Annotated in this window: 48 protein-coding genes (1 of these 48 running past the window's edge); 30 read left to right on the top strand and 18 right to left on the bottom strand. The window is 58.4% G+C overall.

Features of this window, described 5'->3' with window-relative positions:
• Window positions 1-878 carry the 5' portion of an ABC transporter substrate-binding protein gene (locus tag Q1A00_RS15080; RefSeq protein WP_298402902.1) on the bottom strand. 742 nt of this gene lie to the left of the window's left edge, so the window shows 878 of its 1,620 coding nt (coding positions 1-878); the start codon lies at window positions 876-878; the stop codon falls past the left edge of the window.
• Window positions 879-1,277: 399 nt separating this feature from the next.
• Window positions 1,278-1,769, bottom strand: a complete 492-nt coding sequence (locus tag Q1A00_RS15075) for a DUF427 domain-containing protein (protein WP_298402903.1) — start codon at window positions 1,767-1,769, stop codon at window positions 1,278-1,280.
• Between the two features lie 539 nt (window positions 1,770-2,308).
• On the opposite strand from Q1A00_RS15075, the gene recA reads away from it, so the two are divergent.
• From recA to Q1A00_RS15000, 15 genes are all read left to right on the top strand, one after another.
• Window positions 2,309-3,364, top strand: coding sequence for a recombinase RecA (gene recA / locus Q1A00_RS15070; RefSeq protein WP_298402904.1), 1,056 nt, complete (start codon window positions 2,309-2,311; stop codon window positions 3,362-3,364).
• A gap of 323 nt (window positions 3,365-3,687) precedes the next feature.
• On the top strand, window positions 3,688-4,356 hold the full coding sequence (locus Q1A00_RS15065) for a RecX family transcriptional regulator (RefSeq protein WP_298402905.1): 669 nt from the start codon (window positions 3,688-3,690) through the stop codon (window positions 4,354-4,356).
• Window positions 4,357-4,929: 573 nt separating this feature from the next.
• Window positions 4,930-5,601, top strand: a complete 672-nt coding sequence (locus tag Q1A00_RS15060) for an MBL fold metallo-hydrolase (RefSeq protein ID WP_298402906.1) — start codon at window positions 4,930-4,932, stop codon at window positions 5,599-5,601.
• 212 nt (window positions 5,602-5,813) lie between these two features.
• On the top strand, window positions 5,814-7,454 hold the full coding sequence (locus Q1A00_RS15055; protein WP_298402907.1) for a CTP synthase: 1,641 nt from the start codon (window positions 5,814-5,816) through the stop codon (window positions 7,452-7,454).
• 273 nt (window positions 7,455-7,727) lie between these two features.
• Window positions 7,728-9,020 carry a vanadium-dependent haloperoxidase gene (locus Q1A00_RS15050; protein ID WP_298402908.1) on the top strand — a complete coding sequence of 431 codons (1,293 nt, stop codon included), beginning with the start codon at window positions 7,728-7,730 and terminating at the stop codon, window positions 9,018-9,020.
• Between the two features lie 16 nt (window positions 9,021-9,036).
• Window positions 9,037-10,098 carry a hypothetical protein gene (locus tag Q1A00_RS15045; protein WP_298402910.1) on the top strand — a complete coding sequence of 354 codons (1,062 nt, stop codon included), beginning with the start codon at window positions 9,037-9,039 and terminating at the stop codon, window positions 10,096-10,098.
• A gap of 96 nt (window positions 10,099-10,194) precedes the next feature.
• Entirely contained in the window at window positions 10,195-14,739 is a 4,545-nt protein-coding gene (locus Q1A00_RS15040) for an SdrD B-like domain-containing protein (RefSeq protein ID WP_299757583.1), read from the top strand.
• 222 nt (window positions 14,740-14,961) lie between these two features.
• Complete coding sequence (locus Q1A00_RS15035) at window positions 14,962-15,372, top strand: TadE/TadG family type IV pilus assembly protein (protein ID WP_298402913.1); 411 nt, start codon at window positions 14,962-14,964, stop codon at window positions 15,370-15,372.
• Window positions 15,373-15,381: 9 nt separating this feature from the next.
• Window positions 15,382-15,894: a TadE/TadG family type IV pilus assembly protein gene (locus tag Q1A00_RS15030; protein ID WP_298402915.1), complete on the top strand. Its 513-nt coding sequence runs from the start codon at window positions 15,382-15,384 to the stop codon at window positions 15,892-15,894.
• Window positions 15,895-15,918: 24 nt separating this feature from the next.
• A complete protein-coding gene (locus Q1A00_RS15025; RefSeq protein WP_298402917.1) occupies window positions 15,919-16,725 on the top strand; it encodes an SAF domain-containing protein in 807 nt (268 codons plus the stop codon).
• Window positions 16,726-16,816: 91 nt separating this feature from the next.
• Complete coding sequence (locus tag Q1A00_RS15020; protein ID WP_298402919.1) at window positions 16,817-18,019, top strand: CpaF/VirB11 family protein; 1,203 nt, start codon at window positions 16,817-16,819, stop codon at window positions 18,017-18,019.
• 71 nt (window positions 18,020-18,090) lie between these two features.
• Window positions 18,091-19,350 carry a ParA family protein gene (locus tag Q1A00_RS15015; RefSeq protein WP_298402921.1) on the top strand — a complete coding sequence of 420 codons (1,260 nt, stop codon included), beginning with the start codon at window positions 18,091-18,093 and terminating at the stop codon, window positions 19,348-19,350.
• Between the two features lie 310 nt (window positions 19,351-19,660).
• Window positions 19,661-21,646 carry an ATPase, T2SS/T4P/T4SS family gene (locus Q1A00_RS15010; RefSeq protein ID WP_298402923.1) on the top strand — a complete coding sequence of 662 codons (1,986 nt, stop codon included), beginning with the start codon at window positions 19,661-19,663 and terminating at the stop codon, window positions 21,644-21,646.
• Window positions 21,647-21,809: 163 nt separating this feature from the next.
• Window positions 21,810-22,727 carry a hypothetical protein gene (locus tag Q1A00_RS15005; protein ID WP_298402925.1) on the top strand — a complete coding sequence of 306 codons (918 nt, stop codon included), beginning with the start codon at window positions 21,810-21,812 and terminating at the stop codon, window positions 22,725-22,727.
• 252 nt (window positions 22,728-22,979) lie between these two features.
• Window positions 22,980-23,732 (top strand): hypothetical protein, encoded by a 753-nt coding sequence (locus Q1A00_RS15000; protein ID WP_298402927.1) that lies wholly within the window; start codon window positions 22,980-22,982, stop codon window positions 23,730-23,732.
• A gap of 67 nt (window positions 23,733-23,799) precedes the next feature.
• Here Q1A00_RS15000 and Q1A00_RS14995 read toward each other — a convergent pair whose 3' ends face one another.
• Window positions 23,800-24,360 carry a dihydrofolate reductase family protein gene (locus Q1A00_RS14995; protein WP_298402929.1) on the bottom strand — a complete coding sequence of 187 codons (561 nt, stop codon included), beginning with the start codon at window positions 24,358-24,360 and terminating at the stop codon, window positions 23,800-23,802.
• Between the two features lie 32 nt (window positions 24,361-24,392).
• A complete protein-coding gene (locus Q1A00_RS14990) occupies window positions 24,393-25,469 on the bottom strand; it encodes a DUF2034 domain-containing protein (RefSeq protein ID WP_299757576.1) in 1,077 nt (358 codons plus the stop codon).
• A 136-nt stretch (window positions 25,470-25,605) separates the two neighbouring features.
• Here Q1A00_RS14990 and lspA (Q1A00_RS14985) point away from each other — a divergent pair, with 136 nt between their 5' ends.
• The 8 genes from lspA (Q1A00_RS14985) (at window position 25,606) to Q1A00_RS14950 (ending at window position 33,258) form a co-directional block, all read left to right on the top strand.
• On the top strand, window positions 25,606-26,115 hold the full coding sequence (lspA, locus tag Q1A00_RS14985; protein WP_298402931.1) for a signal peptidase II: 510 nt from the start codon (window positions 25,606-25,608) through the stop codon (window positions 26,113-26,115).
• A complete protein-coding gene (gene lspA / locus Q1A00_RS14980; protein ID WP_298402933.1) occupies window positions 26,115-26,696 on the top strand; it encodes a signal peptidase II in 582 nt (193 codons plus the stop codon). The genes lspA (Q1A00_RS14985) and lspA (Q1A00_RS14980) overlap by 1 nt, the downstream gene beginning before the upstream one ends.
• Complete coding sequence (locus tag Q1A00_RS14975; protein WP_298490139.1) at window positions 26,693-27,643, top strand: RluA family pseudouridine synthase; 951 nt, start codon at window positions 26,693-26,695, stop codon at window positions 27,641-27,643. The genes lspA (Q1A00_RS14980) and Q1A00_RS14975 overlap by 4 nt, the downstream gene beginning before the upstream one ends.
• An 89-nt stretch (window positions 27,644-27,732) precedes the next feature.
• Entirely contained in the window at window positions 27,733-28,662 is a 930-nt protein-coding gene (gene mdh / locus Q1A00_RS14970; protein ID WP_298402935.1) for a malate dehydrogenase, read from the top strand.
• 60 nt (window positions 28,663-28,722) lie between these two features.
• On the top strand, window positions 28,723-30,510 hold the full coding sequence (locus Q1A00_RS14965) for an ATP-binding protein (protein ID WP_298402936.1): 1,788 nt from the start codon (window positions 28,723-28,725) through the stop codon (window positions 30,508-30,510).
• 2 nt (window positions 30,511-30,512) lie between these two features.
• Entirely contained in the window at window positions 30,513-31,385 is an 873-nt protein-coding gene (gene rsmA, locus Q1A00_RS14960) for a 16S rRNA (adenine(1518)-N(6)/adenine(1519)-N(6))-dimethyltransferase RsmA (protein ID WP_298402937.1), read from the top strand.
• A 51-nt stretch (window positions 31,386-31,436) separates the two neighbouring features.
• Entirely contained in the window at window positions 31,437-31,826 is a 390-nt protein-coding gene (locus tag Q1A00_RS14955) for a PPOX class F420-dependent oxidoreductase (protein ID WP_298402939.1), read from the top strand.
• A 460-nt stretch (window positions 31,827-32,286) separates the two neighbouring features.
• Window positions 32,287-33,258, top strand: a complete 972-nt coding sequence (locus Q1A00_RS14950) for a hypothetical protein (protein WP_298402941.1) — start codon at window positions 32,287-32,289, stop codon at window positions 33,256-33,258.
• 78 nt (window positions 33,259-33,336) lie between these two features.
• Here Q1A00_RS14950 and Q1A00_RS14945 read toward each other — a convergent pair whose 3' ends face one another.
• Window positions 33,337-34,089, bottom strand: coding sequence for an LLM class F420-dependent oxidoreductase (locus tag Q1A00_RS14945; protein ID WP_298402943.1), 753 nt, complete (start codon window positions 34,087-34,089; stop codon window positions 33,337-33,339).
• 149 nt (window positions 34,090-34,238) lie between these two features.
• On the opposite strand from Q1A00_RS14945, the gene Q1A00_RS14940 reads away from it, so the two are divergent.
• The 3 genes from Q1A00_RS14940 (at window position 34,239) to raiA (ending at window position 36,892) form a co-directional block, all read left to right on the top strand.
• Complete coding sequence (locus tag Q1A00_RS14940; protein WP_298402945.1) at window positions 34,239-35,144, top strand: MBL fold metallo-hydrolase; 906 nt, start codon at window positions 34,239-34,241, stop codon at window positions 35,142-35,144.
• Window positions 35,141-35,983 carry an MBL fold metallo-hydrolase gene (locus tag Q1A00_RS14935; RefSeq protein ID WP_298402947.1) on the top strand — a complete coding sequence of 281 codons (843 nt, stop codon included), beginning with the start codon at window positions 35,141-35,143 and terminating at the stop codon, window positions 35,981-35,983. Before Q1A00_RS14940 ends, Q1A00_RS14935 begins: the two co-directional genes overlap by 4 nt.
• Window positions 35,984-36,304: 321 nt before the next feature.
• On the top strand, window positions 36,305-36,892 hold the full coding sequence (gene raiA, locus Q1A00_RS14930; RefSeq protein ID WP_298402949.1) for a ribosome-associated translation inhibitor RaiA: 588 nt from the start codon (window positions 36,305-36,307) through the stop codon (window positions 36,890-36,892).
• Between the two features lie 83 nt (window positions 36,893-36,975).
• On the opposite strand, the gene Q1A00_RS14925 is transcribed toward raiA, so the two are convergent.
• The 4 genes from Q1A00_RS14925 to Q1A00_RS14910 all read right to left on the bottom strand — a co-directional run bounded on the left by Q1A00_RS14925 (window position 36,976) and on the right by Q1A00_RS14910 (window position 41,808).
• Window positions 36,976-37,362 (bottom strand): DUF4190 domain-containing protein, encoded by a 387-nt coding sequence (locus Q1A00_RS14925; RefSeq protein ID WP_298402951.1) that lies wholly within the window; start codon window positions 37,360-37,362, stop codon window positions 36,976-36,978.
• Between the two features lie 174 nt (window positions 37,363-37,536).
• Entirely contained in the window at window positions 37,537-38,349 is an 813-nt protein-coding gene (gene trpC / locus Q1A00_RS14920) for an indole-3-glycerol phosphate synthase TrpC (RefSeq protein WP_299757565.1), read from the bottom strand.
• Between the two features lie 371 nt (window positions 38,350-38,720).
• Window positions 38,721-41,177 carry an endonuclease MutS2 gene (locus Q1A00_RS14915; RefSeq protein ID WP_298402955.1) on the bottom strand — a complete coding sequence of 819 codons (2,457 nt, stop codon included), beginning with the start codon at window positions 41,175-41,177 and terminating at the stop codon, window positions 38,721-38,723.
• Between the two features lie 79 nt (window positions 41,178-41,256).
• Complete coding sequence (locus Q1A00_RS14910) at window positions 41,257-41,808, bottom strand: CvpA family protein (protein WP_298490137.1); 552 nt, start codon at window positions 41,806-41,808, stop codon at window positions 41,257-41,259.
• Between the two features lie 121 nt (window positions 41,809-41,929).
• On the opposite strand from Q1A00_RS14910, the gene Q1A00_RS14905 reads away from it, so the two are divergent.
• Window positions 41,930-43,273: an MFS transporter gene (locus Q1A00_RS14905; protein ID WP_299757561.1), complete on the top strand. Its 1,344-nt coding sequence runs from the start codon at window positions 41,930-41,932 to the stop codon at window positions 43,271-43,273.
• Window positions 43,274-43,277: 4 nt separating this feature from the next.
• Here Q1A00_RS14905 and Q1A00_RS14900 read toward each other — a convergent pair whose 3' ends face one another.
• From Q1A00_RS14900 to Q1A00_RS14880, 5 genes are all read right to left on the bottom strand, one after another.
• Window positions 43,278-43,670, bottom strand: a complete 393-nt coding sequence (locus tag Q1A00_RS14900; protein WP_299757558.1) for a response regulator — start codon at window positions 43,668-43,670, stop codon at window positions 43,278-43,280.
• A 13-nt stretch (window positions 43,671-43,683) separates the two neighbouring features.
• Complete coding sequence (locus Q1A00_RS14895) at window positions 43,684-44,115, bottom strand: ATP-binding protein (RefSeq protein ID WP_298402960.1); 432 nt, start codon at window positions 44,113-44,115, stop codon at window positions 43,684-43,686.
• The gene (locus Q1A00_RS14890; protein ID WP_299757555.1) at window positions 44,112-45,638 is read right to left on the bottom strand and encodes a PP2C family protein-serine/threonine phosphatase; all 1,527 of its coding nucleotides are present in this window, start codon (window positions 45,636-45,638) and stop codon (window positions 44,112-44,114) included. Before Q1A00_RS14890 ends, Q1A00_RS14895 begins: the two co-directional genes overlap by 4 nt.
• 8 nt (window positions 45,639-45,646) lie before the next feature.
• Entirely contained in the window at window positions 45,647-45,985 is a 339-nt protein-coding gene (locus Q1A00_RS14885; RefSeq protein ID WP_298402962.1) for an STAS domain-containing protein, read from the bottom strand.
• A 288-nt stretch (window positions 45,986-46,273) separates the two neighbouring features.
• Window positions 46,274-47,368: a glycosyltransferase family 4 protein gene (locus tag Q1A00_RS14880; RefSeq protein WP_298402963.1), complete on the bottom strand. Its 1,095-nt coding sequence runs from the start codon at window positions 47,366-47,368 to the stop codon at window positions 46,274-46,276.
• A 294-nt stretch (window positions 47,369-47,662) separates the two neighbouring features.
• Here Q1A00_RS14880 and Q1A00_RS14875 point away from each other — a divergent pair, with 294 nt between their 5' ends.
• The gene (locus Q1A00_RS14875) at window positions 47,663-49,645 is read left to right on the top strand and encodes an NHL repeat-containing protein (protein ID WP_298402964.1); all 1,983 of its coding nucleotides are present in this window, start codon (window positions 47,663-47,665) and stop codon (window positions 49,643-49,645) included.
• Window positions 49,646-49,674: 29 nt separating this feature from the next.
• On the opposite strand, the gene hisF is transcribed toward Q1A00_RS14875, so the two are convergent.
• From hisF to Q1A00_RS14860, 3 genes are all read right to left on the bottom strand, one after another.
• Complete coding sequence (gene hisF, locus Q1A00_RS14870; protein ID WP_298402965.1) at window positions 49,675-50,454, bottom strand: imidazole glycerol phosphate synthase subunit HisF; 780 nt, start codon at window positions 50,452-50,454, stop codon at window positions 49,675-49,677.
• A 152-nt stretch (window positions 50,455-50,606) separates the two neighbouring features.
• Window positions 50,607-51,395, bottom strand: a complete 789-nt coding sequence (locus Q1A00_RS14865) for a hypothetical protein (protein WP_299644602.1) — start codon at window positions 51,393-51,395, stop codon at window positions 50,607-50,609.
• Window positions 51,396-51,446: 51 nt separating this feature from the next.
• Window positions 51,447-51,947 (bottom strand): hypothetical protein, encoded by a 501-nt coding sequence (locus Q1A00_RS14860; protein WP_298402968.1) that lies wholly within the window; start codon window positions 51,945-51,947, stop codon window positions 51,447-51,449.
• A gap of 677 nt (window positions 51,948-52,624) precedes the next feature.
• Here Q1A00_RS14860 and tkt point away from each other — a divergent pair.
• Window positions 52,625-54,637, top strand: a complete 2,013-nt coding sequence (gene tkt / locus Q1A00_RS14855) for a transketolase (protein WP_298402970.1) — start codon at window positions 52,625-52,627, stop codon at window positions 54,635-54,637.
• Window positions 54,638-54,733: 96 nt separating this feature from the next.
• Here the strand turns inward: tkt and Q1A00_RS14850 are convergent, their stop codons facing one another.
• Window positions 54,734-55,495, bottom strand: a complete 762-nt coding sequence (locus Q1A00_RS14850) for an alpha/beta hydrolase (protein WP_299757549.1) — start codon at window positions 55,493-55,495, stop codon at window positions 54,734-54,736.
• A gap of 241 nt (window positions 55,496-55,736) precedes the next feature.
• On the opposite strand from Q1A00_RS14850, the gene Q1A00_RS14845 reads away from it, so the two are divergent.
• A partial coding sequence (locus Q1A00_RS14845; RefSeq protein ID WP_299757546.1) for a COG1361 S-layer family protein occupies window positions 55,737-57,671 on the top strand: 1,935 nt, incomplete at its 3' end.

Genomic DNA, 57,671 nt, shown 5'->3' with positions numbered 1-57,671 from the left:
ATCCCCGCTGTCTGTTGCAGGGTTTGGAACAGCGGCGTTGGCATACGCAACACCAGATCGACCTGCCCGCCGCGCAGTGCATCAACCGCCGCTGCTTGATCGGCGAAAAAGATGATCTCAAGGTCGGCGACCGCCGGCTTGCCGGTTTGGAAATAAGCCGGATTGGCCGCTAGATCGATCCGGTTCTCGGTGCGATACTCCACTACCTTAAAGGGGCCAGTGCCGTTAAAGGTCGTGGCCGGATTCGCCGTGCCGGCTCGGAGGATCAATGCGTGATTATCGGATAGATCGTAGAGGAAGAACGGATTAGGAGCGGATAGCGTAAAGACAACAGCATTCTCGCCGTCGGCGGCAATATCGGCAATGTTGGCGTAGAGGTCGGCAGTTGGCAATTGCAGCGACGCATCGCGCAGGCGATTGAATGTCCATACCACATCGGCAGCAGTGAGCGGACTACCATCGTGAAAAGTGACGCCACTGGCGAGAGTCAATCGGTAGCGTAAACCATCGTCGCTGATCGTCCATTCGCGGGCAAGGCGGGGAATGACGTTATTGCCGGCGTCGATATCAACCAGATAGTCGTACACGTGGTTCAGAATGAGGATTTCAGCGTCTGACGAAGCGAACGCCGGGTCAAGCTGCACCGGAATTTCGCTCGCCACGCGCAGCCTCCCGCTGGGGCCGCTGCCGGCAGGAGCTGGTGCGGCGGTGGGGGCAGACGCTGGCGCAGTTCCGCCGCAGGCTGCTAGCGCCGTTGCACCGGCTGATAAGCCGAGCGCCAACCCAAGGCGTAGAAATGCGCGGCGGCTCATCCGCCCGGCCAATACCTCAGATCGGGCTATCTGCAACACGTGCAGCCGCTCGTCTGATTGATTCATCGGTTCGTCCTTTCTCTTCAAAACGTGGTTCTCGGCTAGTGCCACCTCCTATGAAAGGGGTACAGGCCTATCTGTGTCATTGCCAGCGTGCATGCAATGCATCGCGCAAAATACCGGCGGTTGCACTCGTGTGACCGGCGAGCTAAGGTCGTTATAGTGCATACATAGCCTTTGCGCTATGCTCGTATGACGTGCGGCGGTCCAACTGCGTATCATCCATCCCCGGCCAAGACCGCCGGTGGCGCACCGCTCGGCCTCCATCGGGGCAAGCGCAGCCCTGTCGCATAAGCGCAGCGACAGTGCCTGAATGGAGTGCGGCAGCCCAACTATCGCATCAGGCATTCTCGGCTATAGCCACCAGTTACGCTCAGCTCCTCCCGTGTCGGGGCGAGAGCAGCTCTACCATCCCCACGTGCCGGAACCGCCCTTGAACGGCCCGACAATATCGCTCGTAATCCATCCGCCGTAAAATCCGCCCGGTTGGGGCGTCACCTGTTCATCATCAACATAGCAGGCATCCATCGGAGCGGCGTAGAAGGCGAGATACCCGCGGATGGACGCGAAATCAGGCGTGGGGTCAAGGTACGACCACGCCGCTTGTACAGCGCTGCGCTCGCCAACCACCACATCGTAATAGGTGGCGATGCCCTTGAATTCGCAGAATGATCGAGCCAGATTGGGGCGGAGGAAGGCCATCTGCACATCGGCGGGCGGAACATAATAGACCGGCGGATGGCTGGTTTCGAGCACCCGGATTGCGCGCCGGCTATCGACCAGCGTGATCCCGGCAAAGATCACCCGGATCCGGCGCGAGGTCGGTTCGAGCCGCGGCGGGCGTGGATAGTCCCAGACCGATTCTTGGCCGGGGCCGGGCGGAATGCGTTTGACCATTGTCTCACCTCTGACGATGCTGGTACAACTATCTGCACTATACCATGTTTGCGGGGCAGATTCATCAAAAAAGGCCATTGAATCATTGCCGCAAAAAACTGCGAAAAGCGTTTCGTTACCAATACTGCAAAAAGCTTTTTGGCGGTATGAGCGCGGTGAGGCGGCTTGCGCACCAAGCCCGGCCTGCTCCGTATGCTTGCGAGGATTGCTCGATAACCCACCTGATGGTGTGCAAGCATGCTTGTGAAGGTATGCGGCTTGCCACCCCCTCTCACCTTGTCGCACCGTCAGTTCGTTCAGCGGATGGCCGATAGCTGAACGATTGTGACGAATGGCCCGCCATCTCCGCATCGTTTTGCTGTTTGCAGCGGTATACTAATAGGGAGGAAAAAATCGCGCCCCTCTTGTCATAGTCGTACACTTGTGCTATTATAGCACATATGTACGGGGCAGGCAACGGCGTTGACAGCGCCCTCCCCATCGAGTAGAGTAGCAAGAGGAGCATACGAGTGGGTACGAATAATGGAGGAGCGCCCGCGATGGCAATCACCCCGGAGAAAGAAAAAGCGCTCGCGGCGGCAATGTCGCAGATCGATCGAAAGTTTGGCAAAGGCTCCATCATGAAGATGGGAGAGGTTGGGAACCGGCTGGCCATCGAAGCCATTCCCACCGGTTCGATTGCCCTCGACATTGCGCTGGGCATCGGCGGCGTACCGCGCGGGCGCGTGATCGAGATTTTTGGCCCTGAGAGCAGCGGCAAAACTACGCTGGCCCAACACATTATCGCCGAAGCGCAGAAGATGGGTGGCGTCTGCGCCTTTATCGACGCCGAACACGCTTTTGACCCCGTCTACGCAGCGCGGTGTGGCGTCAATACCAATGACCTGCTGGTATCACAGCCCGACACCGGCGAGCAGGCGCTTGAGATCTGCGAAATGCTGGTGCGCTCGAACGCGATCGACGTGATTGTGATCGACTCGGTCGCCGCCTTGGTGCCGCGGGCCGAAATTGAAGGCGATATGGGCGATTCGATGCCCGGTATGCAAGCTCGCCTAATGAGCCAAGCGTTGCGCAAATTGTCGGGCGCGATCAGCAAGAGTCGCACGGTTGTCATCTTTATCAACCAGTTGCGGATGAAGATTGGCGTGATGTTCGGCTCGCCGGAAACGACCACTGGCGGGCAGGCGCTCAAGTTCTATGCCTCGGTGCGGCTTGACATTCGGCGGATCGAGACGCTCAAGCAAGGGCAAGAGGCGATCGGTTCGCGGGTGCGGGTAAAGGTGATCAAGAACAAAGTCGCGCCGCCCTTCCGGCAGGCCGAATTCGATATTCTGGCCAACGAAGGCATCTCGCGCGAAGGCAATATCATTGACATCGGCACTGAGTTGGGCATTATCCGCAAGAGCGGTGCGTGGTTCTATCTCGGCGAAGATCGGCTCGGCCAAGGGCGCGAAAATGTGCGCGAGTTTCTCAAGAATAATCCGGCCCTGACCGATGAGATCGAACGCTTGATAAAAGCGCAAGCGTTGACCAATCCGTCAGTGATTGCGCCGAGCGCCGATGTCGGCGACGATGACGGTATTTTTGAAGAGTAGCGTTCGCGTTGTAGGCAGGGTGAGCGCCGTTGGCGAGAGTGTGGCTGGCGGCGTTCATCGTGCCTGGGGCGGTGTGGGCAGGGTGCAGTCGCTGCTTACGCGGCGCGATGGACGCGAGCGCACCACTGCTATGCGGGCGCATTGTCACCGCGTGCAGTCGCTGCTTACGCGGCACGGTGATGGCTGCGCGCGTAGTGCAATCGTTACGGTGCGCCGCTGAGAGGGTCCTTTTCCCGGTTTGGGTGTCGCAGGAAGCGCAATGCACTGCTGCCTGCGCCAACATATCCAACTCCTGCTAGTTGCGAACGAGCTAGACCTGCGCTATGCCAACCGGTACCATCACCGCTATTCGCCAGCAAAGCAATGACCCGCAGCGTGTCAATGTCTTCATTGACGGCGAGTTTGCGCTGGGCATTAGCCTCAATACGCTGGTGCGCGAGCGTTTGGCGGTAGGCGTGCAGCTTGATGAGACGGCATGGGAACGCCTCGTTGCCAGCGAGCAGGCTGATCAGGCATTGCAGAAAGCGTTGCAGCAGCTTGAGCGGCGACCGCGTTCGACTGCTGAAATGTGGCGTTATCTGCAGCGCAAAGGTTTTGACGAGGCGACGTGTACGCGCGCGATTGCCCGGCTGCACGAATTGGGTCTGCTTAATGACGCTGATTTTGCCAGTCGCTGGGTCGCTAACCGGCGCGCCTTGCGTCCTCGCGGCAATCGCGCCTTGCGGGCCGAATTGCGCCACAAGGGGATTGAGCCGGCGATTATCGATGAAGCGTTAGCGGCGGAAGATGATGGTATGAGCGAGCGTGAGCGGGCCGAGGCAGTCGCGCGTGCTGTTCTGCCGCGCTATGCGAAGGTTGCCGATTGGGCCGCCTTTCAACGCCGCTTCGGTGGTTATCTGCTACGCCGCGGATTTGCCGCCGATCTGATCCGGCCCATCCTTGCTCGCCTTTGGCGTGAATTGCATCTGGGGGAGGATGGGCCAGATTGGTAAGATGGCCGATGAGCTATAGCGTCAAGGTAGACTGGGCCAACATTGTTTCGCAAGGCGTGATTTAGTCTGGCACAAACACCGAGAGACGATCCGCAAGCGTAGCGCTGGAGTATGGGTGACCCATCCGCAGGTGGACCCGTGGCAAGCAACGCGCTGATACAAGGCACATGCGCCGGGCGACCCACCCGCAGGTGGAGCATCCGGGAGAGGCCGGGCCGCCGCAGCAGCAGTGTCTCGTGTCTCGATCGCGTTTGGCGCACATTCCTGCCCTGCACAGGGATAGCGTCTTCTGGCGAATCCGGTTGGGTTAGCGTCTGTTTCGGTCATCAGGAGGCGCAGCGATTCTCTGTCTTTCGCTTGCAGGTGCGAGGAGGAGCAGTGGGAATGGCAGTGACAACAGCGGATTGCCTTCCCAAAACGCTATCTGTGCTATTGGACAGACACCGGCTTGCTGGATATGATGTGGCTGCATCGGATCATTTTGCAGCCGGCAACAGCTTGCCAACAGAAAATAAGAAGTGCGTCACGGTACATACTCGGTTACGGTCGCCTGACGATGTTAAGGATTTCACTATGGCAGAAGTACAATATCTCGGTCATGCCTGTTTTCGCTTGCGCGGTCGCGATGGCACCATCGTGTGCGATCCCTACCATCGCTCGATCGGTTTCGACCTAGGCCGGCCAACCGCGACGATCGTCACCGTTAGCCATCATCATCCTGACCACGATCACGTGGCTGCGGTGCGCCCCTTGCGCGATCGCGTCTTTGTGGTTGATGGCCCCGGCGAGTATGAGATTGGCGGGGTACTGATTACCGGCGTGCGCACCTTCCACGACACAGTGAAAGGTGCTGAACGCGGCTTCAATACCGTGTATATCATCCATCTCGATGATTTGGTCTTCTGCCATCTCGGCGATCTTGGCCACGAATTGACCACGAGCCAGCTTGAAGAGATTGGCTCGAACGTCGATGTGCTGTTTGTGCCGGTAGGCGGCGGCGAGACGATTGGGCCGGCTATGGCTAGTAATGTGATCAGCCAGATCGAACCTCGTTTTGTAATCCCAATGCATTACGCGATGGGGCAGATCGATTTCGACCCGCCGCTGGCGCCGCTCGAAAAGTTTGTGAGCGAAATGGGTATGAAAGAATATACCCCCGAAGAAAAGCTGGTGGTTAATGCGAATGCCTTGCCCGCCGATGAGGAGCAGACCCGGATCGTTATCCTGCGCCCGGCTCATAGTTGACCATTCATACTGCTTACATGTGGTATACTGAAAAATTGAAGTGTAAACGTGCGGCAGACACATGCTGCTCATCATAGGACGTGTGACTATCCGGTAAATAGCGATTGTGTGGCATGCAATCCGCTTCGGCACAGTGCAAGCGAGCGCCAGCGTGGGTCGGTTCAACCGAAGGTTGACCGACCCACAAATCTTTATGCAGGGAGCATTTGTCTATGACAAAGTACATTTTTGTGACTGGCGGTGTAGTCTCTTCAGTTGGCAAGGGAATTGGTGTGGCTTCGATTGGCCGCTTACTCAAGAGCCGTGGCTTCACCGTCTCGGTCATGAAGCTTGACCCCTACCTCAACGTCGATCCCGGTACGATGTCGCCCTACCAACACGGTGAGGTGTTTGTGACGGTCGATGGCGCTGAGACAGACCTTGACCTTGGCCACTACGAGCGCTTTATCGATGTCAATCTGAGCCGATTGAGCAATGTTACCACTGGCCAAATCTATTCGGCGGTCATCGCCAAAGAGCGGCGCGGCGATTATCTGGGTGGCACGATTCAGGTGATCCCGCATATCACTAATGAGATCAAGGCTCGCATCGGTGCTTTGGCCCGCAACAGTCAAGCCGATGTGGTCATTGTCGAAATTGGCGGCACCGTTGGCGATATCGAAAGCTTGCCCTTTCTTGAGGCCATCCGCCAGATGCGCAAGGACGTTGGGCGCGACAATATCCTCTACATTCACGTGACGTTGTTGCCCCACATCAGCACTGGCGAGCTGAAGACCAAGCCGACCCAGCATTCGGTGATGGCGCTGCGTAACGTAGGTATCAGCGCCGATGTTATTCTCTGCCGGGCCGATCGCCCGATTGACGATGATATTCGCGAGAAGATCGCCTTCTTTGCCGATGTTGATGTGCGCGCAGTGATCCCGGTGCCAACCGTCGATTCAATCTACGAGGTGCCTTTGGTGCTCGAAGATATGGGTTTGGGCGATTATCTGGTCGAACGGTTGGGATTACCGGCGGCGACTCCCGATCTCGACGAATGGCGGGCGCTAGTAGCGCGCATCCGGCAAGAGAAGCGGCGGTTGCCGATTGCCTTGGTCGGCAAGTATGTCGAATTGCACGATGCCTATATCAGCGTGGTTGAAGCCTTGCATCACGCCGGGCTTGAGCAGTCGATCGATGTTGAAATTCGTTGGGTTGCCGCTGAAGATGTCGAGCGTGAAGGTCCCGCCAGTTTATTGTCAGGCGTCTACGGCATTCTTGTGCCCGGTGGATTTGGTGAGCGCGGGATCGAAGGCAAGATTGCCGCCGCCGACTATGCGCGGGTGAACGGTATCCCGTACCTTGGCTTGTGTTTGGGCATGCAATGCGCAACGATCGCCTTTGCTCGCCACGTGCTCGGCACCCACGATGTCAACAGCACCGAATTTAACCCGCAGACCGCCCACCCCGTGATCGATCTGATGCCTGATCAGCGCGATATTACCGAAAAGGGCGGCACGATGCGGCTTGGTCTTTACCCTTGCGATCTGGTGCCGGGCACCCGCGCCCACGTGGCGTATGGTTGTGATCGGGTGGAAGAACGTCACCGCCATCGCTTTGAATTTAATAACCGCTACCGCACCATCTTAGAGGCGGCTGGGCTGGTAATTAGCGGCATCTCGCCCGACAAGCGGCTGGTTGAAATTATCGAACTGCGTGACCATCCGTGGTATGTGGCCAGCCAGTTTCACCCCGAATTCCAGTCACGTCCGGGTAAGCCACATCCACTTTTCCGGGGTTTCGTGGCAGCCGCAGCCCAAACACTGCTCGCCGGCGAAGCGCGCCAGTTGCCGTTGGTGGAAAGTGCCTCGTAACCTTTGTTAAAGCGTATAACCTGATAAAGAGCTCCTCTCTACAATTGATGAGAGAGGGGCTGTTATGTCTTTTCAATCAGTATGTCGCGGTTGTAGCAGCGCGCAGATGGCAAATCTCTTGCGCGCGCAGCGTCACCTGCACTGAGCCGCCAACTGCTGCTTGTTTACCCCAGAGTGAGACATTCAACAATTGCTCGAAATTTCTGCGAATCCTTTTGGCATCTCGCGCGGTTTCATATATGAGCACACATTTTTGTACCGCTGAGGTGTCGCATGCGATTCGTCCACCTGTTCGTCTTGCTCTTCGTCCTGACCGCCTGCGCTGCGCCATTGACCAGCGCCCCCGAACCATCCCGGCCCACGCCAGCGCCTACCCAAGCTCCTGTGGCGAGTGGCAGGCTAATTAGCCCATTGAAGCCGCGGCTTTGGTTAATGACCGATACGAGCGCGGTATTAGCTGCCGCAGCAAACGCACCATTTGCCGACTTGCCGCCAGCGCCACCAACGAACACGGCACACACAGTTGCCGTCGAATGGCTCAAGACCACGCTCAAATTAATTGCCCGTGATGGGCTGCCGCCCAATCGGGCCGCCCGTGAATTGATGCTGGTATCGGTGGCGCTCAACGATGCATTAATGGTCGGGCGTGAAGCCGCACAGGAGCAGCCGGTTGATAACCCTGCGCTGCTGGCCGGCGCGATGTGGCCGGTGTTGCGCTATCTCCATCCCCAACACAACGAGATTATTGAGGGGTATGTCTACGTGTCACGTTGGCATGGGCTGTGGCTGCGCGATCCGGTGCCGCCGGAACAACTCGCGCGCAGCTTCCAGATTGGGCAAGCGGTGGGGCACGAGGTGGTCGCGTGGGCGCAGCAGGATGGCAGCAATGCGGTGTATGAGATTGCCTTGCCGGCAAGTGGTGGGTGGAACACGAACAAGCTCCCGCTTGACCCGCATTGGGGCACGGTCAAGACGGTTGCCCTGCCCGCCGGTGATGCCATTGTGTTACCGCCACCGCCAGCGTGGGACAGTGAAGAGATGGAGCGCGAACGCACTAACTTTCGAGCAGGGCAGAAAGTGCTGACTGATGAGCATCGCGAACTGGCATGGTATTGGCACGCCGATGTGGGTACCGTCACGCCTGCCGGTCTCTGGTTTGAGACGGCGATTACGATGGCGTTAGTCAACAAGCTCGATGAAATGCAGACGGCGTCGCTCCTTGCCCATCTCGGCGTCGCGATGCACGATACTGCTGTCGCGTGTTGGTATAACAAATACCTGTATGGCTTCCAGCGGCCCGAACAATGGATGGCTGAAGTCGATCCGGTATGGCAACCGGTGTTGCCCACCCCACCCCACCCTTCGTACCCGTCGGGCCATGCCGCTTTTAGCTCGGCGGCGGCCAATCTGCTAATTGTCACCTTCCCACACCACAAAGACCTGCTCGTCGAGCGTGCCGCTGATGCTACCCGCTCACGAATCATCGGTGGTGTGCATTGGTTTATGGATGGCATGCAGGGAATGACCTTGGGCCGTGATGTCGCGCGGTATGTACTTACGCGCTAGGATAAGGAGCTTTACGATGTCTTTCCATAACCGTCGTCATCCTATGCTGTTTCTTTTCCTTGGCCTGATCTGGTTCTGCTCTTGGGTAGTGCAACCAGTGGCGGCGCAGTCAGAGATAATTATGTACGTATTTCGTCAAGTTCGTAGTGATGGAAATGTTATCGTAGAATTTTCGCAATTACCGGTTGGTTTTAACGAGGTGCGTTGGCGCTGGAATGAGCCGCCTACTGATGCAGACCCCTGGCAGCCGATAGTTTTTGTGTATGCCGGCTATGGCAATATCATCATTCAAGCGCCGCCAGATACTGGGGTTGTGTGTCAGCAATATGAGCTACATGCCCAGATACGTGATCAAGGGGGTAACCTTATTTCACTTCAGGGAGGGTTTTTCAAGGATAACTCGGTGGATGTTCAGATAAACTTAGTCACGCCGCAGCGAGCAATGAGCGGATATACCAATCAAGATACAATACTCGTCAGCATCATTGGCGATAATGAGTGTGCTGGACTGCGAGATGGAGGTATTAGCATTGATCAGACAGTCTTGTATATCTTTGAAGCGGATGTTCCGGATCGATATGAAGCGGAATATCCCTTGCCAGCGGTGGAACGACCGATTAGCCTTTCTATGGCCCTGTTCGATCGGGTTTCAAATGTAGTTGTACACGATGTCTCTATTGTGCGCGATGTAACGCCGCCAACACTGGCAGATATTCGTGCCACAGCGACAGTTGTCGAAGATGGCACGAGATTAACTATTACCGGGCAATTTAACGATGCACATGCTCCTCTGCCGTGGGCGGTTGAGTGGCAGTTTGTTACCTCAGATGGTGTTGAACTTGGCGAACCGGTTTACCACGTGTTGGAGGCGTCTGAAGTGCAAGCAGGGTCAGCAGCGACACTCGCTGCCACCAGCACGCCATTTGGACTAAACGTGTTATTCGAGGCACCACCACAACAAGCCTCAGCTTTACGTATTCAATTGTTTGATCGCGCCGGCAATGGTCGAGCGATTGATCCAGTGATGATTACATCCACCGTCTCGCATACTGTCTACGTTCCCCTCGTTGGCCGATAAAAGACCGTTGTTCGCAACATAGTTTGCACTCACTGAGTGACGCGGTGCGCGTCGCTTATAGGTGAGTGCATGCTTCAAACCGACGCAGGAGGCACCGTGAACACTCGTATCCCTATGTGTCGCCATCTACGCTGGTTGATCGGGTTGGTTGTGGCCATCCTCTTTGTAACGTTACCATCACTGACACCGTTACCGGCTGTCGCTCAAACCGGTATAACCGGCTTTGCGAGTGTGGTGCCTTGCCTAAACGACGATCTGTCGCTAGCGACGACCTGTTTTGCTGACACCATCTATGCACCGGTGTCGGCGAATGATCCGGCACTTGTTCGGGTAACGATAAGTGGGGTTAAACAGCCACTTGCGCCAATTGGCACAACTAATGCCGGACATCAACAACGCATTGCCCAACATACCGGTATTGGTTCAGTCTACGGTCTTGCTTACGATGATGGCGCAATTAGCGGCATGCCACGGTTGTTTGCCTCCGCCTTCACCCGCCGATTTACGAGTTTTGGCCCACTTGGTCCGGGTGGAGTCTATGAATATCGCTTTAACGAAGGTCAATGGCGGGCGTCGTTTGTTATACCCAATGCAGGTCAAGATAGACTTTCGCCGGATCGGAACGATACAGCCGTATTGAGTGCAGTCGGCAAAACTGGATTGGGTGATATGGAGATCAGTCCAGATGGAGCTACTCTGTACATCGTAAACCTCGCGGCACGACACATTGAACGCTACGATATTACCCAAGCGCTTCCCCGTCGTTTGACGCCAATAGCCATACCTTTCCAGTTAATTAGCTCAGATCAGCGAATTCTACCCAATCTGCGTCCTTTCGCCCTCGAATTTGCACCTATTTCGGATAATCGTAGTGTGCAATTGTTTGTTGGCGTTACCGATACTGCGGCTTCATTTGGAAAACCTTCAGCCCATGTGCTTGCTTTGACGGTTGATACAGGTGACTGGAGCTTGATTATCACGCAAGAACTGATGACTGAGACGTTCCAAAATCGTTTCCGCTCTTCAACGTACATGGAGGTATTGCGATCGTTAAAACCAAATGATCAGATTTATGGCTGGAATCCGTGGAATGAGCAACTCGAAAGATTACAGGTATATCGAAAAAGTCGTGCTATTTTTCATGCTCAGCCTTTCCTTACCGATCTTGCGTTTAGCCCTGACAATCAGTTCTTACGTCTCGCCTTGCGTGATCGGATTGGTGACCTGACCTTCTTCGGTCCACCGCCTGTTGAACACTATACCTCTATCAGCCAAGGCGATACGCTTAATTACCAGTTGATGCGGGGAGCGTGGACGCTTTCGCTCTCGAACGGGTCGCGTATCGATCTAGTTAATCCAAATCAAACAGATCATAAGTACCTAGCCGATCATAGTGACTGGCTTAACGATCATATACATCACTACTCTGGGGAGCATCCAGCCCACGTCGAGAACCACATGGGTAGCCTCCTCGCCATTCCGCGTCCTAATGGTACAGAAACGATAGTCGCCACCTCATTGCTTGGTAACAATTCGGCTGGCTTGATGATGTATGAGGCGAACCAGCCACATCCATCTCGAACCATTACCTTAATCCCGCCCGGTAGCAATAAATCTACATCATTAGGCGATCTGGAACTCCTTTGTACGTATGCGTTTATTAGCGGTCAGCTTTGGCATGACACTGACGGGAATGGCATTCGTGATACGAATGAACCGCCGCTAAGCAACGTAAAGCTTGAAGTAATGGCTTCGGATGAACCTTTGCCGCTAGGTGCAGTCACTACGGCGGCTGACGGGAGTTATACCATCGCCGTGCCGCCGAACCGTGCATTGCGAATTCGCGTGGCACCGACTGAGTTTGCGGTTGGCCGCCCGTTAGCCGGCATGGTGTATGCGCCCATGAATGCTGGTGCCGATGATACCCGTGATAGCGATGCCCATCCGGTTTTTGGTGTGGTTGAGTTTGCCGGCCAGCATACCGGCAATGGCGTGACCGGCGCCGCATTGCCCCTGCCATTGCGCGAAGAGACGGTTCGTCACGTCGATATCGGCCTGACCCGCCAATTTCAACCGGCGACGATCGGTGATTGGGTTTGGCTCGATCACAATGGTAATGGTGTGCAAGACACCAACGAATCCGGTATAGCCGGCGTGGTGTTGCGTCTAGAGCGATTACCCGGCCCAGCACCGGCGGTGCAACCCTACCCCCGCACCGTTGTGAGTGATGCCCAAGGTCGCTATGCCTTTACAAACCTCGAACCCGGTCGATACCGTGTGGTGGCAGTGTTACCGACAGAGTATTCCTTCACGTCGTCTGGTCGCGGTGGTAATCCGCAGCGTGATAGCGATATTGACCAACAAACCGGCTCGAGTGCAGTGATAGAGCTAACCCACGGTGCGATTCGACCTGATATTGATGTTGGGTTGCTGGGCCAAACTCACATGGATCTCCGTATCTCACTACATGGGTTGGCTGAAGCAATTGTTAATGATGAACTGTCCTATACGATGACCTATCACAATACTGGCAATCGTACCGCTGCCAACGTCGAAGTGCGGATGGAGTTGCCGTCTGGGGTAACGTTTCTCAGTGCTAGTCGGCCACCCAGCCAGAGTGGTTCGGTACTGGTCTGGCAATTTGCGCAGCTTGCACCCAACGCAAGCGGCACGATCGAAGTTCGTGGGCGCGCACCAACCGCCCTTGGCGCCAGTCTGAGTCAGACTATTACCGCTGTGGCGACAATCAGTGCTAACCCGCCAGACAATGATCTGACGAACAATCGTGCCAGCCATCATACCCGTCTCATCAGAGCTGAACTTAGCATCAGCAAAGAAGCGCCGGTAGCGGTGCTCAGCGGTGATGCACTGTTCTACACCCTGCGGGTGGTGAATCGCGGCAGCGCACCGGCGGCTAATGTGACGATCGCCGATCCCTTGCCGGCGCAGGTTGATTTTACTAGCATCTTGCGCGCACCGGCGGGAACATGCCGCTACGAAGGGGCGCAGCATACATTGCGCTGCACGATTAGCAGCATTGCGCCAAATGAAGAGGTTATTGTCAGTGTGCAGACAAAGCCACGGCCAACCGCAGCCGACCGGCTTGATAACCGGGCCACTGTCACGACCACGACTGCCGGTGACTCACTGACAGATAATACGGCGACGGCGAGCACGGCCCATGTGCGTCCCAATCCGTCAGTCAGTCTCGCCTTTGCGCCGGCGCCGGCAGCCGCGGGTGAGGCGACCGAGCTGGTGGTTGGCTACCGCAACCTTGGCAATGGGCTGGCTCGTGCTGTGACGATCACGGTTGATGTGCCGAGCACAGCGACGCTCACCACCTTGCCGCCGATCTGCCAGCGTAATGGCTATCAGCTAACCTGTGCCCTTGGCGAAGTGCTGCCGGCGGCGAGCGGCGAGCTGCGCATTGGTCTCACTCTGCCGGCGACGATCGCGGTTGATCAACTGGCGGCGCAGGCCACCATTGCGACGACCACCCCCGAACTACCCGCGTATCAGGCTGATAACACGGCCAGCGCCATGGTCACGATCGTGCGTCCTAACCCATTTGTGCAATTGCGCGCGCCTGCCAGCATTGTCGGGCAGGGCAGCGTGTTTGCCTACACGATTGACTACGGCAACCTGTATCGCCGTCGCCCTGTCCAAACTCGCGCTGCTGCTAATACGATGCTTGAACTGGAGCTTCCGGCTGATGTGCAACTAGTGGGGGCTAGCCGTCCGCCTACGAGCCAAACCGGTCGCTGGTTGCGCTGGGATCTAGGGACGCTGAATCCGCAAGCTGCCGGTACTATCGAGGTTGTGGTGCAGACGAGCGTTCCTGCCGGCGCGGTCTTGCCGGCGACGGCCCGCATCTCGACCAGCACGCCAGCGGATGATCCAGTTGATAATGTCGCCGCGCTTACGATCAATGTGGTGCCGCCGCCCTCTACCATCGGCGCAGCAGGTGGTGATTTGCGGGTGGCTATTCGCTCGACGCTCGATCCGGCGACGAACGACGCGAACCAAACGAATGGTATTTACCTCTCGGATGGCACGGCAATTGCGTGGCCATCGGGCGAGGTGCTTGATCTGACTCCGCAACTGGCGAACCTGACCTTTGCCGATGAGCCATTACCGTGGCCGTATGCCTACCAAGCGCGCGTCGTGGGTTGGAGTTTGGCCGAGGTTGCAGTGGGTGGGCAACGCTTTGATCCGCGTGCTGCCGACAGCCGCGGCATAGCCGGTTGTCGTCCGGGAGCGCGCCCGCTTCTCACCCCGCAACTGCTGACCGGCTGCATCTATCGCTATCTTGGCGGCCAGAGCCGCGATCAGCTTGGCGCCAGCGTGCTACGCGAACGCGATCTCGATGATCAACTCCATCTCTACTGGAGCCGCCCGCCGGCGCCGGCGATGCGCCCTGATGTCTACCTCTACACGGCTGACGTGCTTAATCGCGCCCGGCTCACGATTCAGATCGAGCTAGAAGTGCAGATCGTCAATCAAGCGCCGGGCAACATTGGCGGGGTGCCGCTACCGCCAGTGCCGGTCGCCCCGCTGCCCAATCCGGCGCGCCAGCTTGTGACCGGTCAGATCGAGATCAACCTGCTGGCGCCGCGCTCACTCGTTGCGCCGGGCAATTAATTGGCCATCCGTTGCGGCAGGCAATGCTCGCTGGCGCTGTCTGCCGCTAATCGACCCACACGATGAAAACGAAACGCTTACGTAACCGTTCACCACCCAATGGTGATGATCACGCTGCATGCTTACAAGCTTTGATGTGAGGAAAGGAGGGTCGTGCAATCAACCCAACCGCTTCGTTCGTCATGTTCGGTCTAGGCAAGATGTAGCGAAAGGATTTGCGCGATGCGACAAGCTCACCGGCGCGGCCAAACCCTCATCGAGATGGCGCTAGCCTTGCCGATCTTATTGACCTTGGTCGTCGGTCTCTTCTCGATCGGTCAGATACTGCTTACCCACTATGCCGTTAGCCAAGCGGCGCGTGCAGCGGCGCATCAGGCCGCACTCACTGGCGGCAATCGCACCGTTACCGAAACGGCGGCTCGTCAAGCCTTGGCCGGCAGCCTTGGGATTGAGCCGACCGCGAGTGAAGTGGTGATCTCGTGCCCGCGCCAGCCGTGCCGCCGGTATGACCCGATTACGGTCGAGGTTCGGTATCGCGCCGCGCTATGGATGCCGGTCGCCCTGTTGCCCTTCGGCGACGAGATCGTGGTACGCGCTCGCGCCACTCGCGCAGCCGAACGTGATCAGCAGTAGGAGGCCCGCATGCACTGTCGCCGTTTGGGTCAAGCATTGCCGCTACTGGCATTGATGTTGCCGGTGTTGGTGCTCTTTGTGATGGTGGTGATCGAGTTTGCCAATCTCTGGCTGGCGGTGGCGGTGATGGAAGATGCACTCCAGCAGGCTACCCGCTCGGCGGTGCAGCAGATCGAGTATGCCGCTTTAGCGCGCAATGGGCAGGCCCTGCGTGGCAACCGAACCTGCCAAGCGGTGACCATTCACGCTCCTAGTCAGTGCGCGGATATTGTCAAAGTAGCGCATCAATTTCTGCTCGCCAACATGCAAGCGACGCAATTGACCGGGATTGATCCGGTTTCGCTGGCAGCTACTGCGCGCTGGACAGTCTTACCGCAAGGCGGGGCATGCGCTGGCGTAGCTAGTGCAACGCCACTGCTTTGCGCCGAATTGCAACCAACTCTGCGCGGATTATTCGGTTTGGGCGAAGTGCGTCCTCGCATCCGCGCGGCTGACACCATCGATCGTTTGGGCCAACCGTAAGCTCGTATCGAAAGGAGAACTCGTATGTCCGCTCTTGGCACGCTCAATCAGGCGCTCGCCCGTCGCCGTGCCAATCCGCTCCCGGCGATCTTGATCGGTCTCGGTTTGATTATCACCGCTGTGTTCACCGTGCTGGCCTTTCTAGAAGCTGGAAGTAGCGAGCCGGTTGTCATTCTGGCGCGCAATGTGCCCTACGGCCAGCGGCTAAGCGCCGACGATCTGGCGGTAGTGCTGTTGCCGCGCCATCGTCCGGCCCAACTGGCGGGGATCAGTGCGCCATCGCTTGCGGTTGGCCAGTATGCGACTCGCAATCTCGCCGCCAATGATCTGTTGCAACCGTCGATGATCACGGAGCGTCCGCCGGCTCAGCCGGTCTATCCGAATGGCGAGGCCTTGACGCCGGGGATGGTGCCAGTGCCGTTTAGCACTGAAACCATTGGCCCGCTGACCCATCACGATCGGCTCAATATCGGTTTCAATGATCCCAACGGTTCGCCCGATGTGTGCGATCAAGCGCGCAGCGCCGCCGAGGGCCGCGTGCCAACGGTGCAGCCGCCGGCATCTCCTTTGCCGTTGCGTCCGTATGCTTGCCGACTGCTCAGCGGCGCGCGCGTGCTCTATGTCGATGCCGAAGCGCAGGTGGCCTACCTCGAACTGACCCCGTACCAATCGCATGCGATTTGGGCCTTGCAAGCCGCTGGCCTGCCGCTGTGGGGCGAACGTTACAGCAGCGATGCGCCGATCTTACCCGTGCTTGAGCGGCTTGACATTGGCCAGTTTACGGTGAGCGAGTTGACTGCGCCGGTTATGCCCGCTGAAGCCGATAAGTAGGTGCTGGTGTGGGCGCACGCGAGTGCCATGGCTATGGACTGCGGCAGCTCGGCTGCCGCAACCGACAAGGATCACGGAAGGAGGTTCACTGATGCAGAGCGGTTGGGATACCTTGACGCACACGCCGGCTTCTTTGCCAACCTCTGGTGCCGCGATCGTCGACGAGTTGCGCATGCTGCTGCGCAGCGGGCGTTTACGCGATTGCTGGCATCTGCCGCCGGCAGAAGCCTTCGCGCGGCTCGGTTTTGATGGCGCGATCCAGTGGCATGAGGTGGCATGGTACGGCCCGCTCGAAATCTGGCGCGATCCGGAGCATGCGGTCTCGGACATTCTCTTCAACGGCCCGCCCGATTCGCCTTTCTTTGTTGTCCAACGCGGCATGATGGTCAACACCGGCGTGATAGTCCATCCGGCGTGGATTGAGTGGACGCAACGCCAACTGGTGCAACGCTGCCATGGCGGCGCTGTTGAGGTGCCAGCGTTTGCCCAAGGCGTGGTGGATGGTTTGCGCTATGCAATCACGAATCAGCGGGCCTCCCCAGCCGGTCCAAGCCTTTCGATCCGGCTGTTGCCCGAACGCTGGGCAACGCTCGATGATCTGGTGCAGAGCAATGTGATCAGCCGTGAGGCGAGCGATTTGTTGCTAGCAGCACTGAACGGCGGTGCTTCGCTATTGATCGCAGGGGCAACTGGCAGCGGCAAAACAACGCTGGCGGCGGCGCTCAGCCAAGCGATCGGGGCGCGGATGCGGCTGGTGGTAATTGAAGATGGCGGCGAGTTGCCGCGAAGCGCGAACAGCTTGCACATTGAAGCGCCGGCTGAAACGGGCGGTTTTAGCCGGGCGGTGACGTTTGCCTTGCGCCAAAAGCCCAACTACATCATCGTTGGTGAGGTGCGCGGCGGCGAAGCAATGGCGATGTTACAAGCCGCCGCGACTGGCCACCCCGGCTTGGGCACCATCCATGCGGCGACCGTGCAGGGCGCGTTGCGCAATCTAGAGCGGATGGCGCTGATCGGCTTGGCCCACGAGACGACCGGCGCCGGGCAGGCGGCAGCGCAGATCGTGCGCGGTCTGATTACCTCTGATGTGGTGAATCTGTTGGTAGTGTTAATTGGGCGTGCTCCCAACGGGAAGCGTGGTGTGTTGGCCATTGAAGAGGTCTTGCCGCAAGGGGCACAAGGCCAGAGTGGCGATCCCTTCCCGACTAACCCGCTCCTCCGTTACGACCGCGCCAGCGAACGGTTAGCGCGCGCCGGCTACGTCAATGCCGGATGGGGAGCGGGACGGTTGTAGCAGCATAGCGCCGCTGTGACCAACCACCCACAACGATGGTGGTTTATCAATTCTCAAAAGGAGCAACCCCTATGGAACTTATCATCTTTAGCGCGATCGATGGTTTGCAGGCTGAAGTTGAGCAATTGCGTGACGTAGCGGTATTAGCGCCATCACGGATCGATCAGGTGCAACGGTTGCTGGCCGGTTCACGACCGCCAGATGCCATCTTCCTTGACGATAGTCGCGGGACACCGCTGGCCGATCTGTGGGATTTGGCCGCTCGCGCCCAACAGGTGGGGACACGGGTGATGCTGGGGTTGGCCGGCCCAGCGCGGGCAGCGTTGCCCGATGCGTTGGCTGCCGGTTTACCGGCGACCGCTGAACGTAATCCTGCGACGCTGGCCGATTGGATTGGTGCGCAGATTGGCCGGCGGCGCGGGGGTGGCGCGCAGCGCCTGCCGGTGATTGCGATTGGCGCTGCAAAAGGTGGTATTGGCAAGACCTTCGCGACCTGTGTGTTGGCTGAAGGACTGCGCCGGCGCGGGCTTGATGTGCTAGTGTGGGATAGCGATATCTCAAACCCCGGCTTGGTGCCGGCGTTTCGCATCCCGGCTAGCGCTCCGTCCTACCTTCATCTTGTGCAGCGCGGGCCGTCATATTGGAATCCGACTGGTATTCAGCCTTTCATCTTTCAGCCTGAACATACTCGTGCCAATCAGCAAGGGTGGGGGCGGATCGACTTGCTGATCGGTTCGCATGCGGTGGCGCGGGCCGAGAATGATCTACGCCTGCCCGATTGGCAAGGGCTGTATCAGGGGATTGTGGCGCTGGAAGGGTACGATGTGGTGTTGATTGATACCCCGCCTGACTATCTACGTCGGCCTTATGCTACCCACGTTTTGCAAGCCGGTGGCAGCGTTATCTTGCCCACCCCGCCCGGCGCTCGTGAACGCATGGGTGTCGGTCACATGCTCGAACACTTTACCGAATTGGCCCCAGAGCGGCTCGAACGTTGCTCACTGCTCTTTATGGAGCCGGAGCGCGGGGTAACGGTGACGATCAGCATGGTGGCTGATCTCTTTGCCCGCCGTTACCCGCGGGTGGGCAATCTCGGCGTTTTGCCGCGCGAACCGCGCCTCGCCAGTCTTGCCGATGAACATGATGGCTACGTTTCGATGCTCGATCTTGGCCCGCAAAGCCGGTTTGCCCGCGCTACCCATCAGGTGGTTGAGTCGCTGTGCGCGCATGCCGGCTTGAAGCCGCGCCTGCCGTTGCCGCGGGTTGGTTGGTGGGTACGGTTGAGCGAACAGGTGTTAGGCCAGCGCGCTGCTGCGCCAGCGCTGTCGTAACGCTGGAGTGGCGGGCTTGGCAAGGTGTATGCCTATTGTTGCGCGGGGCGTAGCCCTCGCCGTCATCGTGCGCAATATGGATCAGTAACATCGCTGCGATCAAGCAATCAGCCAACCGCACTGTCGCCAACGCGACGCTCATGCGCTTCATGGTCGGTGTTGCCGCTCCCTTTTAGGTATGCTTTTCACTTTTGGGAGGGATGGCCTTGGGTAGGAGGCACCGGCATTGCTAGTCGCCTGCCCGCCCTGAATGACCTGAGCCGCCCGGCTTGGGTAGCTAAATGCGAACCACTATAGATGGAGGAGATACATGCATCCTGCGTACCGGCCTCTCACAGTGATTGAAGAGGGTGGGTTGGCCGATTTGATGCCGCAGCAGACAACAGTCGATCCGGCGGCGACGGCGTTGCAAGCGGCGCGCGAGATTCTGCTCGCCGAGCTGCCACCCGATCTGCTTGACCCGGTAGCGCCGGCTGCCGAGCGTGATCCGGCGGTGCTGCGCGTGCTACGGGTTGCCATCGGTACCCAGACCGAACGCGGCGGGCCGTTGGCTGGTTTGCCCACCGACGATACCAGCCTGCTCCGCCTCTTTCACGATACGATTGGTTGGGGACCAGCCCAACCCTATCTGGATGACGAGCGGATCCAAGAGGTGAAGATTATCGGTGACCGCATTATGGTGCAGGAAGAGGGGGCTGACTTCACCCTTGCGCCGGAACGCTTTAGCTCGCCGCGCCAAGCGCTGGATCGCGCCTTGGTGCTGGCGTCGCGGCTGGCAGTGCCGCTCGACCGCAGCCGCCCGCAAGATACTTTGCCGCTTGCGCACGGTACCCGTATGCACGTGACTATTCCGCCGTGTACACCTGACGACACTGCGCTGATCTGTATCCGGCGCGGTCGTCGCACTGCGTGGACGCTGGCCGATATTTTGCGTCGCGGCGCGTGTGATGAACCTTTGTTTGCGCTGCTGCAATTGCTGGTGCGCGCTCGTTGTTCGTTTCTGATCGCCGGCGAGACTGGCTGCGGCAAGACGGCGCTGCTGGAAGCGATTGTCAATTCATGGCCGGGTGAACCGCACGTGATTACAATCGAAGACAACACGCTTGAAATCAACGTTCGCCATGCAGCGTGGACGCGCGAACTGGTGCAGACTAGCCTCGATCCGTTGGCGTTTGGGCGAGCGGCGCGGGAAGTCTTGCGCCAGACGCCTTCACTGGTAGCGCCGGGTGAGACACGCGCCGCTGAAGCTGGCGCTATCCTCGCGGTCGCTGTCAGTGGCCATGCGGTGGTCACCACGATTCACGCGCGCACAGCCTTGCGCGCCTTGAGCCGGTTGGCTGACTGTGCCGCGATGCCGGGGGCGTACCTCTACGAAGGCCGGCGCACTAATGCGCTGGAAGACATCTGTGACAACTTCAATGTCGTGATCCATCTCAGCCGCGCGGCTGGTCGTCGCTATATTGATGAGGTGGCGTTGCTCGATGGCTGTGACGAGACGGCTACAGGCTTGCGGCCAAGACTTATCCGCTTGGCATGGGTTGAACCAACCGCTGATGGGGTGCGCTGGCATTGTGCGGCCCGTGCTGATGGAGATCGGTTGGTCTGGCGTGGCGCTGATCAGACGCCTGAGCTGCTGGCGCAACGTCTGGCGTTGCTCAAGCTAGCCGAGCGGCCCCGCGCCGTGGCGAGTAGCCGGGCCGTAGTTGATGAAGCGTTGGTACAAGCTGCGTTGGCCCGCCAAGCCGGTGCGTCCGAGCGCGCGTTGGCCATCTTGCGGCGGGCATGGGCTGAGCGCAACGATGAGCGGTTGGTGCATGCGGCCCGTCAGTCCCTTGCCATGGATCCACGGCGACAACAACAAGCGGCTGAGGCGGCCCGTGCCGCGTATGAGCAGATCAATACGGCCTTGGCCGCGCGACGCTGGGCGGTGGCAGCGACGCTTTACGACGAGCTGAGTTCCGATCTCGAACGTTACGCCGCGTTTGCGCCAGCCGGCGGCTGGCCGGTGTTGGTAGCGGCAATCGCTGTCGGCCAGCGCACCGATCACGAGGCTGGTGTGGCCATTAACCGCGCTGAACAGGCATTGGCGCAGGGCCGCGCCCGCGATGCGCTCGATTTGTTGACCAACTTTGAACCGGCGCGCCTCAGCGATGAGACGGCGTTGGCATTGTTGCACGCGCGTTACGCTGCGCTCAATGCACTTGTTGCTAGCGGTGAAGTCGGCACAGCGGCATTGACGCCGGTAGCCGCCGCGTTGCGTATGCGTGAAGCAGCGTTGCAGGCGCAAAGTGCGTAGCGTAAATGCAACCGCAGGGTGCCTGCGGTCATTGCGAGGCATAGCAGGGTATTGCAACGCCATGCCTTGTCAACTGAAGTAATCGCCCGTGAACACGGCAGACATCTGCTCGCTGGTACCAGCAGATTCCGACAGATTGAGTAAGTGAAAGGGTTCAGCCAATATGGAAACACTCACCCATCCCGAAACAGCGTGGCTGCTGCGCGCAGCACCGGCGTTGCTAGCCGCACTGATCACACTGACCGCAACCTTCGTTTTGCGCCAACCGTTGGCGCGCTGGCTGGCCCGGCTGGTCCAGCAGCGATCGCCGGCGGCGCTCGATCCAGCCTTAGTGTGGCGTCCAGCACTGCTAAAACCGGCCACGGCGCTCTTGATAGCTGCCGGCGCAGCAGCCCTTGTGAGTGCAGTGCTTGGTTTCATCGGTTCCCTCTGGATGGGGTTGGCGGCAGCACCGGCAGCAGCGGCGCTCGCAGTACGGGTAGGTTTTGTACTAGCCTCTCAGCGCTATAACCAGCAGCTCGAGCGAGAACTGACTCCCGCGATTGGCCGGCTTAGTGCCCTGCTCGGCGGCGGTTTGGGATTGCGCACTGCGTTCGAGCGGTTGCTCGCCGATATGACTGCTGGCCCGTTGCAGAGCGAATGGTCGTGGCTGATCCGGCAACAAGGTGCGCCTTTGGCCGATGGCAGCATTGCCACTATGCGCCAAGTGATTGCGGCACTGGCCGGGCAAACTTCGGCGGCCCGCCATGCGACCCTGCTCAACCACCTTGCTGTCGCCGCCGACCAACCGCAAGACCTGCAAGCCCGCCGCTGCGCTGCGGCCTATGCCGCCTTGCAAGCCTCGGAACGTCGTCGCGAAGAGGCGCTTACCGAGCTGGCCCAGATGCGCTATAGCGGTTTGGCCGTTGGCGGGGCCGGTGTATTGATGGCTGTCTACTTGATTGCCACCCAGTGGGAACGAGTGCGCATTGCGTACAGCACCCCGCTGGGGATGGTCTTTGCAGTGATGGTCGGATTGGCCCTGCTGGCCCCCATTGCCGGCGGCATCTGGTTCTCGCGGGTGGAAGATGTGGAGTATTAGGGCGGGTTAGCGAGTATGGCATATGTCTTGTCGGTAGGTGAAATCGGGCAATGCTACGGAGTGCGGCAGTCTTGCCGCCGCACGCGGTTGACAGTGCGCTACCCAAAGCGCCAGCAATGCTATGGAGTGCGGCAGTTTGACTGCTGCACTCCACAATGGCCCGCTTTGCCACCTATCTCCAGCTTGTGGGAACGGCGCGAGAGGTGAAGTCTGAGGAACCAGATGAAGATATGTTCGAAAGGAGTACGATACATGCCTCATGTCCTAACTACTCCCGCTGCGCCGGCGTTGCTGGCCGCGTTGTGCGGCGCGCTGCTGGCTGCGCTTGGCGTGGTATTGCGCGGGAAACCCATTGCCACACCATCGTTTGACGAACGGCAACGGTTGATCATCGGCCAGACCGGCGGCACAGCATTGGCATTACTCTGTGCGGGCGCGGCGCTCAGTGGCGGCCCGATCTGGCTCGGCTTGGCGCTGGCCGCCTATTTGGCGCTTGGCTTGGTGTGGCCGCGCCAGCCGCGCCGCGCCCGTGAGCGCATGGAGCAAGAGCTGCGCCGGTTGACGCCGGGGTTGATAGGCTTCATCCGCGTCGCGCTTGGCAGCTTTGAAGCGCCGAGCACGCTCTTGCGCCGCTACTGCGCACAGGCCGCGCCGCGCCAAGCGCCTATGCGCGAAGTGGTCGCCACCGCGATCGAACTCGGTGAAGAGCAGCGCATGCGACCCTTTGCGGCGCTGGCCGAGGTTGCCCGCCGCTATCGTTGCCGTGAGCTGATTGATGCCACTGCTGCGCTGGCTCAAGCCGAAACTGAAGGCACGCCGGTTGAAATGGTGCTGGCTGCCCAACAACAGACCCTCGAAGCGTTGTTGCAAGGCGAGTTTCGTCGCCTCATCCGCCGGCGCACCATGTACTTGCTCTTGTTGGCCGCGATCAGTCTCGTGGTTGGGATTTTGTTGAACTTGCTGTTTGTGATGGTGGTGGGCAGCGAGGTGTTTGCGTTGTGGTGATATTTATGGAGTGCGGTAGTCGAAACTACCGCACTCCATATCAGCGTTTGTTAACCGGGCCGGTACTTTAACAACCTAAGAAACGGCTTTCTTGAGGAGCTGCCGGCTCAATCCGGTAACTCAGCCAGACGATTCCGGATTGTTCATACCGGCGTTGCTCCGTGAGCGTGAGCTGGCGTGATGGTCCCGGCGCGGGCAAGAATGGGATGCCATTGCCCAATAACACCGGCGCGATAGCTAGCTCAATTGTATCAACCACATCTAACGCCAACAAGTGGCGAAACAGCTCGCCGCCGCCAAACAGCCAAATGTCTTTGCCGGGACGCTGGCGCAACTGTTCAATAGAGTGATGGCTCAGTTCGTTGATGATGGTCACGTTTCGATGATCAGCCGCCGTGAGCGTGGTCGAAACCACAACCAGCTCTTTGCTGGCGTACAACTGGCCATACTCAGGATCGGCGAGTGGTAAGCCGGCAAAGGTCTTACGCCCCATCAAGAGGGTTTCGAATTCGGCAAACAATGCGCCGAATTCGATCGCCGGCTCATCCGGAATCCAACTCGTGTCGCCTTGCGGGCCGGCAATATACCCATCAAGGCTACAAGCTACCTGATACCGGATACGGCGCATCTCTACCCTCCTCCCTATCTCCCCTCCCGGCCTCAATTCGACGCAATCACCGGCAACTCCGCCTCAATTGCCGGAGCGAGCGTCAGGAGTGTGCGATGCACCCAGCCCTCTTGCTGGCGGGGGTTAATGATTCGGATCCAGATCCCATCGGCGCTTCGCCCAAGCAAGATCACTGTTTCATAGGCATGGATATGGTCCAAGACTGTGCCTTTCAAGTTTGGCTCAGCCCGCACATTGCCGCCGTTAAACACGGTGGCGGTTGGAAGGGTTGGGGTCGGCGTTGGTTGTGGTGTAGCCGCCAGTTGCGGGGTGCGGGTAGGGCGTGGGGTGGCGGTCGCTGACGCCGCTTCCGCTACAGTCTGGTTAGATAATGGCGCATTAGCGGTGATGCCAAAGAAGCTGGTTTGCCTAATCTGTGCTTCGGCATTGTTCACAGGTAGGCCATCAAACAAGAGTGCAACCCCGGCTAGCACCAGATTTAGAACCAGTGCGCTGGCGAATAAGAGAGCAGTTTGGCGGCTGCGCTGTGGTTGCTGCGTTGCTCGCAACCGTTCCGCTTCGTCAATGCGTTGCAACAGGATCCGGTCGTCCCACAATTCAACGGCTTGCCCGCGTGCTTCGAGCTGTGACTGGCGAGTAAAGGCACTGGTTGCCACTAAGATGGCGCGATCCGCTTGCTGAATTTGCAGCGCGCCGACCAGATCGCGCACGTATTTGGGGCCGACCGGTTTTGTGTAGCGTTTGCATTGAATGATAAAGCGTAAGCCATCGCGCTCGGCGGTGATGTCTACACCGCGATCGCCGCTGCCGCCTCGCACCGTGACCTGCTTCCAACCCAGATCTTCCAACAATAGCGCAACTCGCTGCTCAAACTCACTCGGTGAAAGATCAAGCAACTGCTGGCGGCGTAACTTTTGGATGCGCTGTTCGCGTAACCAGCGGTTAATAAAGAAGACAATCGTCATCCCAGCAACCATCACGGTTATCGTCCATAACAAGGGAAGCGATAACAAGATGCTGCCCAAAATCACCCCAATTGCTAACAAGCCACTGATCGGGTCAAACTCCTCGCTAGCAGCGCGGGAACGAGTGTTAGAACGTCGAGTCACGCCGGAAGCTCCTGTCAAGTACAACGAGAACACATAGTACGAATACATTAACAAAGCGTTATTACCCATCCATTTCCAGCGCCCTACGTTATAATGAGATAAAACGAGATTGAATTCGTGAGGAAGGGATGCAATCGTGAAGTCACTGGTGCAAGCTCGCTGGATCACGCCATTGCTCGTCGCCGCGCTGGCAGTTGCGCTCGATCAAGCGTCAAAGCGCTGGATCGTCGTCACCCTTGGCCCTGAAACGATGACCCGCTTTATTCCGCTGATTGGCGACGATGTCCGGCTGGCGTATTCACATAATACGGGGATTGCGTTTAGCCTATTCCAAGGCAAGTCAGATATGTTGACCATCGTGGCGTTGGTGATCATTACCGGCGCGATCTATCTCTATGTGACGCAATTGCCCAACCGGCGCCGGTTAGTGCAGATCGCGATGGGGTTAATCCTCGGCGGCGCGTTGGGCAATGTGATCGATCGGATCCGGTTGGGGTATGTGGTCGATTTTATTCAGGTCGGTTGGTTCCCAATCTTTAATCTCGCCGATAGTGCGATTACGGTTGGTGCGGTCCTCTTGATGTTGCAATACGCGCTTGATGAGATCGCTCTCCGCCGTGTGCGGCAAGCGATGATGTCACAGTGATGGCGATGCGCACCCGTTGGATGTTGCTCTTTCTGGTGGCGCTACCGATCTTTCTGCTCGACCAACTGAGCAAGGTTTGGTTGAGCGATGTGCTGATGCGTACCAATCGCCCGATTCCACTGCTCTTTGATTGGGTGCAGCTCGCCTATCACGAGAATACTGGAGTTGCCTTTGGCCTCTTCCCCGACCAAGGCGGTGTCCTCTCGGTTGGCGCTGGCTTGGTGCTCATCTTGCTGGCCTACACGTATCAGCACATCCTCCCCGCTGAGTCGCGGTGGGTAACAGTTGCGGTCGGATTGATCTTCGGCGGCGGGATTTCCAACCTCTTCGACCGGATCCGGCAGGGGTATGTGGTTGATTTTATTCAGATTGGTTGGTGGCCGGTGTTCAATCTAGCCGATAGCACGATCTCACTCGGAGTCGCGGCATTGGCCTTTCACATCATCTTCATTGGCGATGAACCGGCACCAGTCGAACCAGAGCCAGTTGATGATAGTTTGCTCAGCGAGTTGTTGAGCCATGATCCCGAAATGCCACTGCCTGCCGAGCCGCGCAATCGCAATTCGGAGTCGCCGTCATGAATGACGCCAGTACATTGGAATGGCTCGATTCTGATGAGCGGGTGGTGATCGTTCCTGCCGAGGTAAGTGGTGAGCGGATCGACCGGTTTTTAGCGGCGACCTTGCCCGATCTGTCGCGGGCGCAAGTGCAACGCTTAATCGAGCAGGGCATGGTGCTCTGCGCGGGCCGGCCTACTCGCGCCAGCCAGCCGGTGCGCCCCGGGATGGCCATTCACGTCACCATTCCACCGCCCGTACCGACCGAACTGGTGGCCGAACCGATCCCGCTTGACGTGGTGTACGAAGATGCCGATATTGCCGTGATCAACAAACCAGCCGGCATGGTCGTGCATCCGGCACCGGGCCATGCGCGCGGCACGCTGGTGAACGCCCTCTTGGCCCGCTACCCCGATTTGGCGATTGGCGGCGAGGTACGCCCCGGCATTGTCCATCGTCTTGATCGCGACACGTCTGGCTTGTTAGTCATTGCCCGTCACGATGACGCCCTGCGCGCGTTGGTTGAACAACAACAGGCGCGACGCATGCGCAAAATCTATCAGGCGTTGGTAATCGGGCGACCGCCAGTCACTGGCACGATTGATGCGCCGATTGGCCGCGATCCGCGTGACCGGCTGCGCATGGCAGTGGTGAGTGATGGCCGCCCGGCGCGTACCCATTATCGGGTGATTGCGACTTTTGGCGATTATAGTTTGCTCGAAGTGCAACTCGAAACCGGTCGCACGCACCAGATCCGGGTGCATTTGCGCCATCTCGGCTATCCGATCGTTGGCGATCCGGTCTATGGCCCGCGCCGCGCGCATCTGTACCTATCACGCCAGTTTTTGCATGCCGGCGAGTTGGGCCTGTTTCACCCGCGTGATGGGCAATGGCGGCAATTCACTGCGCCCTTGCCGCCCGATCTGTCGTCCGTTCTTAACCATTTACAAATGGTTGCATCCACGCACTAAGCTCGCAATATGCTACAATGCGCAGGGATGGCAACGACGCACTCCGTCGCATTCCATAACTGGCGCCGCGAAGATGTGAGGAGACAGTTATGCGCAAGAAAATTAGCATTATCGGGGCAGGGTTTGTTGGTTCAACTACGGCGCACTGGCTGGCTGCCAAAGAGTTAGGCGACATCGTGCTATTGGATATTGTCGAGGGTGTGCCACAGGGTAAGGCGCTTGATCTCTATGAGGCAGCGCCGGTTGAGGGGTACGATGTGCGGGTGATCGGCACGAACGATTACGCCGATACCGCTAATTCCGACGTTATTGTCGTTACCTCCGGCGCACCGCGTAAGCCGGGCATGAGCCGCGAGGATCTGATTAAGGTTAACGCTGATATTACCCGCGATTGTGTTAGCAAAGCGGCGAAGCTCTCGCCAAACGCATTCATTATTATGGTCAATAACCCGCTGGACGCAATGACCTATCTGGCGGCTGAGGTGAGCGGTTTCCCCAAAGAGCGGGTGATGGGGCAGGCCGGTGTGCTCGATGCGGCGCGCTACCGCACCTTTATTGCCATGGAGGTTGGTGTTTCGGTCGAAGATGTGCAGGCGATGCTTATGGGCGGCCATGGCGATGAGATGGTGCCCTTGCCCCGCTTCTCGACCATCGGCGGCATTCCGGTGAGCCATTTCATTGCGCCTGACCGGCTGGCTCAGATTGTTGAGCGCACACGCAAGGGGGGCGGCGAGATTGTCAACCTGCTTAAGACCGGCAGTGCCTACTATGCTCCAGCTGCTTCGACGGCGCTGATGGTGGAGGCGATTTTGAAGGATAAGAAGCGAGTGGTGCCGGTGGCAGCGTATCTGACCGGTCAATACGGTTTGAACGATATCTACTTCGGCGTGCCGGTAGTGCTTGGCGCTGGCGGGGTCGAGAAGATTATCGAGTTGCCGCTCAACGAGGAAGAGATGGCGCTGCTGAACGCCTCGGCGAAAGCAGTGCGCTCAACGCTTGAGACGTTGAAGTCGTTGTAATCTCAGCACGGCGGCGGCGCGCTAGTTCGTGTCGCCGCTTCACTGTTTGCGAATACTGTTATGGCCAGTTCGGCGCAATCGTCAATGCAATCATCGTCATCACCACGCACAACGTCGGCATGGAGTCCACTCGGTGGCGAGCGCTTCTATGCGATGGCGCGCTGGGTCATGATTATCTTGCTCGGTGTTGTCACCCAATTCCTGACTAATGGTAGTCTTTGGCCGATCAATGGCGCACTCGAGGCTTTAGATTTGATCTTTTGGCTGTATGCCGGCTTTGCGCTAATTTTTACCTTGTTGGCGTTTGTGCCCCCCGCTGCCGGTCTCGTGAGCCTGTCGTACCTGTTTGATATTGCCTTCATTTCGTTGATGGCCTTTTTGGGTGGCGAGCGGGTTGTGATCTTTTTTCCGCTCTATTTGGTGCCGCTGACCTATGCTGCCATCCGACAGCCGCTCCACATCGGCGTCCTTTCGGGCGCACTGGCCGCCGTGGCGTATATTGCGGCGTTCATCGGCTGGCGCCGGCTGATTGCGCCTGAAGCGTTGATGACTATGCTCGATTACGTGGCGCTGGCGTTGCGTGGCTTGACACTGGCGATCGTGCCATGGGTGACGGGGAATCTGGCTGAACGCCAGAGCGAAACTAATCGCTATCGCGTTGCGCAGGCCCAACAAGAGGCTGAACGGGCGTTGCAAGAGGCAAATGTCTACCGCGATCAGATGCGCTCGCTCTACCAAGTGGCGCTGGCGTTGGGATCGACCGCCGATTACCGGCAGGTGCTTGATGCGCTGCTGCGTGAAAGCCGTAAAATTGTGCCCTACCGCGCTGGTGTGGTGTTACTCTCCTCTGGCCAGCCGAATGAGCTGTATGTCGCCTTTGGCTCCAATCTGGCGCCGGGTGATCTGAATCGTACCTTGCAGATGGATGCTGGCTTGGCGGTGGCATTGCGCGCCAATACGGCCCAGACAATTACCTCCTTTGCCCAGTTTCCGTCGTTGCAAGAGATCAGTGCGCTGCGTGATTGTGTCTCAGCGGCCCTGATTCCCCTCCAAGTGGGGATGCGCGCCTATGGTCTGTTTGTAGTTGCCACCGATTACATGCTGCAAACGGATCAGACCGAGATGTTAATGGCGTTGACAAATTATGCCATCGTTGCGCTGCATAATGCGCAACTAATTTTCGATCTCAAAGAAGAACGAGAAAAGTTGCTCTCGCGCGAAGAGGAGGTGCGTCACCAGTTGGCGCGCGATCTGCACGATGGTCCGGCCCAATCGATGGCCGTCATTACGATGAAGGCCGAGTATATTAAACGCCTGCTTGATCGCGATCCGGCTCAAGCGTTGGCCGAACTTGATGAGTTGAGCACGATTGCTAAGCGTACCAACTATGAGGTGCGCACAATGCTGTTTGAGCTGCGCCCGCTAATGCTCGAAACGCAGGGCTTGAAGGTGGCGTTAGAGCAATATCTGGATCGGTTGCGCGCTAAAGCCGGTAAGACGGCTATCATTCTCGCAGCCAGCGATATTGATCAGCTCCGTCTCGGTTCAAAAGTGGAAGGCGCGTTGTTTAACATGATCCAAGAATCAGTCACCAATGCGATTAAGCACGCTAATGCCGCTCATATTTGGGTACGTTTGCGGCAGGTGCAAGATAAGATGCTGGAAGTGGTGATCGAAGATGATGGTGTTGGCTTTGATAAAGCGGCCTTGCTCAAAAGCTATGAGAAGCGCGGTAGTTTTGGTCTCTTGAATATTGATGAGCGGGCCCGGTTAGCCGGCGGTCGGGCCGAGATTGATTCGACACCCGGCAAGGGCACGCGCATCACCATCTTTGTGCCGGTTGAATAATCGTGAACCCCTATCTCAATCCACAACGGATCCGCGCCGCGTTGCGTGCGCTTAATCTGCGCCCAACCCGTGGCATGGGCCAGAATTTTCTGCTCGATGGCCATGGGTTGGCAACCATCGTCGCTGAAGCCGCGCTAACCCCATCCGATACCGTTATCGAAGTGGGGCCGGGTTTGGGCGTGTTGACGTGGGAATTGCTGGCCCGGGCAGGCCGGGTGATTTGCGTTGAACTCGATCGCCGTTTGGCTGACCGGTTGGCCGCTGAGTTCCGCGATCGTGCCAATCTCTTTCTGGTGCAGGGTGATGTGCTTGAGCTAGCTCCGGCAGATCTGCTGGATCGCGCTGGTGCTGCGCCGCCTTACAAACTGGTCGCCAATATCCCCTATGCAATTACAGCGCCGCTGCTGCGCCATTTCCTCGAAGCGACTGTTCCGCCTGAGCTAAGTGTGTTGCTGGTACAATGGGAGGTCGCCCAGCGTATCTGCGCCGGCCCCGGTGACTATAGCGTGTTGACCCATGCGATCCAGTTTTACGCTGAACCCGCGATTGTGGCCCGCGTGCCCGCCAGTAGCTTTTTCCCCGCGCCCGCCGTTGACTCGGCGATTGTGCGCTTGCAACGTCGCCCGCAGCCAGCGGTGACGGTCGCTGATGTCAATGCCCTCTTCCGTTTGATTAAGGCCGGTTTCCTCCATGCCCGCAAACAATTGGGCAATGCCTTGCCGAGCGGGTTAGCCGCGTTAGGGGTCGATATTACTCGCGAACAAGTGGTGGCGGCGCTGCGTACTGCCGGGATTGATCCCCAACGCCGCGCCGAAACAGTGACATTGGCCGAATGGGCGAACTTGCTCGCTGTTTTGATCGAATCGGGGGTATAGTACTAAGAGAGCCAATTGTTGGTTCGCAAGTCTATACTTCTGGAGGAAACAGTGGCCGAGCAGACGACACCCTATTTCGCCGGTCTTTACCGGCACGAATATGCCAATTTGATCACGTTTCGCAAAAATGGCCAGCCGGTGGTGACACCGGTTTGGTTTGCCGAGCGCAATGGCAAGTTGTACGTGATGACTACTGCTAATGCCGGCAAGGTCAAGCGCATCCGTAACAATCCGCACGTCGAAGTTGGGCCATCTGATCGCGCCGGTAAGCCGTTGGGGCCGACCGTGCCGGCGCGGGCGCGCATTTTGCCCCCTGAAGAGACCAAGGTGGCGCGTGAAGCCCTCGATAATAAGTATGGCCTGATGAAGGCAATGTTCGATTTTTTCATGAATGTGCGTGGCGTCGAACGGGCGTGGATTGAAATTTCCCCAGCCGAATAAATGATCACTGTCGAGCCGCACGGTAGTGCGGCTCCCCTCTATGCATCGCTGCCCTATGATGATGGCCCCAACTGGGTGCCGCTCAGGGTGCAGCATACTAGCATGGCCGTGCAATAGGCCGGAGTTGCTTGCATCCTGTCGTTGCGAGGATGCCGATCGTCCGCAGCAGTTCCCTGCAATAGTGGCGCAACATCAGAAGAGCAGCCGCTCGTGTTAGCAAGGGGATTGCTGCGCTGCCTGCGGCATTCCTAGCCAGCCGGCGTCTTCATCGTTCAGCACGTGCCCTGCCAACGCGCAGCTCGCTCGACCAGTTGGTACCAGATGTCAAATGTCCAACCAGTTGCGCGCCTCATAGCCATCAAGCCATTTGACAGTTGCGCGCATGTGGTGATATAAGAGAGCGAACGATGGCAATCTATGGCTCTTAGCGCCTCGTTGCGCGACACAGGAGAGAGATTGCGTGAAACGACTGAATCGCGCTCTGCTTGTGCTCCTGCCCGTGCTAGCCTTGTTGCTGCTGGTGGCCTTGATGGCGGCAACGCCGCCTGCTCCGCCTCCAACGCCGAAGGTGGCCGATCTCCCGCCGCTTGAGACGCCAACGGTAGCACTGCTCCCTACCGTAACGCCTTCGCCATCGCCGATCCCAGAACCAACCCTAACCCCCACCCTTGCCCGGCGCGAGTTTCTCGAGTCGTTTGATGTCAAAACCGCGCCAACCAGCTTCCTGCCCGGTCACGGCCCAGTCTTGCCCGGTGAATTTGTTTATGCCGGACGCCGGATCGATTTCTACGTTGGCAGGGGTACGTTTCGCGCCGATCAAGTGCGTGACTTGGCGGTCAAGATCGAGTACGCGCTTGGCTATCTGCAACGCCGATTTGATGTCCAACTGACCGATCGCGTCTCGATGGGGTTCTACAATCCGGCTTTAGCCCCGACGAGCGATACGCGCGGCATTGCCTACACCCACGATCGCACGAATATTCGCCTTTTCTACGGCCCCAACGACGATACCTATAAGGCACTAGTGATCGCCACCCACGAGCTGGCGCATGCCTTGCAGGCCGAAGCGTATGGCCGCGAAGCGCAGAGCCGCTCTGATCTGGTCTTGTTGGAAGGCTTGGCGACGTGGATTTCGGGCGAATATTGGCTCAGCCTGTCCGATTCGTCGTCGTTTCAGGCCCGCGCGCGCGAGCTCTATCAAGCCGGTTATCGCGGCAATCTGGCGGCCTTGGCCAGTAGCGCCGATTCGATGGTCGCCTACGAGATGTGGGCTGGGTTTGTCGAATATCTGGCCCAAACCTACGGCTGGGATAAGTTCAACGAGTTGTATGCCAGTGGTCGTGGGCGCGCTCCCGGTTCGGCCAATTACCGCGGGCTTTACGGCAAGAGTTTTCAAGAACTCTATACCGAATGGTATGCAACGTTGCGGTGAACGCCATGCGCTAAGGCGCACCGAGGTCAGGGGCATGGTCTACTTCCCCGTCTTCTCAGTGCGCCTGAGCATCGCCTGTTAATCGCGCAGCTTGAGCAGCTCCTCCACCGGCGCGAAGTTCCACGGCTCACCCATACCGATAATGATATGCGTTGCGCCTGCTGCAAGGTATGGCTCGATTGGCTCGCCTGCGCGCGGTGAGACGCTGCGCTCAATTGTGGCTGGATCGCGGCCTACCTGAGCGCACCACTGGTTGAGAACCTCATTCTTGCGCTTGAAGTTTTCGACCGGCCCGAAGCCGTGCCAGATATCGGCGTGTTCCGCAGTGATCCGCAGCGTGACTTTTTCACCGCCGCCGCCGATCAAGATCGGGATGCGGCGCAGTGGCGGCGGCTGATCGACCTCCCAGCGTGCTTTGATGATCGGCAATGCTTCGCGCAACGCGCGCAAGCGATCGGCAGCAGTGCCGAAGGTATAGCCAAACTCGGCATAATCACGTTCAAACCAGCCGGCACCCAGTCCAAGAATCAGCCGACCCCCGCTGATATGATCAACCGTTTTGGCCATATTTGAGAGCAGCGCCGGATTACGATAGCTGTTGCACGTTACCAAACAGCCGATCTCGGCGCGCTGGGTGATGGTCGCCATCGCGGTCAAGAGCGTCCATCCCTCGAAGTGTGGGCCGTCTGGCGGACCATAAAGCGGAAAGAAGTGATCCCAATTCCAGATCGTATCGCAGCCGATCGCTTCGGCATAGCGCACGGCATCACGGTACGATTCCCACGTGGTATGTTGTGGATGGAGTTGTACGCCAACCCGAAAACGAGCCATAATCTAACCTTTCTAATTGCGCTTGGCTGGTAAAATGATCCTCTAAAAAGCATTCACAAACTACGTTTATGCTGTAAACTGTGAAATGCAAAGCTGCAATTACGTTGCGCAGCACTTTTCAGGGTACGACAACATATACGGGCGCATCGATGAGAGTTCGTATCTGGGGCACGCGCGGCTCGTATCCAGTTGCCCACGCCAGTATGCTGCGGTATGGCGGGAATACTACCTGTGTGGAGGTAGTGGCGGAAGGGCGCCATATTATTCTCGATGCCGGCACTGGCCTGCGGATGTTAGGCGATTCGTTTGCTCAAGAGCAAGTGCCACGGCAACTCGATCTCTTGATTACCCATACCCATTGGGATCATATCATAGGTTTTCCGTTCTTTGCACCCCTGTTTGATCCCGATTTGAAACTCGATATTTATGGCTTGGCCCGCACGCAGTCGAGTTTGCGCACCACGTTGGCCGGTGCGTTGAGTGATCCGCTGTTGCCGCTGAATATGGATGATTTGCGCGCGCAGATTAACTTTTTTGAAATTGGCGCCGGGCACTGCTTTGAATTGGGCCCGGTACAGGTGCGCACGGCGCTCGCCAACCATCCGTACCGCGCGCTCGCTTACCGGCTAGAAACGTCCGATGGCGTGCTGACCTTTATTCCCGATACCGGCCCCTTCCATACGGTGCTCTTCGGCGAGGAGCGAATTGAGTGGACTGGCCAACCTACGGCGCGTAGCCAGAGTGAATTGCGCGAATTAGCAGCGATGAAAGCGGCAATTCTTGAATTGGCCTACCGCGCTGATTGGCTCATTTACGATGCCCAATTCACCGATGCCCAATACGCGCGCTTTCCGCATTGGGGGCATAGCAGCGCAACCCAAGCCCGCGAAATCGCTGAAGAGGCGCAGGTGCGCCAGTTGATCTTGTTTCACCACGATCCTCATCGCACCGATGAGGAACTGGATCGGATTGTGGCTGAACAGCAAGTGTTGGCCGCGCCGGGATTGTTGGTGACGGCAGCCTTTGAAGGCATGGAGTTGTGGAGGAAGCCATGAAGGTGCGGTTTTGGGGGGTGCGCGGCTACGTGCCGACGCCGCACGCCGCTATGCTGCGGTACGGCGGCAATACCTGCTGCACTGCCGTCACGGGCGATCATGGCGAATTAGTCGTGCTTGATACCGGCACCGGCTTCTGTATGCTAGGCGATGAGTTGATGCAGGGTGAGTTTGGTCGTGGACGCGGTACCCTGACGCTGCTCATCAGCCATACGTATTGGGACCATATTCTCGGTTTGCCCTTCCCCGGTGTGGTGCATATTCCCGGCAATCGACTCGATATTTATGGCCCTGACAGCACGCGCGGCTCGTTGCAGATGGTGTATGACGGGATGCTCTCGCCAGTCTACTCACCGGTTTACGGTCTGGCGCACATCGGTGCAACGCACCGTTTCACCACTATCTCAACCGAACCGTTTATGATCGGTCGCTTGCTGGTGCGCGCCCTACCCCTCTCGCGCCGCCAGCATTCGCCGATCTGGGCCTATCGCTTGGAAGAAGAGGGCCGGGTGCTAGTCTATATGACCGATGTGCGCTATAATGAAGAGAGTATCCGCGCGGAGGCGATCGCGTTTGCGCGTCATGCGCACATACTTATCCATAGCGCACCCTATTTGCGCGCCGAACAAGTAGAAGACTACGGCCATAGCCGGATCGAAGACGCGATTGAAGTGGCCCAAGCTGCCGGCGTCGAACGGTTGTTGCTGTTTCACCACGCGCCTACTCGCACCGACGATGAACTTGATGCGATGGTCATCCGTCTCCGCGCCGAGCTCGCAGCTCAGGATAGCCCGCTACAGGTGGCCGCGGCAGCAGAGGGGATGGAATTGGTGGTGTGAGGGTGATCGCTTGATCCGAAGCGAACAAGTCACCGCAGCGGATTAATTATTACGCATGGTAAACAGTTTCTCACTCTTCCTATCTTGCGAGACGGCTGGCGGCGTAGTAGAATACTGGCAAAGCTTTTTAGCGAGTGCTACACGGGAATAGCACCCATTCAGGAGTGAGGCTTTATGACCCCTTTGGTCAGCCGCAATGCTCCGCAACTGATGACCTTTTGAGAAATAGCTCGGTCCTCGCCGTGCTGATGGCGGGGGCCGGGTTGTTTTTATCGCCCGGCCACCCAATGACGGGTTGGCAACAGCGGATGGAGGAATGCGATGGAACTCACCATCAAGAGCCGGAACGGCAAGATCTCAGAGCGTCAACGCGAGCACATCGAAGAGAAACTCGCCAAATTGGGGCGTTATCTTAACGGCATTACCAGCATCGCGGTCGAAATCCAACATGAACAACAGCGGAATGCCGGCGAAATCTATCGGGTGCAGACGACGCTAGTTGCCGAGCACGGCGTGATCCTGCGCGCCGAAGAGCGCGCACCCGACCTCTATGCCGCCATCGATGAAGTGCAGGAGGTGTTGCAGCGCCAGATTTCGCGCTATAAAGAGAAATATTGGCGGCGGAGCCGCGAGTTGCGGCGCGCAACCAATGGGTTTACACCCGCTGAAGAGGTGGCGATTGCCGAGGAGGAAGCTGCGGCTGCGCCGGCTGAACCGGAACCAGAAGCGAAGGTGATCCGCACCAAGACCTTCCGCTTGCGCCCGATGTTCGTTGATGATGCGATCGAGCAGATGGAGCTGCTTGGTCACAATTTCTTTATCTTCCAGAACGCTGAGACGATGCAGGTCAGCGTGCTCTACCGCCGGCGCGATGGCAATTACGGGGTGATCGTGCCGGAAATCGGCTAACTCTCTCCCAGCCCCTCTCTGCCAACCCCTCCTCTCGCCTGCGCGGGGGAGGGGTGTTTATGTGGGTTTGTTCACTACGACTGTCACACCCCTACCGCCATCACCGCTACTGCCAAACATAATGCCACGACGGTCAAGGCAATGTGGGCATAACCCAGCGCTAAACCGAACAAGGCCAGCCCGCTGCCGGTAAGCTGGCCGTTGCCGCGCTTGACGGCACTCTGGCCAAGATGGCCGCAGATGATCGCCGGCACAGCCAGCAATAATGGAATGAAGAAGAGAATCCACGCCGTGATGCCGCAGATCAGGCTGACAATCGCCAACCGGCTGTTGCGGGCCGGCGCAATCGGCAGGGTAGTTTCGATGGCTGGCGCTGGTTGCCAGACCGCTACTGCCAGCGCCTGGCCACAGGCTGGGCAGAAGCGTTCAGCGCCGGTGATGGTATGACCGCAGCTAGGGCACTGTCGCACAGTACGCACTCCTTATCGTCAAGATGGCGTTCCACGTCTGGTAACTTGGAATTTTCACCCATTTTTTATGGTATGCACTGGTATGACCAACGCGTAAGCAGGCAGCGTTCGCGTTAGGAGAGATGGCTGTGGATGCTGCGGGCCGGGTAGCGCTGGGCCGAATGCATCGCAAGCTTACGCCATTGCCAACGCGCGTACCTGTGCGCCGATGTCGGGAGCCGTCACCAAGGCCTCACCAACCAAGATCGCGTCTGCGCCATAGCTGCGCACTTCGGCCACGTGTTCCGGCGTGAAGATGCCACTCTCGCTGACCAGCGCCGGGCGCTGCGCTCCGGCAGGCAGGTGATCGGCGATGGCTTTCGTGGTTGCGCGGTCGGTAACGAAGCGGTGCAGATCGCGATTGTTCACGCCGATAATTGGCGGGTTTAACTGGAGCGCCCGTTCCAACTCGGCGACGGTATGCACCTCGATCAACGCATGCATGCTGAGTTCGTAGGTCAGCGCGAAGAGCTCGCTCAGGGTGGCATCATCAAGCGCGGCGACAATCAACAAGACAGCATCGGCGCCATACGCGCGCGCCTCGTACACCTGATACGGATCGATGAGAAAGTCTTTGCGCAGCAGCGGTGTGCCGGCGGCTTGCACCTCCGGCAAGGCGCGAATGCCGGCCAGATAGGTCAAGCTGCCCTGAAAAAAGCGCTGGTCGGTCAAGACCGAGATGGCTGCGGCGCCGTTGGCGACATAGGTGCGGGCAAGGGCCAAATGGTCGAAATTGGCCAGCAACACGCCACGGCTCGGCGAGGCTTTCTTCACCTCAGCGATCAAGGCTGTGGCCGGCGAGCGGCGCAGGGCCGCGGCAAAGTCGCGCACTGGCGGCATGCGCTGTATCTTGTCTTGCAGGGCTGCCAGCGGGATTTTCGCTTGCTGGCGGCGCACTTCGATCCGCTTATGGTTCAGAATCTGTTCCAGAATGGTCGGTTCGCTCATACGTGTTCCTTGACGGGCGTGCGGGTATTGAAGAATATTGTATCATCACATGGAATGAGACACGGATTGGCACGGATCGGTGTAAATCTGTTCAATCCGGGTTTATCCATGTCCGCATTTCCTCCCGCTTTGCTGCATTGTCTCCGTGCGGTGCAGCAGTTATCTTGCCAAGGTTATGCGCGATCCAGATCAATCCGGGTTTAGTAGTGTCTCCTTGCTGGGTTGCACAGCATAACCAGCCCGTTGCAAGGAGATTGCTTCATCGCCGTGGGTGGCTCGCAATGACAGCAGCCGGGCAGCGTACCGCCGCTCTATGCCAATCCGTACCCTCCGTGGATATCCCGTATTTGTTGGATCACCAGTCGGTAGACTTACCGCTCAACCAGCGTAGCAATCGTTACCCCTTCGCCGCCGTCGCGCCCGCCGCTGCTAAACGAAGCCACCAGCGGATGGGTTGCCAGCACATCACGCACGACTTGGCGCAACGCGCCGGTGCCTTTGCCGTGGATGAGGCGAACTTGGTGTAAGCCGGCCAGATAGGCGTCGTTGAGGTAGCGGTCGAGCCGGTTGCTGACCTCGGCGACGCGCCAGCCGCGCATGTCAAAGGTCATTGAGACATCGGGGGTGCTGGGCAGGTTGACGCTGCGTTCGGGCGGGGTGTAGCGCCGCTCGTCGCTGACCTGCGCTTTGGGGCGCTTGAGTTCGCCAAGCTTGACCGTCATACGGAAGCCACCAACTTGCACGGTGGCAGTGCCGTCTTCCTCATCGATGGCGACAATCTCGCCGTTGAGACCAATCGAAGCGACATGCACCGTATCCCCGACTTGCAGCGAGCGTTCGGCGGGGGAGGGCGGCGCAGCCGGGGCATGGGTTTGGCGCAGCTTTTCAACAGCTTGTTGGGATTGTTCGGCGGTGGCGGCCAAACGCTTTTCCGCTTCTTCCAACCATTGACGCGAGATATTGACTGAGCGGAATTCTTCGCGCAGCCGGCGTAAGTGCTGGCGTACTTCGCGCAGTTCGGCTTCGATCTCTTGGCGGGCCGCCGCCAACGCCGCCTCACGTTCGGCGGCAAACGCCTGCTGCTCGGCAGCCAGCCGATCACGGTACTTCTCGGCGTCGGCGCGCAGTTCTTCAGCGCGTTGCAACGCTGCCGCGGCAGCGTCACGCTCGCGTTGAATCCCGGCCAGCAGGTCTTCGACCTGCGCCTCTTTGCGGTCAATGAACGAGCGAGCCTGCTCGATCAGCGCCGGGTCAAGCCCTAGCCGGGCCGCGATCGCCAGTGCGTTCGAGCGACCGGGAATGCCGATACTCAGCCGGTAGGTGGGCGCCAATGTCTCGACATCAAACTCGACTGAGGCGTTCTGCACTCCCGGTGTCGCATAGGCAAAGGCCTTTAGCTCAGCGTAATGGGTCGTAGCTATTGCCAGCACCCCCAACTCTAGTAGTCGGCCAATGATCGCGCGTGCTAGAGCTGCACCTTCTACCGGATCAGTACCTGCACCTAATTCATCAAACAGCACCAACGCCGGCGGACGATGAACGAACCAATCCTGATCGTCGCCCGCTGGGAACTGTTGGGTTTCAGCCAGCGTCTGCAACACGCGAATAATATTCGCCATATGTGACGAGAAGGTGCTCAGGCTCTGTTCGATGCTTTGCTCGTCGCCGATGTCGGCAAAAATGTATTGAAACACCGGCAGCCGCGACGGTTGCTCGGCAGGGATGTGCATACCGGCCTGCGCCATCAATGCTAGCAAGCCGGCTGTCTTGAGTGCCACCGTCTTGCCGCCGGTATTAGGGCCGGTAATGAGGAGGATGGAAAACTCGCCGCCGAGCCACACATCGATCGGCACCACTGTTGCGGCGGGCAAGAGCGGGTGGCGGGCGCGGGTCAGCCGGAACGGCGGCTCAGCCGGCGGCGGATCGTCGGGCCGCCAATCGACAATCTCCGGCGCGATGCTGCGGGTGGCGATCGCATAGCGGGCCAGCGCGAACGTCAGATCGAGCGTGGCGAGGGTATTGACGGCGCTGGTAATGGTGCTCGCCGCCGCGCCAACCTGCTCTGAGAGTGCGCTGAGGATACGCTGCACCTCTTCCGCTTCCGCCGATTGCAACTCGCGCCAGCGGTTATTCAGCTCAACCACCGCCATCGGCTCAATGTAGAGAGTTGCCCCCGAACCGGACTGGTCATGCACCAAGCCGCGCACTTCGCGCCGGTGGCTGGCCTTGACCGGAATGACATACCGCCCGTTCCGCACGGTGATAATCGGTTCTTGCAAGGCATTGGCCAGTGCGCTCGAATGGATCATGCTCTGCAAGCGCTCGTGCAGGCGATTGAAGGCCACTCGCACGTCGTGGCGCAAGCGAGCCAGCGTAGGGCTAGCGCTATCGAGCACCTGCCCATCATCGCCGATCGCTCGTTCGATCGCTTCGATCACCTGCGGCAACTCCGGCAACGCATTGCCGAGTTCGATCAGATGCGGAAAACGTTCGTCGAGCCGACTGAGGCGCTGGCGCAGGAACGCTGCACTTTGCAAGGTCGCGGCAATCTCGCGTAGGGTAGCGCCATCGAGGATGCCGCCGCGCGCGGCGTGCTGCGTTGCCCGCCGCACATCACGCGCCCCGCCAATGCTCAATTCTGGCCACTCTTCCAACAACAAGCGTGCCTCGGTGGTCAGTGCCTGCCGCCGGCGCACTTCGGCTAGATCGGTGGCCGGAGTCAGACTTAAGGCCAGTTCACGTGAGGCCGAAAAAGCGGTATAGTGCGCTAAGCGGTCGCGGATCGTGTCAAATTCAAGCGTATGCAGCGATGATTCCGAGATTGACATACTCGTACCGTTGAACACAGCCGTTCCTGCGTTCAGCCTACCATTAGCGCTTCGATCGCGCCATCAGCCGCAAGGTTGATTACTGCACTTGAAAGATGATCCGCGCGGCATCGGGCAACACTGGATCGACAATCTCGTACAGGCTGGGTAAGACGGCATTGGCAAAGAACCGCAACATTAGCGAGGCGCCGATTTGCCCGCCGAGCCAGCGCGTAATCGGGTAATCAATGTTGGCGAAACCGCGCACGATAAAGAGGTTCCAGAGCAGCACAGCGGTCAGACCCAGTATCATTCCGCCGATCACAAGGCCGAGACCGGTGCCGGTGATGCGGTCAATCATTTCCAAATGGTGCGGGGTTTGCACATAGCGGAAGGTGTAAATGCCGACAAAGGTGAGCACGATGAAGCTGAACAGATGAATAAGTGCGAAGGCAACATATTGACTGACGAAGCGCTGTCCGCCTAATTCACGCACGAAGATATCAGCCAAACTTTGGTAGTACAAGCTAGCCAGCACGGTGCCGAGATAAAACGAGAGGATGATCAACAGCAGACGCACAGTGCCTTGAAAAAAACCTACCGCAAGTGCGCCAAAGAAGAGTACAACGAAGAGAAGATCGATGACATTCATAATTCTATTTCCCCCGGCGCTAATCCCTGTCTATAGCGCAAAGATGTGTTAGCCGATTATAGCATACTGGCTTACCCGTTTCTGGCTCGCAGCGCGTCTATGCTTCTATGAGGTTGTTACGATGACCAGCCAAACCAATGTTGCCGGCCAAGCCGCCGCAACGACCGAACACATCGCAACCGCGCCCTCTGCCTCGCGTCCGTTACTCCCATCGGAAATGCAGCGCGGCCTGACCATCTCGATCTGGGAGGGGGCGATTGCCAACATTCACATCAGTATCACCGGCGCCATTGGCGGCAGTGTCTTCCTCAGCGGGTTTGCCATCTTGCTTGGAGCTAATAATTTCCAGATTGGCTTGTTGGGGGCGTTACCGTTTATTGGCCAGCTCTTTCAATTTCTCAGCGCCTACCTCGAAGCCCGTTTCGCCAATCGGCGCGCGGTTGTATTCTATTCAGCGCTGTCTGGCCGGCTGGTCTGGGCATTTCTACTCTGCTTGCCGTTTACTGGCTGGCCGACAACATGGCAATTAACCGTCTTTTTCATTGCCCTTGGCTTTTCCTATGGTCTCAACGGCATGGCCGGCAATGCGTGGATGAGTTGGATGAGCGATCTGGTGCCGCCCAACCGGCGTGGCAGCTATTTTGGCATCCGCAACACGGTCGCTGGGATCAGCGCTATGGTCAGCGTCTACGCCGCCGGTCGTGTGCTCGACTGGTTTCGCGCCAATGGCGCTACAGCGCAGGGCTATGCCGTCATCTTTGGCGTGGCGGTGCTGGCTGCGTTTGGCGCGGCGGTGCTGATTGCACGCCAACCTGAACCGCCAATCACCCCGCGTCCGTGGAGTGGCGTAAGCGCGTTTCTGTTTGATCCGTTGCGCGAGGCCAGCTTTCGGCATTTTACCATGTTGGCGACCGGCTGGGCCTTGGTTACCGGCATTGCCGCACCCTTCTTTAACGCTTACGGTCTCACTGCGCTACGGCTCGATTTCTCGCTGCTAGCGCTTACGGGCGTTGTCACCAATGCGGTTGCCCTCATCTTTTCACCGCTGGTCGGCTGGTTGATGGATCGCTACGGCTACCGGTTGGTAGTGACGGCGTGCGTTATGGGTACAATACCGCTGCCTTTAGGTTGGATCCTCTCAACCCCTGACAATATCGTGCCATTGTGGTTAACCTCCATCTTTTCAGGCGTCTTTTGGCCGGGGGTGAATCAAGGGTTAGGCAACCTCTTGATGGCGCGGGCGCCGGCGGAACAGCGGGGCGCGGCGATGGCGATCTTCAGCCTGCTCACCGGCTTAGGCACCCTGCTGGCATCGTTGGCCGGCGGCACCATCGGCCAAGCGATGACCGGCGTCACCGTTGCCTTGGGGCCGCTGGCTGTGAGCGGGTTGGCAATGCTCTTTGTGCTGACGATGCTTGGTCGTATGGTTATGGTTGGCGCTTTTTGGCGCGTGCTGGAGAGCTAAGGAGTTACGCCTGTTGTGGCGTCTGCGGCGGCGTCCGTTGGAGCAGTCGATCGACCTCGTTCACTAAATCATCAGAGTCGACCGGTTTGGTGAGGAAGGCATTGACGCCAACACCGGTCGCTTTGACTTCATCTTGCTCTTTGACACTGCCGGTCACCATAATGATCGGCAGATCGGCGTAGCGTTCATCAGCGCGTATGGCACGAGCGAGTTCGATCCCGTCCATACGGGGCATCTTCAGATCGGTGACGACCAGATCAACCTGACCGGTGGCGAGACAGTTGAGTGCTTGTTCGCCATCAAGTGCCGTCACTACAGTGTAGCCATATTGGTTGAGCACAAAGCTCATTAGGCGGTGGCTCGGAAGATAGTCATCTACAATCATGATGGTGGTCATCGTCTCGTCTCCTTTACGTAAGGCGCTTCACTAGGCGCCAGCAATTTCCGTCAGGATGTGCGGTATAGCCGACGTGGTCCATCAAATGCCGGATCAGAAATAATCCGTACCCGTGAATCTGCGCCTCGCTCAGATGAGGATGCGATGCCAGTTCTGGAGTAAACGACTCACCGGTATCATGTAGCTCGATCTCGATCCGCGGCGGTTGGTGGTGGAATGTGAGCGCGATGCTGATGCGGTTGTCGCTATGACTGCGATGCCGATAAGCGTGCTGAATAATATTTGTACAGACTTCGTGGGCTGCTAGCTGCACATTGTACACCAATAGTTCATCATTCGCTCCTGCCTGCCGTAATAGCGCAGCGATGGTTTCGCTCAGCAGATGCAGATAGGCATACTGGGCCGGTAAATCCAGCCGGATCATTTCACTGCGCTGCTGGCTCACGTCGCTGCTCCTTTGAGTACGATCAAAGTCTGATCATCGTCTTGTGGGTGGCCGGCGCTAAAGTGTTCCACCACCTGAAAGATCCCGTCAGCGATCGCTCGTGCCGATTGTTCAGCCAGTGCGTTTACTGCCATGAGTAAACGATCGATGCCGAATAATTCGTCCGCTGCATTGCGGGCTTCATGAAAGCCATCGGTGGCGACGATCAACAGATCACCCGGCTCCATAGGTAGATAACCATCTTGCACCTGAGTAGTGGTCGCAACTCCTATGGGGGGGTTGCCGGCAAAGAGCAAGGTGGCGGCGCCGTGGCGCGGACGGTAGATGACGGGTGCATGGCCGGCATTAGCATAGGTGATGGCGCGCTGTTCGGCGACATATTGGCCGACGAAGACGGTGGCAAAGACGCCGATGCGGGTGAAATCATGGTAGAGGTCTGCGTTCGATTGCCGCATGACCAGCGCGGGTGTTGGCGCTGGCATGAAGCGCGCTTTGCTGTGCAGCGCAGTGCGCGTCATTGACATCAATAAAGCGGCTGAAACGCCTTTGCCGCTCACATCGCCAATCGTGAAGATGAACGGATGGTTGGGCAGATTGATAACATCAAAGAAATCGCCGCCGACTTGCAGGGCCGGGCGTGAAGCGGCGTAGATCTCTAACCCTGCTATCTCTGGCAAAACCCGGGGGAGCAGTGCGGTCTGCACTCGCCGGGCACGATCCATCTCGCTACGGAGCCGGGCCTGTGCCAGCATCTCTTGGTAGAGCAAGATGCGTTCGATTTGGGCGCTCGCTTGATCGGCAATCGCGCGCCCCAGTTTTAATTCCGGCGTACCAATGGTGTCAGCGCGATCGACAATGCCAAGGCAAGCTATAACCTCTCCGCGCACCCGGATCGGCAGCAGCAAGAGGTTGCGTATGCCGGGCAGATAGGAGAATCTGCTATCATCTTCGCCGATGATCAGTGGCCGATCCTCGCGTTGCACTTGTCGGGATAGTTGCCAGATGAGGTCAGGGTCGAGATCGCTCTCGGTTGATTGCACGACAATCGTATCATCACGCTGCGCAGGCGCATAGATTGCAAAACCGGCCCGTCCCTTCAACATCCGCTGCGCTTCGGTGACGATCGCTGCCAAGCTTTCGCGGATGGTTACCAGATCGCGCATCGCTTGGGTGAGGCGGTAGAGTGCCAACTGCTGATTTTGGCTGGTGACTAGATCGGCGGCCATGCACTGCAATTCGTGTTCGAGTTGCAAGATATCCCCGATCAGGCTCGCCTCAGCCTGCAAGCGCTGGCGAGCCATCTCGCCCCGCAGCCCGCTGAGGTGTAATTCACCAACAACGTCGTTATAGCGGGTGATCGGAGCCGTCAGATCGGGCGGTAGCATCCGCTGTCCATCCGGCCACGATGCCAAGAGGCGACCACGTTCGTAGACGCTGAAGGCCTGCGCACCTTGCGCTAGCCACGCTTCGGCAAGGATCTGTATGCGGTTGTATTGTGAACTGAGGGATGAGATCAGCATCATGGGCGTGTTTACGCATTGAGTACCGCTAGCGCATGATCGGTGTCAACAAAAATGTTGAACGCTTTATCAAGCCGGGTTAGTTCAAAAATCATCATGATTGGCCGGCGGAGTCCGCAGAGCGCAAATTCGCCTTGACCTTGCTGGCATCGCTTTAGGGCTGCCACGAGCGTCGCTAATCCTGTGGAGTCGACAAAGGTGGTATCGGTGAGATCCACCAGTACACGGGCACCGGGGGCTGCGGTCGCTTGTTCGAGCCACTGCTGCACTGATGGCGCCGTATAGGCGTCGAAGCGGCCTGCGATAGTGATAATAGCTACGGTGCCGACATGACGCAGCTTGATGTCCATGATCATTTTCCTCTATGTGCTTCAGGCCTATCGTGATCGACGCCGGGTCAGATTGCAATGGCGGGAGGCGGCGTCTGTCATCTGGCAGCGGGCGGCTTGTGCCTAGCGAGTCGCTTAGGCTCCAGCGCAGGCGATTCATCTCCTGTTCTGGCATCATCCCGCGCCTCGGTCTTGCAATGCCAGTCTGCATTGGCTGTAGTATACACCGATGCTAGCCGTTGGATCGAGCGAGTTGGCTCGTCTTTCTGCTGCCGGTGGATTGATCGAGCGATGTTACGATTGCTCCTGCTACTTGGGCGCTGGCTCAACGCCGGCTTCGGCCAACGCTTCGTACAAGATATCGGTCATACGGCTGGTATAGTGATCAAGACTCAGCCTTTGTTCAACGATCTGCCGCCCCATACGTCCCATCCGCTCCGCCCTGCCCGGTTCGGCCAGTAGTTGTTCAATTGCGGCACGCAATGCTGCCGGATCGCGCGGCGGTACATAGATTCCGCTTGCACCATCGACAACAAGGTCACTTTGACCGGTGATGCGCGTACAGATAACCGCACGTTCCATCGCCATCGCTTCGAGGATGGCGCGACTGCCAATCTGCACATCTGCCGGTTCGAGCAGTATGACTACAAACCGGCTATCGCGGTAGAATTGACGTAATTCGAGAGGGGTAAATGTTTGCACGCGCACGTTAGGCGGGAGCGGATGCATTCCCTTACTGTCACGGTGGGTGAACCATGGGTCGGCAGCGGCCACGACGACATCGCTGTGAAGCTTGGCGACTGCACGCAGGAGGGTGTGGTAATCGGTCTGTTTGAAACCAACCACGCCGATCTGTGGCCGTACCGTGGGACGCGGTGGCGCGTGGCGCGGGTGAAAGAATTGTTCGTCAACTGCTGCCGGTAGGTATGGCGCCCGCTGCGGCGGTATTTGCCGGCGTTTGCTGATGAAGCGTTGCGGCCACGCTGAGTCAACGATCAGCCGGTCAATGTGGCTCTGAACGCCAAGCCGATCAAAAACCGCCTGATGCTTCGGATTGGATAATTGATGACCTAGTATGAGATGGCGCGGGCGGCGGTTGAGACTAAAGAGCTTGAGCAGGGCCGTGAGCAGCAGACCAACCTGTTCGTTGCTGGTCACAATGGCCTGATAGTGATGGCGGCGCATAAAACAGGCCAACGCCAGCACAAGGTGTGGCCCGCCCAACTGCGCGCAGAGATGACCAACAATGCCACTATCGGCGTGAGCAATGCGGTAGTCAATGAGATCGGCCTCACAGTAGCGGGCTAGCTCAAGATAGTCGGCGCGTGGACGACGTCCGGCTGCGATCTGTTGTTCAAGGTCAGCAGGGATGACTCCGGCGACAGCGAGCAAGACCTGTTTCACGCCTGATCCTCTCATGCCTATAGGCTCGTTTGACCGTTCTCTTGATGGTCGTTCGATTAATGTCATACTGGCGATGCGGATGATGGTTATGATGCCGCTGAGCAGGTGATCTTCAAACATGCCAGCTTGCTGCGTTGAGTATAACGGGCCGGTATAACCTTCACGTTAATGGCGTGACAGTTCGGCTTGCAATGTTGTCATACCCTTTGCCGACGCAGTGATCATCACCCTGCGGCGACTGTGGTATATCTACTGGTAGCATCGTTGCATATTGCTTATAGTTAAGGAACCGGCATGCGTTTACCTCTGCTTATCGCATTGCTGCTCACCAATCTGATCGCTGCTTGTGCCGCGCCGCCGTCGCCAACGCCGGCACCAGTGACGCCAAGCCCGACGGTAATCGTGCTGAATGAAGTAATGTTTACCGAACTCGGCGTACAATTGCTCCTGCCGGATGGATGGCAGAGTCGGGTGGAAAGCGGCGCGCTGCGCATTGCGCCTAACGCGGCTGCCCTTGCGGCTGGCGTGATCGATGCGCCGGTGATTGTGCTCGATACGACGCCATTGGCGGCGCTGACCGCACAATACGGCCCAGCGGCGGCAAACCCAGAGACGGTGTTTGAGCTGGCGAGCAGCGCGATCCAGTCGGCTGGCTACACGATCTCCCCTACCCAAGCGGTGCAGATCGGTGCAGCCCAAGGGGTGGCCGCCAACCTCAGCAGTCCGGCCAGTGCCGGACGATTGTGGGTGTTAGTTGATGAGATGCGGGTGGTGCGCGTGTTGGCTCAAGCGGCAGCCGCCAACTGGGAAACTGAACAACCGCTCATTGAACGGATCGTGGCTTCGCTGGAGGTGTTGCCGTTGCTTACCCCTACCCCGACGCTAGTTGATGTAGCTGCCCAGCCGCAAATTGTGCGTTCGGGGCCGCCGGGGTTTGTGCTGCGGCTGGGTGGTCGCAGCGGCCCGGCCAATAGCCGGTTTGTCGCCGCGCGCGGGCTGGCGGCAGCGCCCGATGGCACGCTCTATCTCGCTGAAAGCGGGCGCGGGATTTGGGTCTTTGCCCCTGATGGCACGCTGCGTACCACCTTCGGCGCCGATGAATTGCTCGACGCTTACGATGTTGCGCTTGGCCCCAGTGGTGATCTCTACGTCGCTGATTACGGACGCAACGCAATTGTTCGCTTCAGCGCCGCTGGCGACTTTCTAGGCCGGTGGGGCGGTCACGGCGATGCGCCCGACCAGTTTGGCCTGTCGGCGCCGCAACGGATCGCTGTCGGTGCTGATGGCAGCGTGTACGCGCTGGATGCCCGCCCCGGTCCCGATGGTTTGGCGGCTAGCAGTATTGTCCGCTTTAGCGCCGAAGGCCGGTTGATGGAACGGATTGCCTTGCCGCCTGATCTGGCGCCTGCGGATTTAGTGGTGGATCGCAGCGGCGTGATCTATCTGGCCGAGAGTTTTGCCGGCGCAATCGTCAAATTGGCCCCTGATGGCAGCGTGCTGGCCCGTTGGGGTGATCCCGCCGATCCTGCCCAACTGGCCGGGCCGGTGCTTGATATCGACCGCGCCGGCTATCTCTACCTTGCTACCTATGCTGGTACGATTCTGCGGCTTGCTCCTGACGGTACGATTGTGGCTCGCGGCGGCGCACCGGCTGCACCCGGCAGCATTCCAAACCCCGGCGAGTTGAGCTTGCCCAACGGGATTGTCGTCGCTCCCGGTGGCGTGGTTTGGGTGAGTGACAATAGCGGTGAATACAGTGCGGTGACTGCGTTTCGCTTACAAACCGACGCTGCGGCCCTCGCAACGGCAATGGCGCTCACGCCGGTCGCTGAAGCGCCGCCGAGCGAGACGGTGCAGCAGTGGGTGGCGTCTGCTACGGCCAGCAGCTTCTATGCGCCCGATTACGACCCCAGCGGCGTGGTTGGCCCGCCCGATGTGCCAGAGTGCCAAGACAGCCCGAATGCGTGGGCACCGGCGACTCCCGGCAGCCGCGAGACGCTGACCGTCACCTTTGCCGAACCGGTCTTCGCCACCGGCTTGATCATCTACCAGAACTACCAACCCGGCTACATCACGCTGGTCGAACTGATTGACGAACAAGGCACGGCCAAGGTGGTTCACCGCGCCGATCCTGTCCCGCTGTCTGAGTGCCCGTTTGCGCTCACGATCACGTTTGAGCAGACCCTCACTCGGATTGTTGGCGCACGGATCACGCTTGACCAGCGTGATGGCAGTTGGAGCGAGATCGATGCGGTGGCGTTAATCGGTGTGTCGTGACGCCGTAGGAACATTGTGCCGCAATGGCCCTACGTTCGTCGCACGGGGACGCCGTGTTCAGCCAAATACTGCTTGACATCGGCGACTGAATAGTCGCCAAAGTGGAAGATCGAGGCCGCCAGTACTGCGTCAGCGCCGCCTTCGACAATCCCGCGGTACATATCGTGCGGCGATCCAACCCCGCCCGACGCAATTACCGGCACCGGTGAAATGGTGGTGATCGCTTGCAGCAGTGCGAGATCGTAGCCGGTGCGCGCGCCGTCAGCATCCATGCTGTTGATGCAGATTTCACCTGCGCCAAGATCGATCCCGCGCTTGATCCACTCGATCGCGTCGAGGCCGGTTGGGCGCGGGTTCGCGCCGGTGTGGGTAAAGACTTCCCAGCGCGGCGGTTCGTCGGGTGCGTTCACCCGTTTGGCATCGACCGACAGCACAATGCATTGACTGCCGAACCGCCGTGCGCCTTCGGCTATCAGGTTCGGGTTGTAGACTGCAGCCGTGTTTAAGCTCACCTTATCGGCGCCGGCCCGCAGCATCCGGTACATATCCTCGACGCTGCGCAAGCCACCACCGACCGTTAGCGGAATAAATACCTCGGCAGCGGTGCGTTCGACCACGTCTACCATGATCGCTCGCTCGTCGCTCGAGGCGGTAATATCGTAGAAGACCAACTCATCGGCGCCGGCGGCATTATAGGCCGCCGCTAACGCCACCGGATCACCGGCGTCGCGGTGGTTGAGAAATTTGACCCCCTTCACCACGCGCCCGGCCTTCACATCAAGACAAGGTATAATCCGTCGCGTTAACATACTATCTATCGCCTTTGTGTTGACGCACCCTTGACCGCTGAGCGGCACCGTCTTCTTGCCTCACCGGCAGCGCATCATAACATTAACAAACTCTTTGCGTGCTTTGCGATCTTCGCGCCTTTGCATTTACCATCCTTTGCGCCTTTGCGTCATCACTTAGGCCGCACCTGCCCGCGCCGGCCCCGCTCTTCCGCCGGCGGCACCGTTTCGGCGGCAGCCGCGGCTTGTCGCGCCCGCGCTTCGTCAATCAGAAACTGGGTGGCCCGCGTGCTCCACAGCGCCAGCAGCGCAACCGCAAAGAGCAAGAAGGGAACCAGCAGCACCACACTGCTCAGAATCAAGATGAACCCCATCAGCAGCATGGTTACAAGTGTATAGACTGGCCGGCTGACAATCATCACCAGTGCATTGCGCGCAATCTGCTTCAGCGAAGGCCGTTCCATCAGCACCATGAGCGGAAAGGCGTAGATAATCAGCGCCGACCAGAGCATAAAGAGGTAAAGGAAAAAGCCGATCAGTACCCCGCCCAAGATGCCGGGAACGCCAGCATAGAAGGCCAGATTCCAAAAAATCAACACCAACCCGGCCATCCATACCCCGTACAGCCGCCATGCTGGCACAGCATAAGCCCGCATCCCGGCAAAAAAGTCGCTGAGTTTACTGGCCCGTCCCTCTATAATCCGTTTGCTCAGTACGTACAAACCGGCAAACGCAGGGGCCGCTGGCCCAACGCCAATCAGCGCCGCCGCTGCCGCCGGCAGCGCTGCGTTGCTCACCATGGCGACATAGGCAATACTAAAGAGTGGCACGCTCATCGCCGCCCACATAATATTAGCCAGTGTCAGCAACAGAAACTCATCGAACAAATCGCGTAATGTATCCCATAGCACGCGGAAGGGCGCGGTTAAAGCGGATAGATTAAAGGAACGAGGTTGGTTCATCACATTTGTATTATACGTGACAATAGCTGGCGTTTCTAGGTTATGGCTCGCCTACGGCGCATCTTCCGCCCACAGCACGATGACACGCCGATCATCCAGCGCAAATAGACCATGGTCAAACGGCGCGTCACTCAGCGAGCGCCAACCAATCACTTCATTGCCCTGCATGTCATAGATCGCAAACTCGCCGCTTACCGCGCCGTTGGTAAAGTAGCGCGCCTGCGGCCCCACTAGCGCCAACACCCTGCCGGCCAGTTCCGTCGCTTGCGCCGCTGGCACAATCTCGTCAGGGTAGGCGAGATCGTGGGCAATAATGTGCGTGGCAATCTTGACGGCAATCCGCCGCGGTACCTCGATCCAGTGCGATCCGAGCGGTTGAAAGTCGAGTTCACGTGCAGCGGCATCTAACGCCTCGAGGGGTGTTTGCGGCGCGCGCGTAAGCCGGAACGCTGCGCCGGTGAGCGGGTAGCTCTGCGCGCGCGCTGTCTCGATTGCGACCCACAAGCCTTCAATTGCCGGATCAGTTTCAAGGATGAGTAAGGGTTCGGCCATAACACCTCGTTGGGGCGTAATCATTATGGTTCTATCATAACAAATGTAGCCGAAGGTGTCGCGCAATGTACCGGTGTGCGTTGAAGCCACTACTCGTAGATCACCATGCCTAACCTGCGCCGCAGGCTTCGTAAACGTAGTCCGATCTTTCAGGGTCGGGCGCCCTGCCTCGCTTCCCCTCGTGTCATTGCGAGCGGAAGGGTAGAGCAATGCTCTGTCCCGCAGCAAAGCAATCCCCGCCAGCACGAACGGACATCCCCTCAGGCATGCTAACAGGGGGATTGCTTCGGTCGGGCATCCTCCAGCCGCGCTGGAGGCCGTCGCTCCCTTGCAATGACAAAGGCTCTTGTGCGCCCCGCTCCCCTGCTATCAATGTTTGAGGGCGGACAGAACCCTTGCGCGCAGGTGTAGTTGATGGCAAAGATCTGTGCCGGCAACCGCGTGGTTCTGCCGCTCCTACTGCTTGGTGGGAGCGGGAGCCGGTCGGTAAGGACCATCAACCTGCGCAGCAGGTGTCGCAAAAATAGCAGACCAATCCCTGTCGCTGCCGGCGCAGGCACACGATCGTATCGTTGCTGTTCATGCAGCATTGCATCTAAGCAGTGGTATGATGAACCACAGAGTGGTGAACATGCGCCGGCGCTCACCGACGGCGCACAGATAGGAGAAATTGCCGCATGAACGAACCCGTGACAACTACCATCGACCAGTTGTGCGCTAACGCTATCCGCGCGCTGGCCATCGACGCCGTCCAACAAGCCAACAGCGGCCACCCCGGTATGCCGCTCGGCATGGCCGATGCAGCTTATGTTCTCTGGACTCGTTTTCTCAAGCATAACCCGTCTGATCCGGGCTGGCCGAACCGTGACCGTTTTGTGCTATCGGCTGGACACGGCTCGATGCTGCTCTACGCTTTGCTCCATCTCACCGGTTATGATCTGCCGTTGGAGGAACTAAAACAGTTTCGGCAGTGGGGCAGTCGCACGCCCGGTCATCCTGAGTACCACGAGACACCGGGAGTTGAAATGACCACCGGCCCGCTGGGGCAAGGGATTGCCACGGCGGTTGGGATGGCGATTGCCGAGCGGTGGTTGGCGACCAAGTTTAACCGGACCGGCTTTCCGGTCGTTGATCACTATACCTACGTCATTGCCAGCGATGGCGATTTGATGGAGGGCATCTCGCATGAAGCAGCCAGCTTGGCCGGCCATCTGCGGTTGGGCAAATTGATCGTTCTGTACGACAGCAACGATATTTCGCTCGTTGGGCCGACCAAGCTAGCGTGGAGCGAGAACGTGGCTGAGCGGTTTGCCGCTTACGGGTGGCAAGTGTTGTATGCCGATGGTCACAATATTTCGTCGGTGGCCTTAGCTTTGGCCGAAGCGATCGCAGACGGCGAGCGGCCCTCGCTGATCATCACCCGCACGGTGATCGGGTACGGCAGTCCGCGCGCTGGCAGCCACAAAGCCCACGGCGAGCCGCTCGGTGTCGAGGGGGTGCGCTTGACCAAAGCGGCGCTCGGTTGGCCGCAAGAGCCGCTCTTCTACGTGCCTAATGAGGTTTACGACCACATGCAGTTGGCGGTTGAAGTCGGCGAGGTGCGCCAACGCGAATGGGAGGCGATGCTGCGCCGCTATCGGGCTTCGTATCCCGAATTGGCCGCCGAATGGGACCTCTTGCAAGCGGGTGGGTTGCCCGACGGCTGGGAAGCGGCGTTGCCGGTCTTTGCCCCTGATCCAAAGGCAAAAGGCACTCGTACCGCATCTGGCGCAGTGTTGCAGGCGCTAGCTCCTATTATCCCCGGTTTGCTCGGTGGTTCGGCTGACCTTCACACCTCGGATTTTACCTATCTAGAAGGGCTGGGGTCGATTAGCGGCGACCATTTTAACGCGCGCAATTTACACTTTGGCGTGCGTGAACATGCGATGGGCGCAATCCTCAATGGTATGGCGCTGCATGGCGGCATTATTCCCTATGGCGGCACCTTCCTCGTGTTTAGCGACTATATGCGCCCGTCAATCCGGCTGGCGGCATTGATGGGGTTGCGCGTCGTGTACGTCTTTACACACGATAGCATCGGTGTTGGTGAAGATGGCCCCACCCACCAGCCGGTCGAGCAGATGGTGTCGTTGCGTGCCATTCCCAACCTGTTGGTAGTGCGTCCGGGAGACGCCAACGAGGTGGCGATGGCATGGCGCTTGGCTCTCCAGCGTACCAATGGCCCCACCGCGCTGATCCTATCGCGCCAAAATGTTCCGACGCTCGACCGCACCCAGCTCGGCGCTGCCGATGGCGTGCTGCGCGGCGGTTATGTGTTGCGTGCCGCCGATTCGCCCCAAGCGATCATAATTGCCACCGGCTCGGAAGTGTCGATTGCGTTGACTGCGGCAGAGCAATTGGCGCATGAGGGTATTGCAGTGCAGGTGGTCAGCATGCCCTGCCGCGAGCTGTTCGATCAGCAAGAGCAGTCCTATCGCGATCGGGTGTTGCCGCCGCCGGTCAAGGCGCGGGTCGTGATCGAGGCTGGCCGTTCGCTCGGTTGGGAACGCTATGTTGGCTGCGACGGCGCGATTATTGGTGTCGATCGCTTCGGCGCTTCGGCCCCGTTCCAGCGCCTCTACACCGAATTTGGCCTGACTGCCGAGCGTGTTGTGGCGGCAGTGAAAGAGCAAGTGGCGCGGCACGGCTAGTCCTGCCAGATACCCTGCTGCCGCGGGTGCGGTGACCACCGCACCCGTTCATTGTTCTTTCACCTATGTGGCGATCTTGACAAATTGCACTGCTTGTCACATAGTCGCCTCGATCAACCCATGCTCGGCCAAGAATCGGCCTACTCGGGCCCGAAAGGCGTCGGGATTTCGCCACGCAATCAAATGGCCGGCCTCCGGCTCATAGACGATCCGCGCGCCGCGAATGCCGACCGCCACTGCGCGCGCTTGCTCATCAGGCACAAACGGATCCTTCCCGCCGTGAAAGATGATGGTAGGAACCTTGATCTGATCAAGGCATGGTGTGACTAAAGCCTCTTGCTTAGCCAATTGCTCGATCACTGCCTCTACACCGGCATTGAGAATCGGCCACCAGTCAGCGCCATGCTGACTGGCCATATACCGGTGCCAACTCGGTGACATGCTCGCGGTTGCGTGCCGGTGCGCCTGATAGGTCGCCGTTGTCACCCGGGCAAAGACGCCATCGAGAATCAATGCAGCGATCAAATCAGGCCGAATACATACCGCGTTCAGCGCACTGATCCCGCCAGCGCTCATTCCGAACACAGGCACTGGCGCATGAAACAGACCGGCTAACGCATCGGCCACCGCTTCCCCCTGCATCGCAAAGTAGCGGGTTGTAAACAGATCCGGTGGGCGCGCCGAGCCGCCATGGCCAAGCAGGTCAAATGAATAGACGGTGAATTGATCGGCGAAGCGCTGCGCTAAACGTACTTGCGTTGTTGCGCTGTAGGTATTGCCATGAATAAGCACAAACGGCGCTCCGTGACCGACTGTTAAATAATGTAGTTCACCGTGACGAGTTGTAATTGTTGGCACGTTCGTTGCTCCATTACCGTAAGCCTACGATTCGTGTATAAAGTCGCTTAAATAAACTTTCCTGTTGAAGTGACAAAAAGTTAATTTTTAGTAATATTTATAGTCATTTGCAAAAATAGCCTGAAAGGTATTGTCAATATAGCCAAGATGTCCTATAATTCGAGAAGAATTTTAGTTCATGTACATTGCAGCCACTCCCCTAGATCGCACTTCTCAGGGGTACACACAGGGAGATATTCTTATGCAACGTCGCATTACCGCCATAGTACTGCTCGTGTGGGCGGTTGTGCTCGTGTTTGCTGCACTAGCCAGCCAACCTGCCAATGCGGTTGTGATACCGCCAACTGGTTCACCCTTCTACATCCAAACCTCAAGTCCAACACGCGCCTTGAGCGTTGGTGACTGGTATACTAATCCAAGCGGCGGCAATGGGTTCCACTACTTTACATTGCATGTCCCATGCAACTGGAATCCCAACAATCCCGTGCATGTTGATTTGTTCCATCCCGATCTCAACAGTACTGCCGGCGGTGGTGTAATCGATGAGATTGTCGGCACGATCGACATTACCTACACCACAACCTTTGAACTTTACGCGCCGGGCACGGTGCTCAATCCGCCGCTTCAGCCGGCACCGGGTGCGTCCGGCTCGTTGACTCAGCAAACCTATCTCCCTAATACTGTCGGGCCGCAGTGGATCCGGTTGTATACGATTCTCGCTCCGGTAAACTGCGGCGTATATATCTTGCGCGTCCAAACCGGTGGTGTTGCCGATAATAGCTGGCGGCTCCGGTTTGGTACTGATGATGATAACGATCCCACGACGCCGCCGCCCCCCAACTACGATAATCCCGATGGCATCGAAGGAACTGGCGACGAATTGCAGATCGGGCTTGCGAACACCTCGTATCAGCATAGCGGAACCGGCAACCAGTGTTTGACTTTGCGCCAGTATATCGCACCCGGTCAAGCGAGCGCTACCTTCCATAACTTTGATATGGATAATAATGGCCGTGTGCGGTATTATCCTCCCAGCGCTGCGTATGACCCAACTGCGCAGACCGGCGGTGTGGTTGGTACGGTGTCTGGTTTCACCCGCTGGAATAATAGTACGACAGCGACCAACCGGGTTGGTGATACCGTGCTAAACCCCGAAGCAGGTTGGTGGCGGATTGTGAGTTGCGCTAATCCCGGTAACCAATTCATTCAGGAAGGCCAAACCAATGTGTTGTCCTTCATCGAGCCGCCTCCTGAGCCTGATATGACGATCGCGAAGGATGACGGCGTCTCGGTTGCTGCTCCCGGCCAAACCTTGACCTACCAGATCCAGTTTACGAACCGATCGAATCTGACTCGTGTACCGCCTGAGGCTCGCCCCGGTGCGGCCTTCAATGTGGTGATTACCGATGTCATTCCGGCCCAGACAACGTTCGTCAGTTGTAGCATGAATGGTCTGAATGGTTCTTGCAGCGAAAGCGGCGGTGTGGTGACGTTTACCCTGACCAATCCAGTCGTTGCTGGTGCCAGTGGTACAGTGCTAGTGACCGTGCAGGTCAATGCTGGCGCCACCGGTTCGATCACGAATACTGCTACATTGAACTATCGCGATCAATTGGGCAACCAGTATCCGCCAGCGACGGCGACCGATACCAATCCGATCGTGATCCCGCCCCAACCGCAAATGGTGCTGAGCAAGACCGATGGCGCGACCGTCACTGCTCCCGGTCAGACGCTGACCTACACCTTGGCGTTCACCAACACCGGGATGGGCGAAGCGCGTAACGTGACGTTGACCGATACGCTGCCGGCAGGGGTGAGCTACCAGAGCTGCGCGCTCGGTACCTTGAACGGGACGTGCAGTGCGAGTGGGAGCACGGTTACCTTTACGCTGACCGACCCGATTGCAGCGGGAGCGAGCGGCAGCGTGAGCACGACGGTGCTGGTGACGGCAAGTGGGCCGGCAACACTGACCAACACCGCGACGCTGAGCTACACCGATAGCGTTGGTTTACCGCTGCCGTCGGTGTCGGCGAGCGATAGCACAGAGGTGCCGGCCCAACCGCAAATGGTGCTGAGCAAGACCGATGGCGCGACCGTCACTGCTCCCGGTCAGACGCTGACCTACACCTTGGCGTTCACCAACACCGGGATGGGCGAAGCGCGTAACGTGACGTTG

It is taken from the genome of uncultured Chloroflexus sp. (genome assembly GCF_938091255.1).
Taxonomy (GTDB): Bacteria; Chloroflexota; Chloroflexia; order Chloroflexales; family Chloroflexaceae; genus Chloroflexus.
This window is presented reverse-complemented; position numbering and strand designations above follow the sequence as displayed.

Coding starts and splice junctions, on each gene's coding strand:
- Q1A00_RS14935 (WP_298402947.1), top strand. CDS start 35,141: ATGAAGGTGCGGTTTTGGGGGGTGCGCGGCTACGTGCCGACGCCGCAC.
- Q1A00_RS14975 (WP_298490139.1), top strand. CDS start 26,693: ATGAATGACGCCAGTACATTGGAATGGCTCGATTCTGATGAGCGGGTG.
- Q1A00_RS14865 (WP_299644602.1), bottom strand. CDS start 51,395: ATGAACCAACCTCGTTCCTTTAATCTATCCGCTTTAACCGCGCCCTTC.
- Q1A00_RS14890 (WP_299757555.1), bottom strand. CDS start 45,638: ATGATGCTGATCTCATCCCTCAGTTCACAATACAACCGCATACAGATC.
- Q1A00_RS15010 (WP_298402923.1), top strand. CDS start 19,661: ATGCATCCTGCGTACCGGCCTCTCACAGTGATTGAAGAGGGTGGGTTG.
- Q1A00_RS15045 (WP_298402910.1), top strand. CDS start 9,037: ATGTCTTTCCATAACCGTCGTCATCCTATGCTGTTTCTTTTCCTTGGC.
- raiA (WP_298402949.1), top strand. CDS start 36,305: ATGGAACTCACCATCAAGAGCCGGAACGGCAAGATCTCAGAGCGTCAA.
- Q1A00_RS15035 (WP_298402913.1), top strand. CDS start 14,962: ATGCGACAAGCTCACCGGCGCGGCCAAACCCTCATCGAGATGGCGCTA.
- Q1A00_RS15065 (WP_298402905.1), top strand. CDS start 3,688: ATGCCAACCGGTACCATCACCGCTATTCGCCAGCAAAGCAATGACCCG.
- Q1A00_RS15075 (WP_298402903.1), bottom strand. CDS start 1,769: ATGGTCAAACGCATTCCGCCCGGCCCCGGCCAAGAATCGGTCTGGGAC.
- mdh (WP_298402935.1), top strand. CDS start 27,733: ATGCGCAAGAAAATTAGCATTATCGGGGCAGGGTTTGTTGGTTCAACT.
- Q1A00_RS14965 (WP_298402936.1), top strand. CDS start 28,723: ATGGCCAGTTCGGCGCAATCGTCAATGCAATCATCGTCATCACCACGC.
- Q1A00_RS15020 (WP_298402919.1), top strand. CDS start 16,817: ATGCAGAGCGGTTGGGATACCTTGACGCACACGCCGGCTTCTTTGCCA.
- Q1A00_RS15005 (WP_298402925.1), top strand. CDS start 21,810: ATGGAAACACTCACCCATCCCGAAACAGCGTGGCTGCTGCGCGCAGCA.
- Q1A00_RS14910 (WP_298490137.1), bottom strand. CDS start 41,808: ATGAATGTCATCGATCTTCTCTTCGTTGTACTCTTCTTTGGCGCACTT.
- Q1A00_RS15055 (WP_298402907.1), top strand. CDS start 5,814: ATGACAAAGTACATTTTTGTGACTGGCGGTGTAGTCTCTTCAGTTGGC.
- Q1A00_RS15050 (WP_298402908.1), top strand. CDS start 7,728: ATGCGATTCGTCCACCTGTTCGTCTTGCTCTTCGTCCTGACCGCCTGC.
- Q1A00_RS14885 (WP_298402962.1), bottom strand. CDS start 45,985: ATGGACATCAAGCTGCGTCATGTCGGCACCGTAGCTATTATCACTATC.
- Q1A00_RS15030 (WP_298402915.1), top strand. CDS start 15,382: ATGCACTGTCGCCGTTTGGGTCAAGCATTGCCGCTACTGGCATTGATG.
- recA (WP_298402904.1), top strand. CDS start 2,309: ATGGCAATCACCCCGGAGAAAGAAAAAGCGCTCGCGGCGGCAATGTCG.
- Q1A00_RS14905 (WP_299757561.1), top strand. CDS start 41,930: ATGACCAGCCAAACCAATGTTGCCGGCCAAGCCGCCGCAACGACCGAA.
- hisF (WP_298402965.1), bottom strand. CDS start 50,454: ATGTTAACGCGACGGATTATACCTTGTCTTGATGTGAAGGCCGGGCGC.
- Q1A00_RS15000 (WP_298402927.1), top strand. CDS start 22,980: ATGCCTCATGTCCTAACTACTCCCGCTGCGCCGGCGTTGCTGGCCGCG.
- Q1A00_RS14915 (WP_298402955.1), bottom strand. CDS start 41,177: ATGTCAATCTCGGAATCATCGCTGCATACGCTTGAATTTGACACGATC.
- Q1A00_RS14940 (WP_298402945.1), top strand. CDS start 34,239: ATGAGAGTTCGTATCTGGGGCACGCGCGGCTCGTATCCAGTTGCCCAC.
- Q1A00_RS15025 (WP_298402917.1), top strand. CDS start 15,919: ATGTCCGCTCTTGGCACGCTCAATCAGGCGCTCGCCCGTCGCCGTGCC.
- trpC (WP_299757565.1), bottom strand. CDS start 38,349: ATGAGCGAACCGACCATTCTGGAACAGATTCTGAACCATAAGCGGATC.
- Q1A00_RS15015 (WP_298402921.1), top strand. CDS start 18,091: ATGGAACTTATCATCTTTAGCGCGATCGATGGTTTGCAGGCTGAAGTT.
- tkt (WP_298402970.1), top strand. CDS start 52,625: ATGAACGAACCCGTGACAACTACCATCGACCAGTTGTGCGCTAACGCT.
- Q1A00_RS14860 (WP_298402968.1), bottom strand. CDS start 51,947: ATGGCCGAACCCTTACTCATCCTTGAAACTGATCCGGCAATTGAAGGC.
- Q1A00_RS14995 (WP_298402929.1), bottom strand. CDS start 24,360: ATGCGCCGTATCCGGTATCAGGTAGCTTGTAGCCTTGATGGGTATATT.
- Q1A00_RS15060 (WP_298402906.1), top strand. CDS start 4,930: ATGGCAGAAGTACAATATCTCGGTCATGCCTGTTTTCGCTTGCGCGGT.
- Q1A00_RS14875 (WP_298402964.1), top strand. CDS start 47,663: ATGCGTTTACCTCTGCTTATCGCATTGCTGCTCACCAATCTGATCGCT.
- lspA (WP_298402933.1), top strand. CDS start 26,115: ATGGCGATGCGCACCCGTTGGATGTTGCTCTTTCTGGTGGCGCTACCG.
- Q1A00_RS14900 (WP_299757558.1), bottom strand. CDS start 43,670: ATGACCACCATCATGATTGTAGATGACTATCTTCCGAGCCACCGCCTA.
- Q1A00_RS14945 (WP_298402943.1), bottom strand. CDS start 34,089: ATGGCTCGTTTTCGGGTTGGCGTACAACTCCATCCACAACATACCACG.